Here is a 56,058-nt window from a genome sequence, read left to right as displayed (position 1 = left end):
AAATCCGTAACCCTGACGGCACCACCGTCTTTGCGCTCGACCAGCTGGAAGTGCCCGCAGGGTGGAGCCAGGTGGCCAGCGACGTCATCGCCCAGAAGTACTTTCGCAAGGCCGGCGTGCCGACCGAGCTGAAGCGCGTCGCCGAAGAGGGCGTGCCCGAATTCCTGTGGCGCTCGGTCCCGGCGTCCAAGGACACGCCCCGCACCGGCGAAACCAGCGCACGCCAGGTCTTTGACCGCCTGGCCGGTGCCTGGACCTACTGGGGCTGGAAGGGTGGATACTTTACCACCGAGGAAGACGCCCAGGCCTATTTCGACGAGATGCGTTTCATGCTGGCCACCCAGATGGCCGCGCCGAACAGCCCGCAGTGGTTCAACACCGGCCTGCACTGGGCCTATGGCATCGACGGTCCCAGCCAGGGCCATTTCTACGTCGATTACAAAACCGGCAAGCTGGTGAAGTCGAAATCGGCTTATGAGCACCCGCAGCCGCACGCCTGCTTTATCCAGTCGGTTCAGGACGACCTGGTGAACGAAGGTGGTATCATGGATCTGTGGGTGCGCGAGGCGCGCCTGTTCAAGTACGGTTCTGGCACCGGCACGAACTTCTCCTCCCTGCGTGCCGAGGGCGAGGCGCTGTCAGGCGGAGGCAAGTCCTCCGGCCTGATGGGGTTCCTCAAGATCGGTGACCGCGCCGCGGGCTCGATCAAATCCGGCGGAACGACCCGTCGAGCAGCGAAGATGGTGATTTGCGACGCCGATCACCCCGACATCGAAGAGTTCATCAACTGGAAAGTGCGCGAGGAGCAGAAGGTGGCGTCCATCGTCGCCGGCTCGAAGATGCATGAAAAGATGCTGAACGGGATCTTCGACGCGATCCGCGCGTGGGACGGGGCAGAGGCCGACGCATATGATCCCAAGAGCAACGAGACCCTGAAGGCGGCCATCCGTGCGGCCAAGGGCGCCATGATCCCCGAGACCTACATCAAGCGCGTGCTCGACTACGCACGCCAGGGCTATGCCTCGATCGAGTTCCCGACCTATGACACGGATTGGGACTCCGAAGCCTATGCCTCGGTCTCGGGCCAGAATTCCAACAACTCGATCCGCGTCACCGATGCCTTCCTCAAGGCGGTCAAGGATGACACCGACTGGGAACTGATCCGCCGCACCGACGGCAAGGTCGCCAAGACCGTCAAGGCGCGCGACCTCTGGGAACAGGTCGGCCACGCTGCCTGGGCCTGTGCCGATCCGGGCATCCAGTTCCACGACACCGTCAACGCCTGGCACACCTGCCCCGAAGATGGCGCAATCCGTGGCTCGAACCCCTGTTCCGAGTACATGTTCCTCGACGATACGGCCTGCAACCTGGCTTCGATGAACCTGCTGACCTTCCTCAAGGACGGCCGTTTCGACGCCGAAAGCTATATCCACGCGACGCGCCTCTGGACGCTGACGCTGGAAATCTCCGTCCTGATGGCACAGTTCCCTTCGAAGGAAATCGCACAGCTGTCGTATGACTTCCGGACGCTGGGCCTGGGCTATGCCAACATCGGCGGTCTGCTGATGAACATGGGGTACGGCTACGACTCGGACGAGGGCCGCGCACTCTGCGGGGCGCTGACCGCCATCATGACCGGCACGTCCTACGCAACCTCGGCGGAAATCGCCGGTGAGCTGGGGGCCTTCCCGGGCTATGCCCGCAACCGCGATCACATGCTGCGCGTCATCAAGAACCACCGCAACGCCGCCTACGGCGCCTCGGAAGGCTATGACAACCTGGCGGTGAAGCCGGTCCCGCTGGACCTGGTGAATTGCCCGGACGAGGCGCTTGTGCACCTGGCCATGTCGGCCTGGGACGAGGCCTTTAGCCTTGGCGAGAAGCACGGCTATCGGAACGCGCAGGTCTCGGTCATCGCGCCGACCGGCACCATCGGCCTGGTCATGGACTGCGACACCACCGGCATCGAACCCGACTTTGCCCTGGTGAAGTTCAAGAAGCTCGCCGGTGGCGGCTACTTCAAGATCATCAACCGCTCGGTGCCTGGTGCGCTGGACAACCTCGGCTATACCTCCAGCCAGATCGAAGAGATCATCTCTTACGCTGTGGGCCACCAGACGCTGGGCAATGCGCCCGGCATCAACCACACCGCGCTGGTCGGCCACGGGTTCGGCCCGGCACAGATCGAGAAGGTGGAAAGTGCGCTGGCCTCGGCCTTCGACATCCGCTTCGTCTTCAACCAGTGGACGCTGGGCGAGGAGTTCTGCCGCGACGTGCTGGGCATCCCGGCGGAAAAACTGGTCGATCCCAGCTTTGACCTGCTGCGTCACCTGGGCTTCTCCAAGGCCGACATCGACGCGGCGAACGACCACGTTTGCGGGACCATGACCCTGGAAGGGGCGCCGCATCTGAAAGAGGAACACCTCAAGGTCTTCGACTGCGCCAACCCCTGCGGCAAGAAGGGCAAGCGCTTCCTCTCGGTCGACAGCCACATCACCATGATGGCCGCGGCGCAAAGCTTCATCTCCGGCGCGATCTCGAAGACGATCAACATGCCCAACGATGCGACCATCGAGGACTGCCAGAAGGCCTATGAACTCAGCTGGTCGCTGGGGGTGAAGGCCAACGCGCTCTACCGTGACGGTTCGAAACTGTCGCAGCCGCTGGCGGCCGCGCTGGTCGAGGACGACGACGAGGCTGCCGAGATCCTGGAAAGCGGATCGCAGCACGAAAAGGCGCAGGTTCTGGCCGAGAAGATCGTCGAAAAGGTCGTGATCAAGGAAGTGGCCCGCGCCGGCCGCACCAAGATGCCGGAACGCCGCAAGGGTTATACCCAAAAGGCCATCGTCGGCGGGCACAAGGTCTACCTGCGCACCGGTGAATACGAGGACGGCAACCTTGGCGAGATCTTCATCGACATGCACAAGGAAGGCGCCGGCTTCCGTGCGATGATGAACAACTTCGCCATCGCCGTTTCGGTCGGCCTGCAATACGGTGTGCCGCTGGAGGAATTCGTCGATGCCTTCACCTTCACCAAGTTCGAACCGGCGGGCATGGTGCAGGGCAACGATTCGATCAAGAACGCGACCTCGATCCTCGATTACATCTTCCGCGAACTGGCCGTGTCCTACCTGGACCGCACCGACCTGGCCCATGTCAAACCCGAGGGCGCCAGCTTTGACGACCTTGGCCGGGGCGAGGAAGAGGGCGTGTCGAACGTCAAGGAACTGTCGGAAACCGCAGCCAGCCGCAGCCTGGAAGTGCTGAAGCAGATCAGCTCGACCGGCTACCTGCGCAAGCGTCTGCCGCAGGAGCTGATTGTCCTGCAAGGCGGTCAGGCGACTGTGGCGCTGGAAGCGGGCACCGACCCCGACCAGGTGCTGCGCAGCCTTGTGCCCGCCACGGCGGCAGGGCCGAAGTCCGGCGGCTCTGCCTCCTCGGCGATGGCCATGACGGCGGTCACCAAGGCCAAGATGCAGGGCTACGAAGGCGAAGCCTGCGGCGAATGCGGCAACTACACGCTGGTGCGCAACGGCACCTGCATGAAGTGCAACACCTGCGGCGCGACGAGCGGCTGCAGCTGAGGAGCAGAACGATGGCGTCCTTCCGGATGGACTGCGTGCTCGAATGGGATGGCATTCTCAGCGATCCCATGACCCTCACGGTCAACGTGATCCCGGACGGACCGGATCACCGCGGCGCCGGGTCCTTTGCGATGCCGACGCGGTTCATCGGGACGGCAATGCGCAGCGAGGCGCCCCTGAGGGCCATCGCGCATGACGGCCGCGGGTTCGACCTGACGGTCCACCGCTTCGACATGACCACGGGCATCGCCTATTTCCGGACGCTTGGCGCCCTGCCGGTCGAGGATCGGCGGAGCGCCTGAAGAGACACCCCTGGGGGGGTGATGCGGGGACACGTTGCCAGTGACCCCGCGTGGTTAGGGTGGTCAGGGAGTCCCGTCCCGCCATCCGTTCCAGGGGCCGGTGCGCTGGCCCCAGACGCTGACAAGGCCGCAGGCAGAAAAGACACGGGCGGTGAATCAGATGAGCCTTGTACGCGAAACTCGGGGCGTCCCTTCCCCAAAGGGACGCCCCCTTTCCTTTCCCTGAAAACGGCGCGGCAGGTTCCCGCCAATGGCCCCGAAACGTGTCCCTCGGCGGTGTCACGCCGGAATGGGCAGGCGCGGTTTGCGGGGTCCCGCCCGTGCTTTCGCACAGGCCGAGGTCCGCCTGTGCGAAGCAGCGTTTCCGGCAGTCCGCCGCGCGTTTTCGCCGTCCTGACCGCAGGCCCTCGCAGCGGCGAAAAATGCGCCCCATGTTTGGCTCACTTCCAACCAACCACTCATGGAGGAAAGACAATGAAAACGCAGATCCTGACCGGCGCCGTCCTGGCCCTGTTCACCCTTCCCGCCTTTGCGCAGGACATGGAGGGCGACATGGCGCTCGACACCGACGGTGACGGCATGGTGTCGCTGGAAGAGGTGCAGGTCATGTACCCGGACGTCTCGCAGGACGACTATACTCAGGCGGATGCCGATGGCGATGGTCTGCTGAGCGCCGAAGAGCTGGACACGGCCCGCGCCGACGGGCTGATCCCGGCGGACGACGCCTAAACGGTGTGACACATGCCCCTGTCCCCGGGGCATGACATCGGCGCGCGGCGGCCCCTGGTCGCCGCGCGTTTTTCGTTGCAGGTCAGCGGGTCAGCGGAATTCGATCCGGCAGTTCACCAGTTCGCCAAAGACCGTCCGCTGGCAGACCCGCACGCGCTGGCCCTGTGGTTCCGGTGCGGGCGCCGCAGCCGAGGCCGGCGGGTTGAAGACCGGGGCAGGGGCGTTGCGCAGGCGCTCCTGCTCTTCTTCCTCGCGCCGCTGTTCTTCGGCGAAGACGGCATAGAGCGAGTCGCTCTGACGGTTCAGCATGTCCAGCTGCGCACCATCGAGGAAACCGGTCGGCTCCAGCCCGTTGTTGCGCTGCCATTCGCGCAACGCGTCCCGGGTGCCGGGGCCAAAGATACCGTCCGCGCCACGGGTGTCGAACCCCAGCAGCGTCAGGCGGTTCTGAACTTCTTGCCGGTCGTCGAACAGCAGGCCAAGCGCGGCTTCGGTGCCCAGCGTGGTTGCCGGCAGGTTGCGCACGGGTGACACGATGATCGAGGAACTGGCGTCGGGGGCCGTCATCTTGCGCGCGTCGGCAAGGGTCTGGTTCTCGGGGATCAGTTTCCAGAAATCGCGGAAGGGTACGCCAGTCCAGTCCTGTGGCAGCAGCGCCTTGTGCACCTGGAACAGCGTCGGATTGCCGCCCGAAGTCCAGTCGGGGCTGGTGCGCAGGCGCAGGGCGGCGGCGGTTTGCCCTTCGGCGGGCGGGGCCGTGTTCAGCTCGACCTGGCAGCCCAGCCAGGACGGCACGCCGTCAATGATCGCCTCGACGACGTATGTGGCCTTGCGATGTGCCGTCGCGCCCTGCTCGCGCAGCACGCGATGGTCGTAGACGGATCGCCCCGGGCTGGTCCGATCCGGGTCGAAATCCGGGTTGGTCTGAATGCAGGAGCGCGTGACCATCGTGTCGCTCAGGCTGCTTGGGGCTTCGAACCCTTCGAGTTGCAGGCCCAGGGCGCGGGCCTGGTCGACCCGGTCGACCACCAGCATGTCGCTGTCTGTCAGCGCCAGCACCTGCGCGGCGAAATCGGCGGGCATGTTCAGCTGGTCGAGGCGCGCGGTCAGTTCGCTGGCCGCGCGAAGGGCAGAGCCGTAGACCGCAGACATATCCTGCGCCGCATAGTCCTGTTCCGCCAGCGCATGTGCCGGGCTGCCAAAGGCCAGCGTGGCGTTCAGATGCATCCGCTTGTTCGGCACCGGCCCCGCGTCGCGCGTCAGGCGGCTGCCCCCCAGCAAGACCAGCGCGCAGGCGTTCAGACATTCCGCCCCGTCATCGACAGCGGTGGGAATGCCGCGCTCATGCAGGAAATCGGCGATCTTCAGGCTTTCTCCGAAGGACCCGCCGGAACTGTCGAGGCAGAGCGGACGCTCTCCGTTGCCAAAGCTGCGCAGGTCCATCGCGCGGATCTTGTCGAGGTCGCCTGGCAGGATCTCACCCGAGAGCGTGGCGGCGCAATTGAAATGGGTGCCGCTCTGCGAGGTGATTTCGCCCGCCTGTCCGGCGTTGGGCCCAAGGGCAGCGCAGGCAAGAAGCGCGGGCAGGAGGGAACGGGAAAGAAGAGCAGATTTCATAAGGGTCTCCGGAACCTGTCGCGTGGCAGCACACCAAGACATAGCCCCTTGGGGCGGTTTTTTCCAAGCCGACTATGGGTTTGCCGGGGATTGGTGCAGCAGCGGTGCAACCCTTTTGCCACCCGGTCGTGGCCCGGTGGCCGGTTTCGGGTGGGGGCGGCGGTTGAGGTTCAGGCGACAACCGATTGAAATAAAATAATTTTCGAGGAATCTGGCGATGCCGTGGGTCAGGATCGGGCCACGTATCGGTCGCGTCGGTGATTGATCGTCACCATGAGGTTCAGGATCACTGCACCTGTCAGGGACACAGCCACCGTCAACCAGTCAAAGATCGCCAGAGCCAGGACAAATACACAGAGATCAAACCCCAGTTGGACGTTTCCCGCAGGAATGCCGCGCGTATCCTGCAGCCACAGCGCCACGATTCCCACGCCGCCCAGCGTCGCTCCGTGCCGGAACAGCACGATCAGCCCCAGTCCCGCCAGAAGGCCAAAGAGCACGGCGCTGACCAACGGATGGATCGGCTCCAGCCGCAGGACAGTGGGCAGAAATTCTGTTTGCAGCGACAAGAGGCCGACGGCCGCAAAGGTGCGCAGGGTAAAGCGCCATCCCATCTGCCGCACGGCCAGAATGTAGAACGGCAGGTTCAGCACAAAGAAGACGGCGCCAAAGGACCAGCCTGCCGCGTAGCTGACGATCAGCGACAGGCCCGCGATCTGTCCGGTGATCAGCGCGCTGGATGTCAGGAACATGACCGCCAGCGCCATTATGCAGGTGCCCACGACCAGCCCCAGCGCATCTTCCCAAAGGCTGTGACGGTCGGCTGGGGGCTGGGACAGAAGGGTCATGCATGTCCGATGCCCGCCGGCATCGCCTTTGGCAAGTTTGACGGGCGCAGATCCCCCCGCGCCCGCAGCACTTGCTGATCAATCGGGCGTCAGCCCGCCAATGCTTTGTTGAGGTTCTCGTCGATCTTTTCGAGGAAACCCATCGTGGTCAGCCAGCCCTGGTCGGGACCGACCAGCAGCGCCAGGTCCTTGGTCATGTGTCCGGCCTCGACGGTCTCGACGATCACGCGCTCCAAGGTTTCGGCAAAGGCCCGCAGGGCGACGTTCTGGTCGAGCTTGGCGCGGTGCTTCAAACCGCCGGTCCAGGCGTAGATCGAGGCGATCGAGTTGGTCGAGGTCGACTGCCCGGCCTGGTGCTGGCGGTAGTGGCGGGTGACGGTGCCATGCGCCGCCTCTGCCTCGACGATCTTGCCATCGGGCGTCATCAGCTGGCTGGTCATCATGCCAAGGCTGCCAAAGCCCTGGGCCACGGTGTCCGACTGCACGTCGCCGTCGTAGTTCTTGCAGGCCCAGACGAATTTCCCGTTCCATTTCAAGGCACAGGCCACCATGTCGTCGATCAGGCGATGTTCGTACCAGATGCCCTTTTCCTTGAACTTTTCCTCGAACTCGGCCTCGTAGACCTCCTGGAAGAGATCCTTGAACCGGCCGTCATAGGCCTTGAGGATGGTGTTCTTGGTGGACAGGTAGACCGGCCAGCCCAGGTTCAGGCCGTAGTTCAGCGAGGCTCGGGCGAAATCGCGGATCGAGGCGTCCTGGTTGTACATGCCCATGTAGACGCCCGCGTCCGGCGCGTCGTAGACCTCGCGCTCGATCACCTCGCCGTCGGCGCCTTCCCATTTCATGGTCAGCTTGCCGGCGCCGGGGAAATGGAAATCCGTGGCCTTGTACTGGTCGCCGAAGGCATGGCGCCCGACCACGATGGGAGAGGTCCAGCCGGGCACGAGGCGCGGCACGTTGCGGCAGATGATCGGCTGCCGGAACACCACGCCGCCCAGGATGTTTCGGATCGTCCCGTTGGGCGATTTCCACATCTTTTTCAGGCCGAATTCCTCGACGCGCTGTTCGTCCGGGGTGATCGTGGCGCATTTGACGGCCACGCCGACCTCCTTGGTCTTTTCGGCGGCGTCGATGGTGATCTGGTCCTCGGTCCGGTCGCGTTCCTCGATCCCCAGATCGTAGTACAGCAGGTCGAGGTCCAGGTAGGGCAGGATCAGCTTCTGCTTGATGAAATCCCACATGATGCGGGTCATCTCGTCCCCGTCCATCTCGACGATCGGATTGTCGACCTTGATCTTCGTCATCCTACGATTCCCATGCTGGCTGGCGGCAGTTCCCTGCCTCTCTAGCTGATCACCACCCGGGGGACCAATGCCCCGAGGAGACGGATAGGGGATTTCGTCAGGTGAGCTTGGGACGAAACAGGATCGCCGCCCAATCGGGCGGCGATGAGGTGGTGGTGGTGGGGCTCATTCAGCCGGCTGTTGCATCTCTTCACGGCTGGCCATGCGGGACATGATCCAGAGTGCACCGATCAGAAAGACCAGGATCCCGGCGACGACCGGCAGGGGAGTGCCGTCAAAAGCCAGCCCGACCGGTACCGCAAGGATGACAGCCCCGACCGTGCCGAGGGCTCCCATGACAGAGGCGGCCAGCCCGGCGATATGGCCCATCGGTTCCATCCCCAGGGCGTTGAGATTGCCCATCGTCAACCCGACCATGAAGAAGATCGAGGTCTGCCAGAGAACGAAGCAGGCAAAGAGCGCGGTCCCTTCGACGCCGCCAAGCAGGACCAGCGTCATCGCCGCGCTCAGAATGACCTCGACCGTCAGGACGATGGTCACCATCTTGCGCATGCCGACCTTCATCACGAGCGCCGCGTTCAACAGGCTGGCCGAGGCTGAAATGATGGCGATGCCGCCGAACCACAGGGGAAAGCTGCCGGCCCGGTCAAAGAAGGCGTCGTAGATCGGCTGGATGTTCGAGATCATCACCACCAGGGCCCCAAAGCACAGCATCTGGGCGATCATGGACTGCCGGACGACCTGATGGGACACCATCTCACGAAGGGCCTCGCTGAGGGCGCCAAAGCGGAAGGGGCGCCGATCCTCGGGGGCCAGCGTTTCGGGCAGGCGCAGTGCCAGCCAGCCGCTGGACAGCGTGGCAAAGATCGCAAAGGCCCAGAACACCGCGTGCCAGCCGCCGACCCAGATCAGGCCGGCCCCCAGCGTCGGGGCAAGCGCGGGAACGATGGTGAAGATGACCATGACAAAGGACATGATCCGCGCCATCGCCCGTCCCGCATAGAGGTCACGCACGATAGCCAGCGCCACAACGCGCGGCCCGGCAGCGCCCAACCCCTGCATGAAGCGCGCGACCAGCAGCATTTCCAGGCTATGTGCCAACAGGGCTCCGAGGGCCGACAGGATGTAGAGCGCAGCAGTCCCAAGGACCACGGTCTTGCGCCCGAAAGCATCCGAGAGCGGCCCGGTAAAGAAAGTGCCCAATCCCATGCCCAGCATGAAGATCGTGACGATAAGCGGCACCCGGTTCGGATCGTCGGGCGAGAACTGCGCCGTCAGCTCGGGAAAAGCGGGCAGCATGGCGTCGATGGAAAAGGCAATGCTGGCAAAAAGCATCGCAACGATGGCGATGAACTCGCCTCTACTGGGAAGACTTGACATGGAAACCTCGGCACACGGGAAAAAGGGGCCAAAACGCCCTTTCTCGAACATCCAGCTATATCCGAACGGTCACTGATTGAAAGACCAAGTTCGGTGAGCTGGCGCACAGACTGGAGGCCGTTTATGCACCCGGAGCGGGAAACTACGGGTTCCTCGACACCTCTTCGTCGCTGTCAGGCGAGTCATCCCGGTTGGCCGGGTCCGCGTCGCTGCCCAGCCGCGCGATCAGCCATTCGGTGTGTTCCTCGCGTTTGCGCATGGCAAAGACGCCGAACTGCTGGATGGCCACGGCAAAGACCCCCAGTCCCAGCAGGATGAAGACAGTGGTTCCGATCTTGCCCGCAGGTGTTTGCGGCACCAGTTCGCCATAGCCGACCGTCGATAGCGTCACGACCGAGAAGAAATAGGAATCGAGCCAGGACCAGCCCTCGACCAGGCGGAAAAATACCGTCCCGGCCGCGATGATCCCCGCCAGCGTCAGCGCAAGCGTCAGAAAGCGCAGCCGCGTCATGCTTCGGGGGCGGCGCCAGTGCGCAGTTCCTCGATCACCCGGGACCACAACTCGGGCGGCTGCGCGCCGGGGACCGCATGCTGGCCTGCAACGATGAAGGTCGGGACCGAGTTGATGCCCATGCCGCGCGCTGCCGCGTCACGTTCCACGATCTCGCGCCGGTCCTCCTCCGAGGCCAGCAGGCGCAGGACCAGGCTTGCGTCCATGCCGTGGCTGTCGGCAACGTCGGCCAGCACCTCTGCATCGCCGATGTCGCGGCCCTCGACGAAATAGGCCCGGAACAGGCCGGCCACGATGGGCGTCTGCCGCCCCTCGATCCCCGCCCAGTGGATCAGCCGATGGGCATCAATCGTGTTCGGCGTCTTTTCGATCCGGTCCAGGTGCATGGTCACGCCGGCTTTGGCCGCGTGTTCCTCGACCGGTAGATAGGCCTGCACGGCGCCCTCCTGTCCGCCGAACTTGCCTTCGAGGTAGGCGCGCCGGTCCATGCCGGCGGCGGGCATCTCCGGGTTCAGCATGAAAGGCAGCCAGCGGACCTGGAACGGATGGTCCGGGTTCGCCTCCAGTGCGCGGTCAAGGTAGGCCTTGCCGATATAGCACCAGGGGCAGATCGGGTCGGAAAAGATGTCGAGCTGGATCATGATAGCCTCCCTGGGCTCCTGCATACACGGGTTGTCCGGCGGGGGCGATTGCCCTTAGCCGTTCAGAACGTGATCCTTGAGCGCCTTGCGTTGCAGTTTACCGTTCGGATTGCGCGGCAGCGCGTCGATGCGGACAAAGGTGCGCGGGCACTTGTAGCGCGCCAGCCGTTCGGAGGCTGCGGATTTCAGTACCTCTTCGTCCAGCTCTGCCTCGGCGGTGTAGAAGGCGGCGACGATGCGCACGTCTTCCTTGACCGCGATATCCGTGACCGCCAGTTCAATCACCCCCGGCAGGCCGGCCAGCGCCGCCTCGACCTCCAGCGGAGACACGCGATAGCCGCCCGCGTTCATCATGTCGTCGTCGCGGCCCAGGTAGGTGATATGCCCGTCGCCGTCCATCGCGCCCCGGTCGCCGGTCAGATACCAGTCACCGCTGAATTTTTCGGCGGTTGCCTCGGGGGCACCGACATAGCGCAGCATCAGGCCGGGATCGTTGCGGTCGATGGCGATGGTGCCTTCGCTGTCCAGGGGGACCGGTGCGCCGTCATCGCCCAGGATCGCGACCCGGCGGCCCACCTGGGGCCGGCCCAGCGTGCCGGGAAGGGCTGGTCGTCCGGGTGCCGACGAGATGAAGGTGGAACATTCCGACATGCCGTAGGCCTCGTAGATCTCGGTTCCCGTGGCCTCGCGCCAGCGGTCCCGCAGCGCCTCGGACAGTTTCTCACCAGCGGCCAGCGTGTGACGCAGGGCGGGCATCTCGGGCACGGGGAATTTCAGGACCTGGCGAAAGACACCCGGCGCGGCAGCAAAAATCGTCGCCTCGAAGCGTTTCATCAGCAACGCCAGTTGCGCCGGATCGGTGCCCGCCGCCGGGATCAGCGCCGTGGCGCCCCTTGTCCAGGGGTCCATCAACCCGGTGCCCAGCGTGTAGGTCCAGTTGAAGGCCCCCGCGTGCAGCAGCCGGTCCTCGGTGCGGAGGCCATACCAGCCGTCCATCATCATCTGCCGCGCCCAGATCGCGCGGTGGGCATGGCCCACGGCACGGGGCGTGCCGGACGTCCCAGAGGTGTAGATGATATAGGCCAGCCGATCCGGATCCCCCATCTGGTAGTCCGCAGGCGGCAGATCGTGCCAGGCCTCGTAGGTCTCCGGCCCGAGAACCGGCAGATCGGTCTCCGGGCATGGGACGTTTTCGGCGCGAAGAATGGCCTTTGGTGCAAGATGATCGATGATCTTGGTCACTTCCGGCGCGGTCAGCTGCGACGATGTCGGCACCGGCACCACGCCGGCTGCGATCGCACCCAAGTAGGCGATCGGGAAATCCACCGTGTTTCCCAACCGCATCAGCAGGATGTCCCCCGGTTCCAGCCCGGCCTGCAACAGGCCGGTTGCGGTGCCGCGCACGGCAGCGATCAGGCGCCCATAGGACCAGCGCTGTGCGCCCGAGGGTTTGACCACCGACAAGGCTATCTTGTCGGGCGTGGTCTCTCCCGCCGTCAGCACATGCGCGGCCAGGTTAAACGGTGCGGGGCAGGGGGCATAGCGCCCCTCGTCGAAAAGCGAGGCATCCAGGGTCATGGCTCATCGCCTAGACCGCGGCGCGAGGACCTGCAAGAGGGGCGCTTGCACATGGAGGGGGCGGGGCCTATAGCAGGACCCCATGTCGCGAGATCCGAAATCCCTCATCAGCATCGCCCGTGACAGTGGCGAGACACCCCAGGCCGAGCCGCTCGACCTTGGCCAGCGCGTGCGCGAATTGCGCAAGGAGCGGAACTGGACGCTGGAGCAGGCAGCGCGGCAGGCCGGGCTGGCACGGTCCACCCTGTCCAAGATCGAGAACGGGCAGATGTCGCCTACCTACGACGCGCTCAAGAAGCTGGCCGTGGGGCTGGAAATCACCGTGCCGCAGCTGTTCACGCCGCCGCAGCAGGACAAGGTCAATGGCCGCATGGTCGTGACGCGTTCGGGCGAGGGGCAGAGCCACGCGACAGCCACCTATGAACACGACCTGCTGGCCGAGACGCTGACCCGGAAAAAGATGCTGCCCTACCGTGCCCGCGTCCGCGCGCGCAGCATGGAGGAATTCGACGGCTGGGTGCGCCACGACGGAGAGGAGTTCCTCTTTGTCCTGACCGGCGTCGTGACGCTGTACACCGAGTTCTACGAACCCATCGAGATGAAGCGCGGCGACAGCGCCTATTACGACGCCACGATGGGACATAACGTCGTTTCGGTTTCGCCCGAGGATGCGACGATCCTCTGGGTGACCTCGCTGGCCTGAGCGACGTCAGCGGCTTTCGAGTTCGCTCGCCCGCCGGGCCAGATCCTCGCGATCCATGAATTCCTCCAGGGCGTCGCGCGCCTCGTGCAGGGTCAGTTCATGCATGTCCGCGATATGATGGGTCAGCACCCGCCGATCCCGGGGCGCCTCTGACAGGCGGTTCCGGTCGATCGCGGGAAAGCGGCGTTTGAGTTTGCCAAACATGCTGTCCCAGTTGGCTGAAAGTTCGTGCCAGTCCATCTTGGTCACTCCTTCGTGTCCGCCAAATATGAAATGTATCTTTTTCGTGACGGTGCGGAAGTGGTCAGGCTGCCGCAGGTCCTACGACTTTAGCATTGGGGCCTTTTGGCGTTGCGGCAAAAGGAAAGGCCCGCGCCAGCCGGCACGGGCCCGTTTCCGACGAATAAGGCGCCTCAGCGTTCCGGCAGCAAGCCACGCGGAGAGAAGCGCAGGACCAGCAGCAGGATCACCCCCATCGTCAGCAGGCGCATGTGCTGCACGCTGTCCAGCAGGTGTTCCTTGAGGCCGGAGTCGTCCGGCAGCGCGCCAGTGATCCAGGTCATGAAACCGGGGCCCAGCACCTCGACCTGGACCCAGAGGAACCAGATCAGGAAACCGCCCAGAACCGCGCCCAGGTTGTTGCCGGACCCACCGACGATCACCATCACCCAGATCAGGAAGGTATAGCGCAGCGGTTGGTACGAGGTCGGGATCAACTGGCCGTCCAGAGTGGTCATCATGGCGCCGGCGATGCCGCAGATGGCAGACCCGAGGATAAAGACCTGCAGGTGGCGGAAGGTGACATCCTTGCCCATCGCGCGGGCCGAGGTCTCGTTGTCGCGGATCGCCCGCATCATCCGTCCCCAGGGCGAGTTCAGCGCAAGCTGTGCCAGCACCAAAAGGATGATCAGAACGGCCGCGAACATCAGTCCATAGCCGATCTTGATGTAAAGGGTCGAAGCGGCGGTCGGGTCCATCCCTATGCTTGCGGCGCGTTCGACAAAGCCCGGGTCGTTCTGCAGGTCGATGGCATCGGGCACCGGGCGCGGCAGGCCGGTGACGTTCTTGACGCCCCGTGTCAGCCATTCCTCGTTCTTCATGATGGCGATGATGATCTCGGAGATGCCCAGGGTCGCGATGGCCAGGTAGTCCGAGCGCAGGCCCAGGGCCGTCTTGCCGATGATCCAGGCCGCGCCCGCCGCCAGAAGGCCGCCGACCATCCAGCCGATCACCACCGGCAGGCCCAGACCGCCGAGAAAGCCGGTGCCCGCCGGGTTGACCGCCTCGATGGCGTCAACGCCCGGATCGCGCACCATCCGGTACACCACGAATCCCGCGATCAGGATGGCCGCGGTCAGCCAGCGGTTCTTTGTTTTCTTCCAGGCCAGGACGGTGGCGACGATGGTCGCCGCGCCCAGCACCAATGCCAGGATCGCACGGGCGCCGCCCGCGGCCCAGGCCTCTTCGACCGGATCGACGGAGGCCAGGACCACCGCCATGCCGCCAAGCGCGACAAAGCCCATGACACCGACGTTGAACAGCCCGGCGATGCCCCATTGCAGGTTCACCCCCAACGACATGATCGCGCTGACCAGCCCCATGTTCAGGATCACCAGCGCAAGGTCCCAGCCCTGCAGCAGACCCGTACCGATGATCAGCAGGGCGACGAGCGCGAACAGCGCGTATGTGCGGATCGACTGGCTCATACCGATTTCCCCTTGAACAGGCCCGTGGGCTTGAAGAGCAGCACCACCACGAGGATCATGAAGCTGACCGCGAACTTGTATTCCGTGGCCATGAGTTGGACGAGGCCGGAAGGCTCCAGCGCCTCTGGCATCAGGTAGACCAGCACCTTTTTCCAGGCGTAGGTGATCGCCACCTCGGAAAAGGCAATGACGAACCCGCCCGCGATGGCGCCTAGCGGGCTGCCAAGGCCGCCGACGATGGCCGAGGCGAAGATCGGCAGCAGCAGCTGGAAATAGGTGAAGGGCTTGTACGACTTGTCCAGCCCGTAAAGTGTGCCCGCCACGGTGATCAGTGCGGCCACGATCAGCCATGTCACCATGACGACCCGTTCCGGGTTGATGCCTGACAGCAGCGCCAGGTCCTCGTTGTCGGAATAGGCGCGCATCGACTTGCCGGTGCGGGTGCGGTTGAGGAACCAGAACAGCAGCGCCACGACGATCACCGCCGTCACCACGGTCAGACCCTGCGTGGTCTTGATCCCCAGCCCCTCGTCCAGCCCGGTCATCTCCTTGAATTCGCGGGCATTGATGATGAACCGCTCGCCATCGGCAAAGCGCTGGTCATCGGCGCCCAGGATAAACCGTGTCAGCCCGTTATAGATGAACATCACCCCGATCGAGACGATCACAAAAACCACCGGTTTCGCCTTTTGCCCCCGGTAGAAGCGATAGATGCCCCGATCGGTGATCAGGACCAGCGCGGCGGTGCCCGCGATGCCGAAGGGGATCGCCAATAGCGCGGTCGGCAGCGGCCCCAGGCTGATGCCCCAGGACTGGAACAGCCAGGTGAAGAGGATCACCACCATCGTGCCAAAGGCCATCGTGTCGCCATGCGCGAAGTTCGAAAATCGCAGGATGCCATAGATCAGCGTGACCCCCAGCGCACCAAGCGCCAGCTGGCTGCCATAGGCCATCGCCGGGATGATCACGAAGTTGGATAGCGCCACGATGGCGTTGAGAAAATCCATCAGTCGTTGCCCTCGTTGGTCGGCCGCGCGGTTGGCCCGGCGGCTCTTGTCATGTTCTTGCGTCTTGCTTGCCGGGTCATCCCGTCACCTCGCAGGTGCCGGTGAACCGCTTGCCCCTGTTGCCGCGGTAGAGAAACGCCTCTCCGGGGCCCAGTTCGATCCGGTGATCCCCGCCCCAGAGGTCGATGCGCCAGACCTCTGCCGCAAGGTCCGCGCGCGTCGCCGGGTAGGGGCCCTGTCCGTTGATCCAGAGCCGCGCGTCGCCCGGGCCTCGGGCCAGGTCGATCCGCAGGGCAGAGGGCGCACACATGTTTAGCGCGTCGCCCCGGCACTGGATCGTGGCGGTACAGCGGACGGTGTCCGCCTGTGCCATCAGCGGCAGCAGGATCGCCGCCGCCGCCAGGTATGCCGGGCGCTTGCCGCTCACCCGGTCACCACGCATTCGCCGTGATAGGTGACGACGGTCAGCGGATCGGCGAATTGCACGCTCAGCTTGGCAAGCCCGTCGGGGGTCTGGCTCAGCAGGTAGCTGCCGTTGCCGTCATGCGCAAAGATCACCAGAACGCCGTTCACCACCTGGGCCGTACCCGTCGCCGGGCCTGTGCCCAGAACCAAGTCGGCTTCGCCGGGCATCTGCTTGGGCAGGTCGACGTCATGTCCGAACTGCGCAAAGGTGCAGGCCTCTTCGTCGAGGCATTCCACGGTGTAGTTGCAGGACATCAGCGCGGCGCCCGGGGTTTCGATGATATCGGCCAGGGCAGCGCCCCCGCATCCTGCCAGCCCGAAGGCCAGTAACAGTTTCTGCATTACCCGATCTCCCTGCATTGCCCTTGCCAGGGGCGGTCCCCGTGATCGCTCATGCGGGCCGTGCCGTCCGGCGCCACCGTCATCAACATGCCCTGCGTCGCGGCCCAGAACCCGTGAGAGCCGTCCTGACCCAGGATCGCCTCGGCCTCGAACTCGGCATCCGCCATGCGGACCCGGCTGATGCGCCGGCGCGGAGGATCGGCCGGATCGACTGGCGGCGAAAAGCTCGCCGGGTCGAGGTCGAACCGCAGGTTCATGCGTGCCCCGTCCCGGCTGAGCGCGCAGTCGAAGGTGTCCACCGCCGCGTAGGCCGGTCCGTGGACCGCCGGCAAGGCCAGTGACCACAGGGCCGCCTGGGTGACGGGCCGCATCGCCTCAGCCCCCCAGAAAGCTCTTGCGCACCTCGGGATCGGCCAGCAGTTCCTTGCCCGTCCCGGTATAGGCGTTCCGCCCCTGCACGAGGACATAGCCCTTGTCGGCGATCTCGAGCGCCTGGCGTGCGTTCTGTTCCACCATCAGGATCGAAATGCCGGTGCGGGCCACCTCGATGATCCGGTCGAACAGCTCGTCCATCACGATGGGGCTGACGCCGGCGGTGGGTTCGTCCAGCATCAGCACCTTGGGCTGGGTCATCAGCGCACGGCCCACGGCCACCTGCTGACGCTGACCGCCCGAGAGTTCACCCGCCGGCTGGCGGCGCTTTTCCTTGAGGATCGGGAACAGCTCGTAGACCTGTTCCATCGTGCCCGAGAAATCGTCCAGCCGGATGAAGGCGCCCATCTCCAGGTTTTCCTCGACGGTCATCGAGGTGAAGATGTTCGAGGTCTGCGGCACGAACCCCATGCCCTGCGCCACCCGGTCCTGCGGTGTCAGCTGGGTGATGTCGTGCCCGTCCAGCCGCACCGCGCCCGAGCGGACGTCGAGCATGCCGAAGACCGCCTTCATCGCCGTGGATTTGCCGGCGCCATTGGGGCCGACGATCACCGCGATTTCACCCTTGTCCACCGCGATGGTGCAGTCGTGCAGGATGTCCGGCCCCTTGCCATAGCCGCCGGTCATCGTGTCGCCGATCAGGAAAGGCCCGCCCGGGGCATCGGTCATTGGGCCGGACCGGCGGGTCGGGTCGATCTCGCTACGCTGGCCCGGCTTGGTGATCGAGGCGTCCTTGTTGCCGCGGTCGTTCTGGTATGGGTTGTCGCTCATACGGTTGCCACCTGGTCCTTGTTCTTGAGCCCGGTGCCCAGATAGGCCTCGATGACCTGTTCGTTGGCCTTGATCTCGTCCAGCGTGCCCTCGGCCAGCTTCTTGCCCTCTGCCATCACGATGACAGGGTCGCAGATGCGGCCGATGAAATCCATGTCGTGCTCGATCACGCAGAAGGTGTAATCGCGCTCCTGGTTGAGCCGCACGATGGTGTCCGCGATGGTGTTCAGCAGGGTCCGGTTCACCCCGGCGCCGACCTCGTCGAGGAAGACGATCTTGGCGTCCACCATCATGGTTCGGCCCAGTTCCAGCAGTTTTTTCTGTCCGCCGGACACCGCGCCCGCCGGGTGATCGGCCAGGTGAGAGATGGTCAGGAAGTCGAGCACTTCGTCGGCCTTGGCCCGCAGGGCGCGTTCCTCGTCGGCGATGCGCTTGCGGCCGAACCAGGTGTTCCATAGGGTCTCGCCCGATTGTCCGCCCGGCACCATCATCAGGTTCTCGCGGCAGGTCATCGAGTGGAATTCATGCGCGATCTGGAAGGTGCGCAGCAGGCCCTTGTGGAACAGTTCGTGCGGCGGCAGCCCGGTGATGTCCTCACCGTCCATCGTGACGGTGCCGCTGGTCGGCGGCAGGGCGCCCGCGATCACGTTGAACAGCGTCGTCTTGCCCGCGCCGTTCGGCCCCACCAGCCCGGTGATTGATCCCGTGGCAATCTCTAGCGAGGCGCCGTCAACGGCCCGGAAGGCACCGAAATGACGGTGCAGGTTGTCCACCTTTATCAATTGGATAGCCCCCGAATGGCGGTGCCGCGAACGGCACCCCCGTAAAGCAGGAAGAGCAGCGGGGCCTGGCCCTGCTGCTCTTTTGCATCGTGTCGGTTACTTGAACTCGACGGTTTCCGCCGCGCCATCGGTGATGGTGTAGTGGCGGTAGGTGCCGGCGGCTTCACCCGGGCCGATCAGTTCCACGCCCGAGGCGCCGACGTAGTCGATGTCGCCGCCGTTTGCGAGGATTTCCAGCGCCTTGGCCAGTTCACCCGGCAGGATCGGCTCGCCGGGGGCGTTGGCCACGTCCATCAGGTTGGCTGCGATGGCGTCGGGGGTGGCAGCGCCGCCCTTCATCATCGCCAGCGCCATTAGCGCCGCGCCGTCATAGGACTCGCGGGTGAACGAGCTGGTGGGATCGACACCAGCGGCGGCGGTGATCGTCTCGAAGGCTTCTGCGCCTGCGCCGGTCGCCCAGGGCACGGTGCCGTAGGAGCCTTCAAGCGCGTCGGAGAGTTCCGAGAACAGGTTGGAGCCGAACATGCCGTCCGCCATCACGTAGGTGTCGAATGCACCGGTGTCGTAGGAGGCCTGGATGATGCCCTTGCCACCCTGGTCGGTGTAGCCGAAGACCATGAGGGCCTGGCCACCGGCCGAGGCCAGCGCGCCGATCTCGGCCGAGTAGTCGGCCTTGCCGTCGTCATGCGGTGCCGACAGGGTCACGGTGCCGTCGAATGCCGAGGCGAAGGCGTCTGCCAGGCCCTTGCCGTAGTCGTTGTTGGTGTAGGTCACCGCGACTTCGGTGATGCCCTTCTCGGCAAGGATTTCCGCGATAACGGCACCCTGGCGCGCATCCGACGGGGCGGTGCGGAAGAACAGGCCGTTGTCTTCGGCGGTCGACAGCGCCGGCGATGTCGCCGAGGGCGAAACCATCGGGATGCCGTTCGGCAGGGCCACGTTCGACAGGATCGCGCCGGTCACGCCGGAACAGTCGGCACCCATGATGCCAACGACGCCTTCGGAAACCAGGCGTTCCGCCGCAGCGGTGGCCGCGGCTGCGTCGATGCAGGTCGAGTCAGCACGGGCCGGGGCCAGTGTGACGCCGTCGAGGAACTTGCCCGACTCGTTGATTTCGGAAATCGCCAGTTCGGCGGCATCGGCCATTGCCGGTGTGATGGATTCAATCGGACCAGTGAAACCGAGGATGATACCGATCTTGGCTTCGCTCGCGTGGCTTTCGGCGTAAGCAGCCGAAGCGGTCAGAGCGGCAGCCGTCGTGGCCATCAGCAATTTCTTCATTTGATAACTCCCATGTTGGATCTTGATGTCCTGGCGGAAGCCTAAGCATCGTTTTCCGAAAAGAAAAGGCCCCACGCGCGGAACTCGGGGCGGCGGACGCCAAGTCAGTCTGGCAACGCGCTGTCACGGAACCAATTCGTTGTCCGGGTGTTCCCGCCTTGGGCAATAGGAGTAGCGCGATGAGACGGAATTCACTGGTGGCAATCCTGGCGGGTGGCGTGATCGGGCTGGGGGGCGCCCTGCAGGCATCGGCGATCCAGACAGAGGCGGGGCCAATGGACATCCTGCCGGTGGTCGAGGGTCTGGATATCCCCTGGGCCTTCGACTTCCTGCCGGACGGGGGCATCCTGGTGACCGAGCGCGCCGGACGGCTCTTGCTGATCCGCGACGGCGGCTCGGAGGTGATCGAGGGCACGCCGGACGTGGTGGACAGCGGGCAGGGCGGGCTGCTGGACGTCATGGTGCCGCGTGATTTCGAAACCAGCCGAGAGCTGTTCTTTACCTACGCCCGTCAGCAGGGCCGGGGCGCCGGAACCGCCGTGTTCAAGGCGCGCCTGTCCGAGGATGGCACCCGGCTGGAGGACGGCAAAACCATATTCGAGATCGCCGAGGGCACGCGCGGCGGACGGCATTTCGGCTCGCGCCTTGTCGAAGCCGAAGACGGGTATCTCTTTGTCACCGTGGGCGACCGGGGCGATGGGCCCAAGGCGCAGGATCTCTCGATGCACAATGGCTCTGTCCTGCGCATCACCCGCGACGGCGCCCCCGCGCCGGGCAATCCCTTTGTTGACGCCGAAGGCGCGCAGCCCGAGATCTGGTCCTATGGGCACCGCAACCCGCAGGGCGCCGCACTGGATAGAACGGGACAGCTCTGGGCCGTGGAACATGGGGCCCGTGGCGGCGACGAGGTGAATCGCATTGCGGCAGGCACGAACTACGGCTGGCCGGTGATCTCTTACGGTGTCAATTACAACGGCAGCACGATCGGCGAGGGCACGCAGAAAGAAGGGATGGCGCAGCCTGTCTACTACTGGGACCCCTCGATCGCGCCTTCTGGCATGACATTCTATGATGGCAGCGTGTCCGATTGGGCCGGCAATGCATTTATCGGTTCGTTGAAATTCAACTACATCTCGCGCCTGTCCGGTGATCCGCTGGCCGAGGTCGAACGGATCGAAAGCGACGAGACCCTGCGGGTTCGTGACCTTGACCAGGGGCCGGACGGCGCGCTGTGGTTCCTCAGCGTCGGCAACGGCGCGCTTTACCGGATCGTGCCCTCGCCCGGCGGTTGAGGTCGTTCGGGACAGGCGGTGACGGTCCCGAACAGGCTTCGGGGCCGTTTTCCTGTGGACGTCCGGGATGGTGTCTGACAAAAGTCAGAAAAACAACTCCTCCGAGGCCGGAATGACCATCGACGCCATCGCCCGAACCCGCCGTTTCCATCGCGCCGTCACCTCCGAGGTCGGAGCACTCGATTCCTCTTTCCTGGGCCGTGGACGCCCGCTTGGCCCGGCGCGCGTGCTGCATGCGATCGGCAACGGGGTGTCGGACGTGGCCGAGATCCGGGCGCATCTCAAGTTGGATTCCGGTCTGATGAGCCGCCTCCTGAGGGGGCTTGAGGACGAAGGGCTGGTCACGGTCACGGCATCGGGGAACGATGCGCGCCGCCGAAGTGCCGCCCTGACCCCCGCCGGCGAGGTGGAGTTCGCAGAATACGAGGCGCTCTCGGATCAACAGGCCGGCGCAATCCTGTCCCGCCATCCGCATCCCGAGGCGCTGTTGCAGGCGATGGATCTTGTCGCCACCGCGCTGGGGTTCGACCGCACGGCGATCCAGCGCGTGCCCCCATCGGACCCGCGTGCGCAGCAGTGTCTTGCGACCTACTACGGAGAGTTGGCGCAACGGTTTTCCGGCGGCTTCGACGTAAATCTTTCCGCCGACCCGGAGGCGCGGGACATGGAACCGCCGCGAGGCGCCTTTCTGCTGGCGGTACTGGATAGCATGGCCATCGGTTGCGCCGGGCTGAAGGGCACGGACAAGGGCTATGCCGAGGTCAAACGGGTCTGGGTTGCCCCATCGGCCCGGCGCATGGGGCTGGCGGGCCTCCTGATGCGTGCGATCGAGGATGAGGCGCGCGGGTTGGGGATCGGGACCCTGCGGCTGGACACCAACAGCGCCCTGCCGGAGGCCGTCCGTTTTTACCGCAAGTCCGGCTGGACCGAGATTCCGCGCTTCAACGATGACCCATATCCGGATGTTTTCTTTGAAAAACACCTCTAGGCAAAGTCAGGGCAGGTCGCGTTCGTAGTAGGCGCTGTCGCACCATTCCCAGCCGCCGTAGAGAAAGTTCTTCTCCTCGGTCCGCAGGTGGGTAAATCCCAGTTTCTCCAGCAGCCGGCCAGAGGCCAGGTTGCGCGGGTCGATCTCGGCGGTCAGCTTTGGCAGGTGTGGCCGGTGCCGGGCCAGTTCCGGTAGGATCGCCGACAGCGCCTCAAAGGCCAGCCCTTTGCCCCAGTGATCGGGATGCAGGATATAGCCGAAGTCCGGCGCCCGCCACATCCCCGCCTTGCCGATACAGCGGCCCTGATGCTCGATCACCAGGTCAAAGCTGTCGGGACGGTCCTCCATGAGACCCTGCAGGTAGCCAAGCGACTGCGTGATGTCGTCATGTGCGGGGTGTGACCAGTAGCGCATGGCCCCCGGGTGCGACAGTACCGCGTGCAGCGGTTCCAGGTCCGTGGGCCGCGCCCGCCGCAACAGCAGGCGCGCGGTCCGGATCACACCGACAGGCGCGAGGATTGGGCCCCGCGTTCCCGGTAGGGCGTGGTCTTGTAATGCGCGCGGTAGCATTTCGAGAAATGCGAGGGCGAGGCAAAGCCACAGGCCAGAGCCACGTTGATCACGCTCATTTCCGTCTGCATTAGCAGGTTGCGCGCCTTTTGCAGACGCAACTCCATGTAATAGCGCTTGGGCGAGCGGTTGAGGTAACGCCGGAACAGACGCTCGAGCTGGCGGGTGGACATGCCCACCTCCTTGGCCAGCACCGCCGGGCTGATCGGTTCCTCGATGTTGCTTTCCATCATCTGGATGACCTGGCTCAGCTTGGGGTGGCGCACGCCGATGCGGGTAGGCACGCTCAGGCGCTGGGTGTCCTGGTCGGTGCGGATCGAGGAATAGATCTGTTGGTCGGCCACCGCCGTGGCCAGTTCCTCGCCGTGGTCATTGGCGATGATCTGCAGGAAGAGGTCGATGGACGAGGTGCCGCCCGCCGTAGTCAGCCGGTTGCCGTCGATGGTAAAGACCGACTTGGTCAGGTCCACCTCGTCGAATTCCTCCGAGAAACTGTCCTGGTTTTCCCAGTGGATCGTCGCCCGCTTGCCTTCCAGCAGTCCGGCCTTGGCCAGGCTGTAGGCCGCGGTGCAGAGCCCGCCGATCACCAGCCCCTTGCGCGCCTCGCGGCGCAGCCAGCTGACCAGGCGTTTCGAAGTCGCCTTCTGCACGTCGGATCCGCCGCAGATCACGATGGTGTCCTCGCGGTGCAATTCGTCCAGGTCGCCGTCGAGCTGAAAGACCGTGTCGGTGGAACATCTGGCCGTTACGCCGCCTTCGCCGACGATCCGCCATTCATACAGCTTCTTCTGGGACATGCGGTTGGCCAGTCGCAGGCAATCCAGTGCCGCCGCAAAGGACAGCAGCGTGAAATTGTCGAGAAGGACAAAGACGAAGCGGCGGGGCTTGGCCGGAACGGAGTCGAGTTCGATGACCTGGCGCTGAGGCGGGGGAAACATGAGATGTCACCTTCCTGATCGTGCTGCGGTTGCCGGACCGCAGATGTGTCGAAGCACATGGGCAGATGTGGCCAGCAGCGTCAAGACATGTCGCGAAAAACACGGCTGGTCACGCGAACTGGCGCAGAGTATACAGCCTTTCCGTTAGCGCTCGAAACGATCAACCGGAGAGAACAGATGACCGAGTGGCAGAAATCGAACTGGCGTGCCAAGCCGCGGGTTCAGATGCCCGAGTATACGGACGCCGAGGCCCTGCATGCCGTCGAGGCGCAGCTGGCCAAGTATCCGCCGCTGGTCTTTGCCGGTGAGGCGCGCACGCTCAAGAACCACCTGGCCGCCGCCGGACGCGGTGAGGCCTTCCTGCTGCAGGGCGGCGACTGCGCCGAGAGCTTTGACCAGTTCTCTGCCGATGCGATCCGCGACACCTTCAAAGTGATGCTGCAGATGGCGATGGTGCTGACATACGGCGCCAAGGTGCCGGTGGTGAAGGTGGGCCGCATGGCGGGCCAGTTCGCCAAGCCGCGCTCTGCGCCCACCGAGGTGAAGGATGGCGTCGAGCTGCCCAGCTACCGTGGCGACATCATCAACGAGCTGGCCTTCACCCCCGAGTCGCGCATTCCGGACCCGTCGAAGATGCTGCGCGCCTACACCCAGGCGGCTGCCACGCTGAACCTGCTGCGGGCCTTTTCGACCGGGGGCTATGCCGACGTACACCAGGTGCACCAGTGGACGCTGGGCTTTACCGAGGGTGAGAAGGCGTCGAAGTACCGCGAGATGGCCGGCCGGATTTCCGACACGCTGGATTTCATCAAGGCGGCTGGCGTGACCGGCGCCCAGGCGCACAGCCTGTCGACGGTGGAGTTCTACACCTCGCACGAGGCGCTGTTGCTGGAATACGAAGAGGCACTGTGCCGCCGGGATTCAACCTCTGGCAACTGGCTGGCGGGGTCGGGTCACATGATCTGGATCGGCGACCGTACGCGGCAGCCGGACGGCGCGCATGTGGAATTCGCGCGGGGTGTGCTGAACCCCGTGGGGCTCAAGTGCGGGCCGACGACCACGGCCGAGGACCTCAAGGTGCTGATGCAGCGTCTGAACCCGAAGAACGAGGAAGGCAAGCTGACCCTGATCGCGCGGTTCGGCGCCGGGAAGGTGGGCGAGAACCTGCCGCGTCTCATCAAGGCCGTGCAGGAAGAAGGCGCCAACGTGACCTGGGTCTGTGATCCGATGCACGGCAACGTTATCAAGTCGGCCACCGGCTACAAGACGCGTCCCTTCGACTCGATCCTGCGCGAAGTGCGCGAGTTCTTCTCGATCCACGAGGCCGAGGGCACGACCCCGGGCGGCGTGCATTTCGAGATGACCGGCCTCGACGTGACGGAATGCACCGGCGGTGTCCGCGAAGTGACCGAAGAGGATCTGTCCGATCGCTACCACACCGCCTGCGATCCGCGCCTCAACGCGTCGCAGTCGCTTGAACTGGCCTTCCTCGTGGCCGAGGAACTGGTGGCGCGCCGCGAGAAGGCAAAGGAAGCCGCCAGCGCCTGAAATCGCTGACGGCCCCGCAATCAGGAACGCCCCTGCAGGAGATTGCGGGGGCGTTTTCGTTGGAACGGTTCGGATCTTTGCGCCCGAAAGGCGTTGAGGGAATGCCTCAGTCGTTGCTGACGATCAGCTTGAGGTGGCCGCGTTCCGTGATCGGCGCGCGCAGGCTGTCGGCAGGCGCACTGGTGCGGGGGGCAAAGCGTGCCGGGTCCTCGCGCAACGCCGGGGCCATGTCCTCGGGGCGATCCGCCGGGACGATGTCCTGTCCGGTCAGGGCTGGTGTCACCTCGACATTGCGCAACACGAAGCGACGCGGCGTGCGGCCGATCCGTCCGTGGCTGACCAGGGCGCCAAGCGCACGGGTCTGGTCGCCGAAATCCGAGCGCAGCGGTAGGAGCACCATGTTGGCCTCCATGTCCGGCTTGCCGAAACCGCCCTCGGCGGTCAGGTCTATGCGGACGATGCAGGGGCCGGCGAATAGCTCTGCCACCGCCTGGCCAAACCGCTCGCGGTCGGCGGGTGCGATCAGGCTGGACAGCGGCATCCCGGCGATCTGCATGCCCATCAGGTCGTTGAGATGCGTGCCCGCTACGCGGATCTTGGCCATCGTCGGCGCGATGCGTTCCATGAGAAAGGCGTTTTCCAGCGCGTCTTCCATGCCGCGCGGATCGATCTGGCTGCGAAGCGGCACGGCATCCCGGGCGCATAGGCCATGCCAATACGCCTCGACCTGCCGCAGCGGCGCTAGCCGCCGCATCTTTTCCCGATCCGTCATCGAAACGACGTCCTCGCCGCTACCGCCTTTGCCCAACATGCCAATGCTCCTGTCGTCCGGTGCAGCATGGCGGGGCCCCCTGCCACCAAGCCTGCTTAATCAAGGTTACGAAAACATTACTATCAGAGGTTCGCTTCAAATTCGTCCCAATTCTGAACCGAAGGTTAACGAACGGGCAGGGTGCTTGCGCCCGGACGCGTCTGCCGATACCCCCTTTGTCAACACGAGGGGAGAGGCGAGATGCGGCAATCCATGACGGGGTTCGCCAGCCAGAACGGCCAGGGTCTTGGCCGCAGCTGGACCTGGGAATTGCGCGGGGTCAACGGTAAGGGGCTGGACCTGCGCCTGCGCATGCCGGATGGGATCGACGGGCTGGAAGCGGGTGTTCGGTCGCGCTGTGCCGAGCGCCTGAAGCGCGGGAACGTGCAGATCTCGCTGAAGCTGGCGGCGGAAGAGACAGCGGGCGGTCTGCGGATCGACGAGGCGCAGCTGGCCGCCGTTCTGGCCGCGATGCAGCGGATCGAGAACGACGCGATGGACAAGGGCCTGTCGCTGGCGCCTTCGACCGCGGCCGAGATCGTGGCCCTGCGCGGTGTCCTGACCGCCGAGGTGCCGGAGGCCGATCCCAAGGCGCTGTGCACCGCGCTTCTGGCGGATTTCGACATGGCATTGAACAGCTTTGTCGCCATGCGCCGGTCCGAAGGCACTGCACTCGCCCGTATCCTGGCCCAGCAACTGGACGAGATCACCGGCCTCGTGGACGAGGCCGAGGCCGCCGTGGCCGAACGACAGCCGCATCAGGCCGAGCGCCTGCGCGAGCAGTTGCGCCGCGTGACCGAGAATGCCGACGGTGTCGACGAGGCGCGACTGGCGCAGGAACTGGCGCTTATCGCGGTGAAATCCGACATCACCGAGGAAATCGACCGGCTGCGCGCCCATATCGCCGCCGCGCACGAGCTGCTGGAGGTCAAGGGCGCGGTGGGCCGCAAGTTCGATTTCCTGATGCAGGAGTTCAACCGCGAGGCCAACACGCTCTGTTCGAAATCCGGCGACACGCGCCTGACCCGCGCGGGCCTGGCGCTGAAAACCGTGATCGACCAGATGCGCGAGCAGGTCCAGAACGTGGAGTGACCCTGACCATGACGCCCGACATGACCCGCCGCGGGTTGCTCATCATCCTGTCCTCACCCTCGGGCGCGGGCAAATCCACCCTGTCGCGGCGCCTGCTGGACTGGGACCCGTCCTTGCGCTTTTCGGTCTCGGCCACGACTCGCAAGCCGCGCCCGGGCGAGGTGGACGGCGAGCATTACCACTTCATGACCGAGGAAAGCTTCAAGCGGTCGGTTGCCGAGCAGGGGATGCTGGAACACGCGCATGTGTTCGGCAATTTCTACGGCAGTCCGCGCGCGCCGGTCGAAGAGGCCATCGGACAGGGCTGTGACGTGCTCTTCGACATCGACTGGCAGGGCGCGCAGCAGATCCGCAACTCCGCGCTTGGGCAGCATACGCTGTCAGTCTTCATCCTGCCGCCGTCCATCGAGGAACTGCACCGCCGGCTGGTCAGCCGGGGACAGGATGCGCCCGAGGTGATCGCCAAGCGGATGCAGAAAAGCTGGGACGAGATCAGCCATTGGGATGGCTATGATTTCGTTCTGGTCAACGATGACCTGGACGCCACGTTTGAGCGGCTGAAGACCATCGTCACCGCAACCCGTCTGCGGCGATCGCAACAGCCCGCGCTGGTCGAACACGTCCGGCACCTGCAAACCGAATTCGAGGAACTGTCATGACCCTGTATGCACTGGACGGGATCGCCCCGGAACTGGCCGCGGATGCCTGGGTGGCGCCGGATGCCAACCTGATCGGCAAGGTGGTGATGGAGGCGAAATCCTCGGTCTGGTTCGGCTGCACGCTGCGCGGCGACAACGAGGAAATCCGTGTCGGCGAAGGCTCGAACCTGCAGGAGAACACGGTCTGCCACACCGACATGGGATATCCGCTGGTGATCGGCAAGGGCTGTACCATCGGCCACAAGGTCATGCTGCACGGTTGCACCATCGGGGACAACACGCTGATCGGCATGGGGGCGACGATCCTCAACGGGGCCAGGATCGGCAAGAACTGCCTGATCGGTGCCGGCGCGCTGGTGACCGAGGGCAAGGAAATCCCGGACGGCAGCCTGGTCATGGGGATGCCGGGCAAGGTCGTGCGCCAGCTGGACGAGGCAGCCATAGAAGGCCTGAAGAAATCCGCCCTTGGCTACCAGGCCAACGCGGCCCGTTTCGCCGCAGGCATGAAACCGGTCTGAGCCGGTTTCAGCGCGAAAGCGGCTTGAGCCGTTCGGCGTGGATCGTGGGCAGCGTTGTATCGCGCTGTTCAGAATAAAGCCCGTTCGACCGCCAGTTGCCGTCCGCCTCCTGCCGCATCATCATAAAGGCGCGATAAGCGGGCATGGCAAAGGCCGACCCGCGCAGGATATAGGTTTCATGCAGGCCGATAATGCGGGTGCGTGCTTCATCGGTGAACCGGGCCGCCCGGCCCAGCCTGTGATATTCCGTGGCGCCGATCTGGGCAAAAGTCTCGCGCGCGGCCTTTGCGGTGACGATCCATTCATCCAGCGTGGCAAAGACGCGTTCCGTGTCCGGGGCGCCAATCCGGTTTGGCACCGCGATACAATCGGCCAGCTGGTCCCAGTCGCGCGCCCAGAACAGGTTGGTGATCCGGTCCAGTCCCGCCTGGTAGATCGCTTCGGCCTGCGGGTCCGTGGTCGAGACGAGTTCGGCTGCGTCTGGCTTGGGTGTCCACATGACCTGATTCCTGGCTACTAACTCCCCCGCACCTGGAGGCCAACGGTTCTGATAAAGCCTTCGACGTACCCGTCAATTCTGCTTTGGGATAGGGGGAACGAATTTTGGAATAAGTCCTGGCGGACGGGCCGCGGAGGGCGATGGCGTTCCGGGGCTATCGACGGCGCCGGGGCGATGGGCTAAGCATCGCCGGCGCAGACAGAAGGAACCATCAGACATGAAGAAAACCCTGCAACGTCCAGCCGGTTGGCCCGCATCGCTGTCCACGCCTGTGGTTTCTCCGATTGCGCCTTCGGTGGTCTATGCCTCGACCTCGCCGGACGAACTGGATTCGCAGTACGAGGGCCGAGAGACCGGCTATACCTACGCCCGTGAAGGGCATCCTAACGCCGATGTCCTGGCGCAGCGTATCGACGCGCTGGAAGGCGCCACCGGCGGGCTGGTGGTGGGGTCCGGCATGGCGGCGGTGAGCGCGGTCCTGTTGGGGCTGTGCAAGACCGGCGATCACGTCATCGGCGCCGACCAGCTGTACGGTCGGTCGCTGCGCATGATGGCCGAGGATCTGCCACGCCTGGGGATCGCGACCTCTTTGGTGGATGCCACGGACGCGACCGCAGTGGCCGAGGCGATCCGCCCTGAAACCCGACTGGTGCTGATCGAGGTGGTCTCGAACCCAACCATCCGCATTGCCGATCTGGACGCCGTGGCAGAGGTCTGCGCAGAGCGTGGCGTGCTGCTGGTGGTGGACAACACCTTTACCACGCCGCTGGGCATCCGGCCCTTCGAACACGGGGCCGACATCGTGCTCCACTCGGTGACCAAGCTGCTGGCCGGGCATTCCGACGCCACCCTTGGTTGGGTCGCTGCCAAGGATCCGGCGCTGGCCGAGCGGATGCGCATCTTTGCCGTCACCACGGGCATGACACCCAGTCCCTTTGATTGCTGGCTGGCCGAACGGGGCCTTGCGACCTTTGCGTTGCGCTATGCGCGCGCGCAGGACACGTCGCAACGGCTGGCGGACTACCTTTCGGGCGCCGAGGGGGTGAAGCGCGTGCTGTATCCCACACGGCCCGATCACCCCGAGGCGGCGCGCGCGCAATCGCTGCTGAAGGGGCAGGGCGGGCACATGGTCAGCTTTGAAATCGAGGGCGGGCGCGCGGCGGCCAATGCCTTTGCCGAGGCCGCGAGCGGCATCGCCTTTGCGCCCACCCTGGGTGACGTGGGCACCACGCTGTCGCATCCCGCCTCGTCCTCGCACCGGGCCCTGACGCCCGACGCGCGGGCAAGGATGGGTGTGTCCGAGGGGTTCTTCCGCGTCTCGGTGGGCCTTGAAGACCCCGAGGCGCTGATCGCCTGTTTCGCCGACGGGCTTGCCGCCGCAAGAGGCACCGCCTGATGTCCGACTTCGTCGCCGGTTTCGTCGACGCGGTGCCGATGCCCGCCCTGGTGATCCGCAGCGACGAGAGGATCGAGGCGGCGAATGAACCGGCCCGCGCCCTGTTGGGGGCGGGTATCGGGGGGCGGCATTTCCTGACCGCGCTGCGCCAGCCGCAATTGCTGGACGCGATCGAGAACTGCCTGCGCGACCGGGCGCCGCGCGCGACCGAGTACCTGGGCAACGACGGTCGTCAGGACACCACCTTTCGCGTGTCCGTCCGGCCAGTGGATCTGCCCACAGGTGGCAGTGTCCTGGTCTCGTTCGAGGACGTGACCCATGCGCATCAGCTGGTGCAGATGCGGCGCGACTTCGTCGCCAATGTCAGCCATGAACTGCGCACGCCGCTGACCGCCCTGATCGGTTTCATAGAAACCCTGAGGGGGCCGGCCCGAAACGATCCTGCCGGGCAACAGAGGTTTCTGGGCATCATGGAGGCCGAGGCCCACAGGATGAACCGCCTTGTCGGCGATCTGCTGTCGCTGAGCCGGGTCGAGGCCGAAGAGCGCGTGCGCCCGACCTCGCGGCTGGACCTCGCGGAACTGGTGCTGTCGACGATCCAGGGGCTGACACCGATGGCGGCGGACAACAGCGTGACCCTGGCCCATGATCTGCCTGAAGGGCGCCGCGTGATGGTGCCCGGCGACGAGGACCAGTTGCGCCAGGTCCTGACCAACCTGATTGAGAACGGCATCAAGTACAGCGGTGAGGGCACCACGGTCACGGTGCGCCTGACGGCCCCGGACTATGTCCCACGCCTGCAAGGCCAGGGGGTGACGCTGGTCGTCGAGGACAGCGGCGCGGGGATCGACCCGATCCACCTGCCGCGCCTGACCGAACGGTTCTACCGGGTCGACAACCACCGCTCGCGCGAGATGGGGGGCACGGGTCTGGGCCTGGCCATCGTCAAACATATAGTGAACCGCCATCGCGGACGTCTGCGGATCGAGAGCGAAAAGGGGATGGGCACCCGATTCACGATCATCCTGCCCGTGGGCTGACCCGGTCCGACAGACGCTCCCCAACGGCCCTCCGTTCGATTCGGGGGGCTTTTTCATGCCCCGAATGTAACAGGGCCTTGCGGCGCTTGGTCCTTGCTGACGTCGGATCCGGCCTGTTGCCTTCGGTCACGATCCGCCGGGTGAGTTTGATTCGTCAGCCCTGACAGGAGGTTGATCGGCCCTAAATGGCCGGTGTCATAAAACTGTTACCCAAGCGTCACAAAACCATAGCGCGGGGCCTTTAGCGGTCCGGGCCAAGGTCATCGTGGGGATGACTGATTCCTAAGTTCAGGGAGCTATCCATGAAATTCGCTAAACTGACCGCCTCGACCCTGGCGATCGCAGCCGTTTCGGCCACCGCAGCCGTTGCCCGTGACAACATCCAGGTTGCCGGTTCGTCGACCGTTCTGCCCTATGCCTCGATCGTTGCAGAAGCGTTCGGTGCCAACACCGACTTCCCGACGCCGGTCGTTGAATCGGGCGGCTCCTCCGCTGGCCTCAAGCGTTTCTGCGAAGGCGTGGGCGAAAACACCATCGACGTCGCCAACGCATCGCGCGCCATCCGCGAAAAAGAGATCAAGGCCTGTGCCGAAAACGGCGTGACCGACATCATCGAAGTCCGCATCGGCTATGACGGCATCGTCTTCGCCTCGCAGGCAGATGGCCCGGCCTACACCGCCTTCACGCCCTCCGACATCTTCAACGCACTGGCGCCGAAGGTCGTGGTCGACGGCGAACTGGTCGGCAACCCCTACACCAAGTGGAACGAGTTCAACGCCGACCTGCCGGACGCCGAGATCCTCGCCTTCATCCCGGGCACCAAGCACGGCACCCGTGAAGTGTTCGAAGAAAAAGTGATCGCGGCCGGCTGTGAAGCCACCGGCGCCCACGACGCGATGATCGCTGCCGGCATGTCCGAGGACGACGCCGAGGACGCCTGCCTGATGGTCCGCACCGACGGTCGTTCGGTCGACATCGACGGCGACTACACCGAGACCCTGGCCTCGATCGACGCCAACGCGCACGGCATCGGCGTGTTCGGCCTGGCGTTCTACGAGAACAACACCGACAAGCTGAAGGTCGCCACCATGTCGGGCGTCATGCCCTCGACCGAGAGCATCGCCTCGGGTGAATACCCGGTGTCGCGTCCGCTGTTCTTCTACGTCAAGAAAGCCCACATCGGCGTGATCCCCGGCCTGAAAGAGTACGCCCAGTTCTTCGTCGCCGACGAGCTGGCAGGCCCCTCCGGCCCGCTCGCCAACTACGGCCTGGTGTCCGACCCCGAGCTGGCCAAGACTCAGCAGATGGTCGCCGACGAAGTCGTGATGGGCGAAGGCATGTAATCCATCCCTCCGGGGGTGTTTGCACCTGACGCCTGTGGGGGCGGCATATTCCGCCGCCCCCCTTCCTTTTAGGACCTTTACCACCATTCCTGACTTCGGGGGGCACATGCCTGTTATCTGGCTCATCGTGATCGTGCTCGCGCTGGCGGTCGCCGGGTTTATTCTCGGCCGGACCCGCGCGATGCAAAGCGCCGGGGGCGACAGCCGGCACCTGCACTCGCTTCCGACCTATTACGGGTCGAACGTGGCGCTGAAGGCGGTCGTTCCGGCCATGTTGCTGATGGTCGTCTGGCTCGTGGCCCAGCCGTTCTACGTGAACGGCGTCGTTTCCGGCATGATCCCCGATAGTGCGATTGCCGACGGGTCCAGCCGCGGCCTTGTGCTGGCTGAGGTGCGCCGCGCGGCAGACGGGCTGGACAACGCGGTTGCCCAAGGGGCGATCTCCGAAGAGTTCGCCCGCAACGCTCGCGCCGATTTCACCGATGTGACCACCCGCCTCAAGGAGGCTGGCCAGATCGTGACCACCCAGATCACCCAGCCGGTGCTGCGCGCGGCGCAGGAATACCGGGTGATCAACGCCACCGGCAACATGATCATGTCGGGCGTGGTCATCCTGGTCGCGCTGCTGGGGGTCTTCTGGGGCCTGCGCGAAACCAATAAGGACTTTCGCGCCCGCAACGTCGTCGAAAAAAGCGTGATGGCGCTGCTGATCGCGGCGGCCTCCATCGCCGTGCTGACCACGGTCGGGATCGTCCTGTCGCTGATCTTCAACACTATCGAGTTCTTCCGCCTTTACCCGGCCTCCGAGTTCTTTGGATCACTGACCTGGGCGCCTTCCTTTGGCGGCGGGTCCGAGCTGGGTGTCCTGCCGCTGCTCTGGGGGACGTTCTACATCTCGCTGGTGGCGCTGATCGTGGCGGTGCCGATTGGTCTCTTCGCCGCCGTCTACCTGTCGGAATATGCCTCCAAGCCGGTGCGCAGCTTTGCCAAGCCGATGCTCGAGGTGCTGGCCGGTATCCCGACCATTGTCTACGGCCTTTTTGCGCTGCTGACCATCGGCCCGATGCTGCTGAGCGTCTTCGGCCCCGACGGAACCGGCTGGATGGGTGGCCAGCGTGCGGTCATCACCGCGGGCCTGGCAATGGGCATCATGCTAATCCCCTTCGTCAGCTCGCTGTCGGATGACATCATCAACGCGGTGCCCCAGGCGATGCGCGACGGCTCGTACGGGCTGGGCGCGACCAAGTCCGAGACCATCAAGCAGGTGATCCTGCCCGCCGCCCTGCCGGGCATCGTCGGCGCCGTCCTTCTTGCGACCTCGCGCGCCATCGGCGAAACCATGATCGTGGTGCTGGGGGCAGGGGCCGCCGCCCGGCTCAGCCTCAATCCCTTCGAGGCCATGACCACCGTGACCGCCAAGATCGTCAGCCAGTTGACCGGCGACAGCGATTTTGCCTCGCCCGAGGCACTGGTGGCCTTCGCCCTGGGCATGACCCTCTTCATCATGACGCTGGGGCTAAACGTCTTCGCCCTCTACATCGTGCGCAAATACCGGGAGCAGTACGACTAATGACCGACGCAAGCATGGATACGCCCCGGCCGCGCCGGGCAAAGACCTCGCTGGTGAGCGAAGATGCGCGGACGAAAAAGCGCAATGCGGCGGAAAAACGGTTCCAGGCCTACGGGATCGCCGCCATTGCCACCGGCCTGTTCTTTCTGGCCGTCCTGGCCTTCTCGATTGTCCGCTCGGGCCTGCCGGCCTTCACCACCACGGTGGTCGACGTCAACTTTACCCTGACGCAGGAACAGTTCGACGAGGCCGAGGGCCAGCTGTTCAAGACCAAGGCCTATTCCGGCTACTTCATCACCGCCCTGCAGCAGAAGCTGGAGGCCGAGAATGTCCAGGTGGCCTTTGACGAGGCGGCCATCGAACGGATCATGGGCAAGATCGGCGGCACGCTGCGGGAATACTACACCGCCAACCCCGATCAGTTGGGCCAGGAGGTGGCTTTCAAGCTGAACGCCGCCTCGCGCGTGGACGGTTATTTCAAGGGCCGCGTTCAGCGAGAGACCCTCCAGGACAGCCGCTTTCTCACATTGGCGGACCTGGACCTTGTCGATGCCCTGGCCGAGGCCGGGATCGTGCATTCGGCCTTTGATTGGGGGTTCATCACCGGGGCGGACTCGGGCGTGGACAACCCGGGTGGTGCCGGTATCGGTGCCTCTGTCGTGGGGTCGTTCTTCATGATGCTGGTGGTGCTGTTCCTGTCGCTGCCCATCGGTGTCGCGGCCTCGATCTACCTCGAGGAATTCGCGCCGCAGAACCGCTGGACCGACATGATCGAGGTGAACATCTCGAACCTTGCCGCCGTGCCCTCGATCGTCTTCGGCATCCTGGGCCTTGCCGTCTTCATCCAGTTCATGCACCTGCCGCAATCCGCGCCTCTGGTCGGTGGACTGGTGCTGACGCTGATGACGCTGCCGACGATCATCATCTCGACCCGTGCATCGCTCAAGGCAGTGCCGCCCTCGATCCGCGATGCGGCGCTGGGGGTTGGCGCCTCCAAGATGCAGTCGGTGTTCCACCACGTCCTGCCGCTGGCCATGCCCGGCATCCTGACCGGCACGATCATCGGCCTGGCGCAGGCGCTGGGGGAAACCGCGCCGCTCTTGCTGATCGGCATGGTCGGCTTCGTCGCGCGTGGTTATCCGGACGGCTTCATCAGCGGCTTTACCGACCCGAACTCGGCCATGCCTGCCCAGATCTACACCTGGGCCGCGCGCGCAGATCAGGCGTTTTACGAAAAGGCCTGGGGCGGTATCATCATCCTGCTCATCTTCCTGCTGACCATGAACATCATCGCAATCATTCTGCGCCGCCGTTTCGAGCGCCGCTGGTAAGGCCCGGGCAGCGGATCTAGGAGAGTAACAATGTACGACGCACCGCATACGGAGAGAGACGTGGACCAGCAGGACATCAAGATCAGCGCCCGCAAGGTGCAGGTCTATTATGGCACCACACACGCGATCAAGGACGTGGACTGTGACATCGAGGACAAGACCGTCACGGCCTTTATCGGTCCGTCGGGCTGTGGCAAGTCGACCTTCCTGCGCTGCCTGAACCGGATGAACGACACCATCGACGTCTGCCGCGTCGAGGGCGACATCTCGATCGATGGCGAGGACATCTACGACAAGCGGGTCGACCCGGTGCAGCTGCGCGCCAAGGTCGGCATGGTTTTCCAGAAGCCCAACCCGTTCCCCAAGTCGATCTATGACAACATCGCCTATGGCCCGCGCATCCACGGGTTGGCCAAGTCCAAGGCGGACCTGGACGAGATCGTCGAAAAGAGCCTGCGCCGCGGCGCCATCTGGGACGAGGTCAAGGACCGGCTGGACGCGCCGGGCACCGGCCTGTCGGGCGGACAGCAGCAGCGCCTGTGCATTGCGCGCGCCATCGCCACCGAACCCGAGGTGTTGTTGATGGACGAACCCTGTTCGGCGCTGGACCCGATTGCGACCAGCCAGGTCGAGGAACTGATCGACGAGTTGCGGCAGGACTACTCGGTCGTGATCGTGACCCACTCGATGCAGCAGGCCGCGCGGGTCAGCCAGAAAACCGCCTTCTTCCACCTGGGCAACCTCGTGGAATTCGGCGACACCGGCAAGATCTTCACCAACCCGGTGGACAGCCGGACGGAAAGCTACATCACGGGACGGATCGGCTAATGTCTGAACTCAAGCAACATATCGCCAGCGCTTTCGACCGCGACCTGGAAGGGATCCAGGCCCAGATCATGAAGATGGGCGGGCTCGTCGAGGCCGCGATCATGCAATCGGCAAAGTCGCTGGAAACCCGCGACGAGGAACTGGCCGAACTGGTGCGCCGCAACGACGCCGCCATCGACGCGCTGGAGGAAAGCCTGAACGAAGAGGCGGCCCGGGTGATCGCGCTGCGTGCGCCGACCGCGTCGGACCTGCGCATCGTCCTGTCGGTCATGCGCATGTCGGCCAACCTGGAACGCATGGGCGACCTCAGCAAGAACATCGCCAAGCGGACCGGCGTGCTGGTCCAGATGCAGGCCATCGGCGGCACGGCACCTTCGCTGCGCCGCATGGCCCGCGAGGTCGAACTGATGCTCAAGGACGCGCTGGATGCCTATATCCAGCGCGACGAGGCCTTGGCCGAGGACGTGATCGAGCGCGACCGGGACGTGGACCAGATGTACAACACGCTGTTCCGCGAATTCCTGACCTTCATGCTGGAAGATCCGCGCAACATCACCGCCTGCATGCACCTGCATTTCATCGCCAAGAACATCGAACGCATGGGTGACCACGTGACCTCGATCGCCGAGCAGGTGGTGTTCCTGACCACCGGCCGCAAGCCGGATGAACCGCGTGAAAAGGCGGATCGCACCTCGACGGATGCCGACCTGGCGCCGGATATGGACAAGGACGGGGATTAAGCACATGGCCGCAGACCAGCCCACTGTTCTGGTGGTCGAGGACGAAGCCGCGCAGCGGGAAGTTCTGACCTACAACCTCGAAGCCGAGGGGTTCCGCGTCACGCGGGCCGAGAATGGCGAAGAGGCGCTGGTGCTTATCGACGAGGAAAGCCCGGACATTATCGTGCTGGACTGGATGTTGCCCAATGTCTCGGGGATCGAGGTCTGTCGCCAGATCAAGACCCGCCCCGAGACGCGCAGCGTGCCGATCATCATGCTGTCGGCCCGCTCGGAAGAGGTGGACCGGGTGCGCGGGCTTGAAACCGGGGCGGATGACTATGTGGTCAAACCCTACTCGGTGATCGAGCTAATGGCCCGCGTGCGCGCGCAGCTGCGCCGCGCGCGTCCCGCCGCCGCCGGGCTGCGCCTGGAATACGAGGATATCGTTCTCGACAGCGAGACGCACCGCGTGACCCGGAACAGCAAGGCGCTGAAACTGGGGCCGACGGAATTCCGACTGTTGACGACCTTCATGGAAAAGCCCGGCCGGGTCTGGTCACGCGAACAATTGCTGGACCGGGTCTGGGGGCGCGACATCTATGTCGATACCCGCACCGTGGATGTCCACATCGGGCGCCTGCGCAAGACGCTGTGCCAGCATGGCGGAAACGATCCGCTGCGCACTGTGCGCGGCGCGGGGTATGCTCTGGGCTGATGCAAAAGGGCAGGGCGGTGCCCTTTTCACCGCCCTTGCCACTGACCGCTTGATATGTGGCAGGAACGCGTCATCTTGTCTGCCGTGCAGCAGGTGAGGACGCTTCCGGTGATACGCGGTTTTCTGACAGTTCTGGTCCTTCTGGTCCCGTTTGGGACGGTACAGGCGCATGAGGTGCGTCCGGCAATCGCCAATCTGACGACACCGGATGGACGTGTATCTCTGGTTCTGCGCATGAGCATGGAACCGGTGCTGGCCGGGATCGACCTGGAAGGTGTCGAGGACACCAATGACACCGACCGTTCGGACACCGTCGACCAGTTGCGTGCGCTGTCCGCCGATGCGTTCAAGGCACGCATCGAGGCGGAAACCGCGGATGTGCTGGACAGGGTCACGATCCGGGTGGACGGCACAGATGTGCCGCTGCGCGTGACAGAGATCCAGGTGGACGAGATCCCCGATGTCTCGCTCCCTCGCGAATCCCGGCTGTTCCTGGTCGGCACCTTGCCAGATGGAGCGCAGGCCCTGAGCGTTGGTTGGCCATCCGAATATGGCACCTTGATCCTGCGCCAGATGGATGTGGACGACGGGTTCACCGGCTACCTGACAGGCGGATATTCCGATCCCATAGCCATCGAGGACAGCAGCGGTTGGGGCTTCCTGGGCGGGATCTTTCGCTAACCCCCGCGTGGCCTGGCCCTTTGCCCCTTGCGCCTCTTGTGAAACCGCTGTAATGCGCGCGGCACGAACCCCGCAGGCGGGGGCGGGCCTATTGGACAGACATCCCCAAAGGTCCACCGGTTGCCCCGGACTTGATCCGGGGTGATTCCCCCGCCGAGGATATAAACCGGAAAGGATAGAAGGCATGGCTCTTCCCGAGTTCACCATGCGTCAGCTGCTGGAAGCTGGCGTTCACTTTGGCCACCAGACGCAGCGCTGGAACCCCCGCATGGGCGAGTTCATCTACGGTGCGCGCAACGGCATCCACATCATGGACCTGACGCAGACTGTCCCGATGCTGGACGCTGCCCTGAACGCCATTCGCGAATGCGTGGCCAAGAACGGCCGCGTCCTGTTCGTCGGCACCAAGCGTCAGGCTGCCCAGCCGATCGCCGAAGCCGCCGAGAAATGCGCGCAGTACTACATGAACCACCGCTGGCTGGGCGGCACGCTGACCAACTGGCAGACCGTGTCGCAGTCGATCAACCGCCTGCGCGAAATCGACGAGCAGATGGAAGGTGGCGCCGAAGGCCTCACCAAGAAAGAGCGCCTCAACATGGAGCGTGACCAGGCCAAGCTGCAGGCGTCGCTGGGCGGGATCCGTGAAATGGGCGGCGTGCCGGACATGCTGTTCGTCATCGACGTCAAGAAAGAACAGCTGGCCGTTGCCGAAGCCAACAAGCTGGGCATCCCGGTTGTGGCCGTGGTCGACACCAACTGCTCGCCCGAGGGCGTTGACTACATCATCCCCGGCAACGACGACGCGGCCCGCGCAATCGCGCTGTACTGCGATCTGGTCAGCCGCGCGGCGCTGGACGGCATGACCGGCCAGATGGAAGCGGCAGGCGTCGACCTGGGCGCGCTCGAAGACGCACCGGCCGAGGAACTTCTGGCCGACGCGGGCGAGAACGCCGAGGGCTGATCCCGGGGACCCGTGTCGCAAAAACGATACAGGTCCGTGACATGAGGGGTGGCCAAGGCCCGGGAGGTAGTCCCGGCGGCCGGGGCCACCCGACCTCCTGCAAAAAGATGATGAGGAGAGCCAAGACATGGCGATCACTGCAAAACAGGTGAAAGAACTGCGCGAAATGACCGGCGCAGGCATGATGGACGCCAAGAAGGCGCTGACCGAAACCGACGGCGACTTCGACGCGGCCATCGACTGGCTCCGCACCAAGGGCCTGGCCAAGGCGGCCAAGAAATCCGGCCGTACCGCGGCAGAAGGCCTGGTTGCCGTCAAGGTCGACGGTGGCAAGGGCGTGGCCGTCGAGGTCAACTCGGAAACCGACTTCGTCGCCAAGAACGCCGAGTTCCAGCAGATGGTTGCCGGCATCGCCGAAACCGCGCTGACCGTGGCTGACGTCGAGGCGCTGAAAGCGGCTGACATGGGCGGCAAGCCCGTCGAAGAGCGCATCACCGACGCCGTTGCCAAGATCGGCGAGAACATGTCGCTGCGCCGCATGGCTGCTGTCGAAGGTGACGTCGTGGCGGCCTACGTCCACAACGCCGCCGCTGACGGCATGGGCCAGATCGGCGTGCTGGTCGCCATGAAGGGCGGTTCGGAAGAGTTCGGCAAGCAGGTTGGCATGCACATCGCTGCCATGAACCCCGCAGCCCTGAACGAAGCCTCGCTGGATCCGGCCGTGGTCGAGAAGGAAAAGCAGGTCCAGATCGACATCGCCAAGGAATCGGGCAAGCCGGACGCCGTGATCGAGAAGATGATCGTCGGCCGCATGAAGAAGTTCATGGCCGAAGTCACGCTGCTGGGTCAGGCCTTTGCCCTGGACACCGACAAGACCGTCGAGCAGGCCGCCAAGGACGCCGGCGCCGAGATCGTCGGCTTTGTCCGCCTGCAGGTCGGCGAAGGCATCGAGAAGAAGGAAGAGGATTTCGCAGCCGAGGTGGCCAAGGCCGCCCAGGGCTAAGACTGTCCTGAAAGGGCAGGGGGAATCCCTGCCCGTTGCGAATCGCCAAAGGCGCCGGACATCTGTCCGGCGCCTTTTTCATTGGCCTTTTGCAGGGAATGCAGCGCGGATGGGCGGGGCCTTGCCGGTGCTCGATAAAGGACGGCACCTTTGCTTGCGCCAGCCGATTAGCCCGCATAGGTTGCATTTTGAATGCAAATTCGGGGCCCCCGGTTGAGACATTGGGGATGAGATCCAGGGACCCCGAAAGGATGCTGGCCGACGGAAGGCGATAATTGCCCCCGTCGTACCAGCGCCCGGTTTGCACCGGAGGTTCCGCAGGGCCCGGTAATACGCGGGTTGCGGCCCCTTCGTTCCATGGCCAAAGCCACCACTCACGGAACGCTTGAACATTCGCAATTTACCCGAGGTTAAGGAAGTACGGATTTCCTGACCAAAGGGTAAAAGGGAAAAATTCACGCGGGAGTCACGCAGAGAGAAGACACTAACGCCTTGCCACTACATGGTTTCCCGAGGTGCGCTGTTACTGTGCTTCGAGGATGTACATCTGGTTGTGAAACGCGGCCTTTGCGACGGCCTGGGCCGTTGTTTCCACGTTCAGGGTCTCACGCGCCAGGCGCAGGTGCTTTTCCACCGTGGCCTGCGTCAGCCCCATGATCTGGGCAATGTCCTGCATGGTCTTGCCGTCGCCAACCCATTCCAGAGCCTCGCGCTGGCGCGGTGTCAGGTTCTGTCCGGAAAGGGGCAGGGGCAGGGTGAGGATTTTGAGGTGCACGAGGTTGTTCAGCAGTACGATGTCCTGACCGTGTTCCGCCCAGACCGCATCCGCCTCGTCCTGGTTCATCTCGGGACGCGTGGTCAGCGAGATCGCGCCCTTGGCCCGGTGCGAGACCGACTGGAAACTGATCGTGTAGCCGGCGTGCACCTTGTGCTGGAGGTTGAAGGCCACGACCTTGGCGGCCTTGTCGTCCAGCGTCCCCTTGTTGATCTGATCGGCCATGACGCGCCAGCTGCAGTGACCCTCGTTCTCGAGCGCCCAGCGAACCATCGGGGCATGGCGGTAAAGGCCATCCTCGACAAAACCCTTGCGATAGGCGGGCGTGTGGTTGGTCAGCACGATGAAATCGTTCGGGTCGCCAAAGCTGGTCGCCGTCAGGAACCGCGTGAACCCGTAGATCAGCCTGTCAAAACCGTAACTGTCCATCTTGGCGCAGTGCTTTTCCCAGAGGTCCTGGACCTCTTCGGCATTCGTGACCTCGATCAGGTAATCTCTCAGTTCAGGTGTCATCACCGGGTCTCCAGAAAGCCGAGCAGTGCGTCTATTGCCAGTTTATACCCGTTTGCGCCGAAACCTGCTATCACTCCGATTGCGACAGGCGCGATAAAGGACTTGTGGCGGAATTCCTCACGCGCGTGGACGTTCGACAGGTGCAGTTCGACGGTCGGCATCTCGGCGCCTTTGATCGCGTCCATCATGGCGATCGAGGTGTGGGTATAGGCGCCCGCGTTCAGCACGATCCCGGCATGTGTGCCGCGGGCGTCCTGGATGTGGGTCACAAGCGCGCCTTCGTGGTTGGACTGGGCGCAGACCACATCGACCCCGCGCGCCTTGCCGTGTTCGATGCTCATCGCCTCGACATCGGCCAACGTCGTATGGCCGTAGATTTCGGGCTGACGGGTGCCCAGCAGGTTCAGGTTAGGTCCGTTCAGGACGAGGATAGATGTCATTGCGGTCTCCGGGCTTTGGTCCGGTGGTAAGAGCATGCCGGTCGACCTGTCCAGTCGCCTGACCGGACCGAACCGCCAAAGCCGGGGCGCAGTTGCGAAACCGCCTCAGACCAAACAATCCCTGATTGCGGTCGCGTGTGAGAGGATCTCGCTGTCAGTGTATCCGAATGCGCGTCTTGAAAAGCTTGTCAGCCTTTCAAACACCAGTCTAGGCTGAAAACTCAACTTATAGGGAAGGGGGTATTATGCGTTTCTTGTTTACCAAAGTTTTTGCAGACGATCCGGAAACCTATGTTTCGGCCAAGCTTGCGGCAATCCACAAGGAGGCCGACGCACAGTCCGTCCTTACGCCCAGTACTCGGGCCGCGCTTGCACATCAGGATCATCCGGACTTGGCGCTGATGTCCGAAAGTGAGCTGCCGGAAATACCCAAAGATCAGGCCGCGGATTTCGAGACTGCGATGCGCTGCGCACGTTTCGAGGCTTCGGCGGAAATTCCGAGACTGCCGGGAGAAACCATCCAGAGCGAACGGTTCACCTACCTGACAGCACCACTGGGCGACATTGCCGCCGGCACCGGGGCTCTGGTGCGGACAACAAACCAAGCCGAGTTGACCATTCTGTTCCCCGAAGTCCGGATTATCGACGGCAGGCTGGTGCGGGATGAGCAGTATTTTCAGAAAGACAGCCTCGACACCGGCGCTGTCGTCAGCCCCATGATCGCCGGTATCGACGACCTTGCTCTCGAAGCAGCAAGCGCAATCGCCTCCAAGATCGCGGCGAAGATTGGCGAAAAGATCGGTGACAAGATATACGAGTCGATCTTTGGACCCGAGGACGTGCCGTCCTATTTCAGCGAGGTCTACAAGAAGCTTCACGACATGTTCAAACAGGAGATCGACGCATCGGTGATCAGCCAGATCAACGGCCATGTAAACGGTTTCCGGGGATGGCTGGAGGATGAATTCATCCCGATGCGCAACAGCGGCCGTGACCGCGAAACCCTTTTGGGTCTCCTGGACGACTGGCAGGAAAAGTTCGCCGCGGACGTCATTGGCCCGCTCGAGGAAAAGCGGTTCCGCAAGGCCGGTTTGCCGGTCTACCAGCTGGCCGGGAGCACGGTTTTGCTGATCGACACGATCCAGGCCGAGGTCGACGTGGGCGAGGATGGCGACGTCCTGAAATCCAGCTACACCGTGTCCCGCAAAAGCCATGCCGAGCGTTTCGCGGATCATGTGACCAAGACGTACAACGACATGCTGAGCGATATCGAGGACTCGGTCGAGGTCCTCGATCACACGATCTACAATCAGGGATCTGACGTCTGCACGCCAAACGGTTGCCACACGGCCAAGGGCACAACGACCCCGCAGTACGAGGTCTTTGATCACTGGACGGGTTACAAGAGCGGCGACTACTGGGACAAGAAGAATGGCGATCCCTGGACCCGGGCCAAGGCGGAGCGGGACGGGATCGTCAAGAAACGTCGAACAGAGGCGAAGAAGGCGATCGGAGGGTTTGATCCCAAGAACCCGGCATCGACCGAAGGGCCGATCGTCGGAGATTGGCGCAAGATCGCGGGCTACAAGGACGAATGAAGCTGGAAAACCGGATGCGGGGCTGTTTCGCCCCGCATTCAATATTTACATAATACGGATTATCGGAAATATGCCCGCCTAGCGTGCCTGCTCCAGACCTCGTGCCCCCCGTAGTGACAAGAACCGGATGGATCGTCCGGTTCTTGTCGTTTCGGATCAGAAAAACGCCTGCAACCCGGTCTGTGCGCGGCCCAGGATCAGAGCATGCACATCATGGGTGCCCTCGTAGGTGTTCACCGTCTCAAGGTTCAGCATGTGGCGGATCACCTGGAACTCTGCCGAGATCCCGTTGCCGCCGTGCATGTCACGGGCCATGCGCGCAATCTCCAGCGCCTTGCCGCAGTTGTTGCGCTTGAGGATCGAGATCATCTCGGGCGCGCCCTGCGCCTCGTCCATCAGCCGCCCGACCCGCAGGCAACCCTGCAGCCCCAGCGCGATCTCGGTCTGCATGTCGGCCAGTTTCTTTTGAAACAGCTGCGTCTGTGCGATGGGTTTGCCGAACTGCTTGCGGTCCAGCCCGTACTGCCGTGCTGCGTGCCAGCAGAACTCGGCGGCGCCAAGCGCGCCCCAGGCGATGCCGTAGCGCGCGCGATTCAAACATCCAAAAGGACCTTTAAGCCCCTGAACATGTGGCAACAAAGCCTCTTCACCGACTTCGACGCCTTCCAGCACGACCTCACCTGTCACGCTGGCGCGCAGGCTCAACTTGTTGGCCACCTTGGGTGCCGACAAGCCCTTGGTGCCCTTGTCCAGGACAAAGCCGCGGATCTTGCCATCATGGGCGTCGGACTTGGCCCAGATGACAAAGACATCCGCCACCGGTGCGTTGGAAATCCACATCTTCGAACCGGTCAAGCGATAGCCGCCGTCGATCTTTTCCGCTCGCGTCTTCATGCTGCCCGGATCGCTGCCCGCGTCCGGCTCGGTCAGGCCGAAACAGCCGATCCATTCACCGCTGGCGAGTTTCGGCAGGTATTTCTTGCGCTGTTCCTCGGATCCATAGGCGTAGATCGGGTACATCACGAGGCTGGACTGCACCGACATCATTGACCGATACCCCGAGTCGACGCGCTCGATCTCACGCGCGACAAGGCCGTAAGAGACATAGGAACTGCCAAGGCCGCCATATTCCTCGGGCACCGTGATACCCAGCAGGCCCATTTCGCCCATCTCGGCGAAGATTGCCGGTTCGACGGTTTCTTCCTCGAAGGCCTCGACGATGCGCGGCGCCAGTTTCTCCTGTGCAAAGCTGCGCGCACCCTCGGCCAGCATGCGCTCCTCCTCGCTCAACTGGTCGGCAAGGCGGAACGGGTCGTCCCAGGTGAACCCACCCAGGTCCGGGGCGTCCTTGGCTTTCAGATGCGGTTTGGTCATCTCGTTCATGGCGGGCTCCTGTCCTCGATTTGACGCAGTATAGCTTGCAGCCGTCGCATGGAAAAACGACAATATTGCAGGTATTCATGAGGAATGGGAATGCATCTGCCACCCCTGCCCGCACTGCGTGCGCTCGAGGCGCTGGATCGTCTGGGCAGTGCCACCGCCGTGGCACAGGAACTGAACCTGACGCAAAGCGCCGTCTCGCGCCAGCTCAAGACCCTTGAGGAACAGCTTGGTGTCACGCTTTTCCTGCGTGGAAACAGGGCTTTGCGCCTCACTCCTCAGGCGCGCAGTTTTGCCGGAACGGTGCGCGAGACGCTGGATCGGCTGACAGAAGCGGCAATGGCGCTGCGGCTTGATCCCTCGGGCGGTGCGCTGAACCTGGCGATCCTGCCCAGTTTCGGGATGCGTTGGCTGGTGCCGCGGCTGCCGGATTTCACGCGTCGTCATCCAGAGGTGACGGTGAACCTGACGACCCGGCTGCGTCCGTTCAGCTTTGCCACGGAACCCCTTGATGCAGCGCTGCATTTCGGCGCACCGGACTGGCCGGACACGCATCACCTGCGGTTGATGACAGAGACTGTGCAGCCGCTCGCCGCGCCCTCGCTCCTGCCTGATGGGCCGTTGCCGCTCGAGGCTCTGCGTCGGCTGCCGCTCTTGCATATCCAGACCCGGCCGGATGCCTGGGCGGACTGGTTCACGACACAGGGCCTGCCGCCGGGACCCTTGCCCGGACCAACCTTCGACCAGTTCACGGCCATCCTGCAGGCGGCGTTGCACGGGCTGGGCGTGGCGCTCTTGCCCGATTATCTCAGCACGTCGGAACGTGCGGCGGGAACGTTGCGACCGGCGCATGAGGCCGCGCCCGTCAGTCTTGGCGCCTATTACCTCGTCTGGCCCGCCGACCGCCCGGCGCCGCCCGCGCTCATTGCCTTTCGCGACTGGCTGGCACTTTGCGCCGACGAAGAGGACTTGCTGCCGCGGTAAGGGACGGATGCGGCTTGCGCCGCCCTGCCCTTCGCGCCACAAACGCGGCAATGACAACACGCGCCCCGGATATCCTCTGCATCGGTTCTGTCCTCTGGGACATGATCGGACGCTGTGACCAGACCATGCAGGCCGGCAATGACAAGCCGGGCCGCATCCGGCTGATCCCCGGTGGCGTGGCACTGAACATCGCCATGACCTTGGCGGGTTTGGGGATGCGCCCGGCGCTGATTTCGGTCGTCGGACAGGATGCCGAAGGCACGGCACTTGCGGCGGAATGCAGGCGGTTGGGGCTGGATACCACCCACCTGACCCGTGCGCCGGATCTGCCCACGGATCGCTACATGGCGATCGAGACACCGGACGGTCTGCTGGCCGCGATCGCCGATGCGCATTCCCTGGAACAGGCCGGCGCGCGCATCCTGTCGCCGCTGATCGAGGGACCGCTGGGAACGCCGCAGGCCCCCTACGCGGGCCGTATCGCGCTGGACGGCAACCTGACAGAGGCCCTGCTGGCCGAGATCGCGGCGCACCCGGCCTTTGCCCGAGCCGATCTGCGCATCGCCCCCGCCAGCCCGGGCAAGGCCACGCGGCTCTCCGCCTTTCTGCGCGCGGGACGCGGGACTCTTTACGTCAACCTCGAAGAGGCCTGCCTTCTCTGCGAAGCCCCCTTCACCAGCGCCGCCGAGGCCGCGCGCGCCCTGGTCGAGCGTGGCGCCGCGCGGGCGCTGGTCACGCATGGTGGCGCGCCCTGTTGCGATGCGACGGCCGATGCCAGCCATACAGAAACACCGCCGCCTGTCACCGTGACCCGCGTCACCGGCGCGGGCGACACGTTCATGGCGGCCCATATCGCCGCCGAACGCGACGGTCTTGACCGGTCCGAGGCCTTGCGCCGCGCGCTGGCCGCCGCCGCGACCCATGTTTCCGGAGGAACCTGATGATGAGCCCGATCAAATGCTCTCATGCCGTGGCCGAGGCCCTGGCCGAACATCGCCCCGTCGTGGCGCTGGAAAGCACCATCGTCACCCACGGCATGCCCTGGCCCCAGAACCTGGAAGTGGCGCGCCGGGTCGAGGCGACGGTGCGCGATAATGGCGCCGTGCCGGCCACCATCGCGGTGATCGAAGGCACGCTTTACGTTGGGTTGGAAGATGTCCAGCTGGAGGCGCTTGCGCAGTCCAAGAAGGTGGCCAAGCTGTCGCGCGCGGACATGGCCGTGTGCATGGCACGCGGCGGCACAGGGGCGACCACCGTCGCCGCAACCATGATCGCCGCGCAACTGGCCGGGATCGAGGTCTTTGGTACAGGCGGCATCGGCGGCGTGCATCGCGGTGCCGAGACGACCTTTGACATTTCCGCCGACCTTCAGGAACTGGCCGAAACCCGCGTGACGGTGGTGGCCGCTGGCGCCAAGGCCATCCTCGACTTGCCCAAGACGCTGGAACGGCTGGAAACCCTTGGTGTGCCCGTCATGGCATATGGCCAGGACCAGCTGCCGGCCTTCTGGTCGCGCGAGGCGGGCCTGCGGGCGCCGCTGCGCGCCGACAGCCCGGCAGAGATCGCCGCGGCCCACAGGATGCGCGCACGGTTGGGCCTGCCCGGCGGTCAGCTCATCGCCAACCCGATTCCCGCCGAGGCCGAGATCCCGCGCGAGACACTTGCCCCGATCATCGCCGAGGCCACGCGCGATGCGGAAACGCACGGAATCGCGGGCAAGGACCTGACCCCCTACCTGCTGCAACGGATCTACGAACTGTCGGGCGGCCGGTCGTTGGAGGCGAACATCGCGCTGGTTCTCAACAATGCCCGGCTGGCCGCCGGGATTGCGCAGGAATTGAGCGCCCTGCCCGCCTGATCGTCTTTCCGATGCAAAGCCCATTGTAGAGCCCGCGCGATGCACCTACTTTCGTCTTGATCGTCCCGGGACCTGCGATGACCACACCATTCGAGCCTACCACCCGCAAGCGGCCGGGTCTTTTCACGCGGCTGCGCACGTCATTCCTGACCGGCATCGTCGTGATCGCCCCGGTGGGCCTGACCGTCTGGCTGATCTGGACCGTTGTCGGCTGGGTCGACGGGTTCGTCTGGCCTTTCGTGCCCGATGCCTACCAGCCGAACGCGCTGCTCAATCGCTGGATGACCGGGCCGGACGGGCCACGCATTCCCTGGCTGTTCGACCTGCTAGACGCCGATAACGACGGACGGATCGAGGTCAACGTGCGCGGCCTTGGCGTCTTTGTCTTCTTGTTCTTCACCATCGTTGTCGGCTGGATCGCCAAGGGGCTGATCGGCCGCTCGATGATCAATTTCGCCGAAAGCCTGGTGGAACGTACACCCGTCGTGCGCTCGATCTATTCCGGCATCAAGCAGTTGGCGGAAACCATCTTTGCCCAGAGCGAGCGCAGTTTTGAAAAGGCCTGCCTGATCGAATACCCGCGCAAGGGCATCTGGGCCATCGGGTTCATTTCGACCGTGGCCAAGGGCGAAGTGGCTCGCCGTGCCGTCACCGGCGGGGACCTGATGTCGGTCTTTGTGCCGACCACGCCGAACCCGACCTCGGGATTCCTGCTGTTCTTCCCCAAGGAAGACGTGATCGAGCTGGATATGAGCCTTGAGGACGCGGCCAAGCTGGTGATCTCGGCGGGGCTTGTCTATCCCAACGGGCAGGACGCCAAGCAGGCGCTCGAGGCGCAGTTCCGCAAGGCGTCCTGAACCCGCGTCAGCTGAACATCGCCCGGAGGTCCGCCGTCTGCCGGTGGCCCAGGTCATCCTTGTGGCTGTCCAGGAACCGCCCCGCCGCGCGGCGTCCGGCCTCTTTCAACTGGGCGATCACCGTCGGCACCGGGACCATCTTGGTGGCCACCGACAGGGCATTCATCAGCGCATCGTCGGCGATCATGTGAATGCGCAGGTCCTTCATCGTGCCCGGCGTCAGCGCGCCGCTCTGCAGGAGGCGCTGCACGAAATCTATGGCCCTCAGCTCGCGCAGCAGCGAGGCGTTGAAGCTGATCTCGTTGATCCGGTTCTGGATCTCGGGCGGGCTGACCGGGGTCTTGTCGCGCAAAAGCGGGTTGATGTTCACCACCACCACATCGTCGGGCAGATGTTCCTCGAATAGGGGAAACAGCGCCGGATTGCCGGTATAGCCCCCGTCCCAGAAGGGTTCCATCGTCCCGGTCTGGGGGTCTTCAAGCTCGACGGCCTGGAACAGCGTCGGCAGGCAGGCCGAGGCCATGATGACCTGCGCATTGATCGCATCGCCGGAAAAGACCCGGATCTTGCCGTCACGCACCTGCGTTGCACAGACATAGAACTCTGGCCCGGTCGCGGCGCAGACCCGTCCAAAATCGAAGCGCTCGACAATCTTTTCCAGCGGGTTGCGATAGAGCGGCCCCCAGGCATAGGGCGACACCATGCGCCCCACGGCCTCCCCCCAGCTATATGGCAGAGAATATTCCAGGCTCTTGCTGACCACCTCGGGGTGCGGCATCCACCCCTGCAGCCAGTCGGGCAGCGCCTCGTCCCGCAGGGCGCCGATCTGCGCCCACAGCCAGTCCAGCGTCTCGCGCGCGCCCTCGTGGCCACCGGCCAGCATCCCGGACTTCAGGGCGGCCCCGTTCAGCGCCCCGGCGGAGGTGCCGGTGATGGCCGCGATTTCGATCTCGGGTTCTTCCAGCAGCCGGTCCAGCACGCCCCAGGTAAAGGCGCCATGTGCGCCGCCGCCCTGCAGGGCCAGATTGATGCGAATGGATTTCGCCATGCGCCGCGCTCCCGTGATTTCTTGGTTCCGACAATACCGCGGAGGTGATTGTGCCGAAGATGCAGGCGGGGCGAGGCCCCGCCTGCCCCGTCAGGTCACAGCGCGGTCCAGCCGCCGTCGACGCTGATCGTCGTGCCGGTGATCTGCGCCGCCGCATCCGAACACAGGAAAACCGCCGTGCCGCCCAGCTGTTCGACTGTGGCGAATTCCTTGGAGGGCTGGCGCTTGAGCATGACCTCCTTGATCACCGTTTCCCGGTCCATGTCGTATTCCTTCATGGTGTCGGGAATCTGTGCCTCGACCAGGGGCGTCAGCACGTAGCCCGGGCAGATCGCGTTGGCAGTGATCGGCTCTTGGGCGGTCTCCAGTGCGGCGGTCTTGGTCAGGCCGACGATGCCGTGCTTGGCGGCGATATAGGCGCTTTTGTAGGGCGAGGCGGTCAGACCATGCGCCGAGGCGATGTTGACGATCCGGCCCCAGCCGGCGGCGCGCATCTTCGGCAGCGCGGCAGCGGTGGTGTGAAAGGCCGAGGACAGGTTGATCGCGATGATCGCATCCCACTTTTCGGTCGGGAACTGGTCGATCGGGGCAACGTGTTGAATGCCGGCGTTGTTGATCAGGATATCGCAGCGGCCTGCCGTCTCGACCAAGGCGCGACATTCGTCCGGCTTGGACATGTCGGCCTTGATATAGCGCGCCTCTACGCCGTGTTCCTCGGCGATGGACTTCGCCAGGGCGTGATCCTCGTCGGAATCGGTGAAGGAGTTGATCACCACCGAAGCCCCTGCCCTTGCCATCTCATGCGCGATGCCAAGGCCGATGCCCGAGTTCGATCCGGTGATGATGGCGGTCTTTCCCTGTAGCGACATGAGGCTCCCCGATGCTGGTTGTGTTTGCAGATGCAGCATAGTCCTGGATGCGGCGGTATGCACCCGCTCAATCGCCGGGCTGAGGGTGAAATCAAGGGACGTTTCGGCGGGAACCCGCACAGGTCGAAATGCCGCGTGCCGACACTGCTGTCTGGGGCTGGGAAGCGATGTAGGTGGTACTTGGCGAATGGGCAAAAAAAACCCCGGCACAAGGCCGGGGTTCAGTCATTGAGGCAGGTTTCATACAGGCAAGAAACCTATCGAGCAGTGCCCCCTTTATAAGCGTTACGGTTTCTGAGTCCAAGCTAAAAGTTTGAAAAGGCGTAAAAGGAGCGATACGCTCGCCTTCAAGAAAACAAGGGCAGACAGGGATCGTTGCAGAAATGTGCGTAAATTTTTTCCGAAATCGGGTCGCAAAAATCGTCGCGGCCGGAGCGATTCTGTCCGCAGGCAGCCTGTGGGCGGACCCCCAGCATGGCATAGCTATGTATGGCGACCCGCAACTTCCACCCGATTTTGTGTCGCTCCCCTACGCCAACCCGGACGCGCCGACCGGCGGCCGCATCGTCACCGGAGAGCGTGGCAGCTACGACAGTCTCAATCCGCTCATCGAGAAAGGCTCTGCGCCCTGGCAGTTGCGGTTCCTCGCCTACGAAAGCCTGATGGGCCGCAACTACGATGAACCTTTCTCGCTGTACGGGCTTTTGGCCGAATCGATAGAGGTCGGGCCGAATCGGCAATGGGTGGAATTCACCCTTCGGCCAGAGGCGGAATTTTCGGATGGCAGCCCGGTGACGGTCGAGGATGTCATGTGGTCCTACGAGACGCTGGGCACCAAGGGAAACGTTCGCTACCGCGGCCTGTGGCCCAAGGTCGAGAGTATGGAGCAGACCGGCGAACGGTCCCTCCGGTTCACATTCAACGAGGACAATCCGGAACTGGCACTGGTCATCGGCATGCGACCGATCCTGAAGAAGGCGCAATGGGAGGGCCTGGATTTCGAGAACTCCAGCCTCGACCTGGTTCCGATCACCTCGGCGCCCTATGTCATCGGCGACTACGAGGCGGGCCGCTATGTCGAGTTGAACCGCAACCCGGACTACTGGGGCAAGGACATCAATTTTCGCCGCGGGACCAACAATCTCGACACCATCCGGCTGGAATTCTTCGCGGACGACACCGCGCTGTTCGAGGCCTTCAAGGCCGGGATCATCAATACGATCCGCGAGACCAACGCCGAAAAATGGAAGACCCAGTACGATTTTCCGGCGGTCAACCGGGGTGATATCGTCAAATCCGAGATCGCGCACCAGCGCCCCACCGGGATCACCGGTTTCGTGATGAACACGCGGCGCCCCAAGTTTGCCGACTGGCATGTACGGGATGCGATGATCCATGCCTTCAACTTTGAATACATCAACGACACGCTGACCGGCGGGGCGCAGCCGCGCATCACCTCTTACTACGGCAACTCCCTGCTGGGGATGCGCGACGGCCCGGCCGAAGGGCGGGTCAGGGAGTTGCTGACCCCCTTTGCCGACGACCTGTTGCCCGGCGCGCTGGAGGGGTACAGCCTACCCGTCTCGGACGGCAGTCCCCGCAACCGCGCAAACCTGGCAAAGGCCATCGACCTCATGGCAGAGGCCGGCTGGACGGTACAGGACGGCGTGATGAAGAACGCCGCTGGCGAACCTTTTACCTTCGAGATCCTGTTGCAACAGGGTCAGGGGGAAAACATCGCGATGGCAGAGATCTTTATCCGGGCGCTGGAACGGATCGGCATCGCCGCGCAGGTAACGATGATCGACCCGGCGCAATACAAGTTGCGCACCAACGAGTTCGATTTCGACATGACCAATTTCCGTCGAGGGTCCTCTCTCAGTCCCGGCAATGAGCAGTTTCTTTACTGGGGCGCCGAGGGGGCCGACCAGAAAGGCTCTCGCAACTGGATGGGGATGAAATCGGCTGCGGCGGATGCCATGATCCACGCGCTACTCGGTGCGCAAAGCCGGGACGACTTTCTGGCCGCCGCCCGCGCGCTGGACCGTGTGCTGATGAGCGGGCGCTACATGATCCCGGTGCACGACAAATACGCGGTCAGCCGCATCGCCCATGTCAAGGAACTGACCTATCCAAAGGATAGCCTGCCGATTTATGGTGATTATCTGGAGTTTCATCCTGATGTATGGTGGTGGGAGGGCGAATGATCTCGTCCTACACCTAACGGCGACAAGACCGGACAAGAGGCAGATATGAGAGTGGTTTTCGTGATCGCGCTGGCCGTGGGGCTGGCAGGATGTGGCACCGTCGACGGCATCGGACAGGATATTTCCGCCGGCGCTCGGACGGTTCAGGGCTGGTTCTGAACCAGCGACTGTCCTTTGGAATGTAACGGCGCGCCGAAACCATCGGCGCGCCTTTTGCCGTCGGAGCGGGTTACAACATGCCCTTGCACTTGCTGGGGGATCCTCCCTTGCCCAAGTGATGCGGGTTCAGAACGATGATCCAACGCACGGGCTGGCCCGGTGCCTGCGTCCGGCGATAGGTGCATCCGTCGGGTGTAGTCATGTAATCGCCCTGCGGTACCGCGTAACCCTGCGTGGCGACAAAGGGCTGGGCCTGTGCAAAGATCAGGTCCTTGGGCGTTTCGGCGTCGGTGGCGCTGAACGCGGCAAGCCCGATGGTGGCGGCGGTGACAAGCGGCATGATGGCCATCTGGGAACTCCTGTGATTTGTCTGCGTGCAAGCTGACGCAGAGGTCTTTCACCGAGGTGACTGCGAGACGGCAAAACAGTGGCGCATTCTTCGGATTTTCGGAAAATGCCCGCTGGCAGAATTTCCGCGGAGCCCTGGATTACAGCGCGATGACGATGTCGGCGCGCAGGCCGCCAAGGCATTCGCTTTCTCCCAGGCGCAACACGCCGCCGTGCGCCCGTGCGATGTCCGCCGCGATCGCCAGGCCCAGCCCGACACCAGAGCCGCGATCCTGGTTGCGCGCCGGGTCCAGCCGAACGAAGGGACGCAAGGCATCTTCGCGCCGGTCAGCCGGGATACCGGGTCCGTCATCCTCGACCCGGATGCGCAGCGACCCGCCGGTCAGCTGCACCGACACGCGACAGTCGGAGGCATAGCGGCGCGCGTTGGCCATCAGGTTCTCGACCGCGCGGCGCAGGGCACGCGGGCGCAGCATCGCCGTCCCCTCGCCCTGCATCTCGCCAAGCTCGACCTTCTGCCCGCCACGCTGCGCGTCCTCGACGACGCGTTTGATCAGCGTAAAGGGATCTGTACGCTCCGAGGCGGCGGTTTCGGCATCCCCGCGCGCGAAATCCAGAAAGGCGTCGATCAACTGCTGCATTTCCTCGACATCACGTTCCAGCGGTTCGCGGTCTTCGTCATCCAGCAGCGACAACCCCAGCCTGAGCCGTGTCATGGGCGTGCGCAAGTCGTGACTGACCCCCGACAGCATCATCGTACGCTGTTCGATATGTCGTTCGATCCGGTCCCGCATTTCAAGAAAGGCATGGCCGGCGGCCCGCACTTCCGTGGCGCCGGCGGGCGAATAGCGCATGTTGCGACCCTTGCCAAAGGCCTCTGCCGCTGCTGCCAGCCGGGTAATCGGCCGCAGCTGGTTGCGCATGTAGAGAAAGGCGATGAGCGTCATCAGCGCGCCGAAGAAGACCATGTTCACGAACAGCTGGTGCGGGTTCGAGGCAGAAACCCGGGACCGCTCGAGACTGGCCCGGTAAAGCTGGTCGTCATGGCGTAGGAACAGAACCACCTCGCGGTCGCTGGGCAGCAATATGCGTTCCAGCGCCGGGATTCGCATGTCCAGTTCGCGGATCACCACAAGGCCGGTGAAATCGTACCAGCGACGCTGGTTGACCGCCGGCAGTGCGTCTTCCGCTACGGCCTTGGGCCGAATGCTCAGCCGCAGTCCATTTGACCGGTCCGGCAGGTCTGCCACCACCAGGTTGACCTCACGCGCCAGTTCCTTGCTCATCTGGACGGTGACGCCCTCGAAGTGACGCTGGATGAAGACGACCGACACGACCAGTTGCAGTGTCACCACCGGCAGCACGAGGATCAGTGCGGCACGGCCATAGAGACTGCGGGGCATATATCGTTTGAGCCAGCGGAAGAACATGCGCTAAGCCTAGCCCGCGCCGCCCCGGCCCGCCATCGCCAAAAGGACCCATCCGATGCAGGATCCCCAGCCCGATTTCCAGCCCCGGACGGGCATTGCCGAAACGCTTGCCCCGGGCCTGCGCCGTGTCTTGGCACCGAACCCGTCACCGATGACCTTTCGCGGGACAAATACTTACTTACTGGGCACGGGCGGCATTGCGGTGATTGACCCGGGACCGGATGACCCGACCCATCTTCAGGCCCTGTTGGATGCACTGACTCCAGGGCAGGAAATCACCCATATCCTGGTGACCCACGCACATCTGGATCATTCCCCCCTCGCCCGCGACCTGTCGCGCCGGACCGGGGCACCGGTTCTGGGATTCGGTCCGGCCCAGGCCGGGCGCAGCGCGATCATGCGGAAACTTGCAGACGAGGGACTGGTCGGTGGCGGTGAGGGCGTCGACTCGGGCTTTGTTCCGGACATTGTTCTCGCCGATGGCGACACGGTCGCCGGGGATGGCTGGACCGTCGAGGCCCTGCACACGCCCGGCCACATGGCCAACCACCTGTCCTTTGCCTGGGGCGATGTCCTGTTCTCCGGGGACCTCGTGATGGGCTGGGCAACTTCGCTGGTGTCGCCGCCCGACGGGGATTTGGCCGCCTTCATGACCTCGCTGGAACGCCTGCAAGAACGCCCGTGGTCCCTGTTCCATGCCGGCCACGGCGCGCCCGTGACCGCACCCGCCGAGCGGCTGGAGTCACTCCTGACGCATCGCCGTGGCCGCGAGACTGCCATCCTCGAGGCGCTGACACAGACCCCTGCCACGGCGCGCGACCTGGCCGAAAGGATCTACACAGACGTTCCGCCTGCCCTTCTGCCGGCGGCCACCCGGAATGTCCTGGCTCACCTCATTGATCTGACGTCGAAATCCCGTGTTGCCCCGGTCGGAGATCTGTCTGCCGAGGCCGTTTTTCGGTCGATCTGATGTGGCGAGCAAAAATCCTCATTTTTGTGACGAAACCCTCTGGACGCCCGGATTCCACGTTGTTATAGACCGCCGCATGTTCCGGCGTAGCTCAGCGGTAGAGCAGTTGACTGTTAATCAATTGGTCGTAGGTTCGA

At 64.1% G+C, this 56,058-nt stretch carries 56 protein-coding genes (1 of these 56 only partly in view); 29 read left to right on the top strand and 27 right to left on the bottom strand.

The window, feature by feature from the left end; all coding sequences use genetic code 11:
- The 3 genes from PVW46_RS06495 to PVW46_RS06485 form a co-directional block, all read left to right on the top strand.
- A protein-coding gene (locus PVW46_RS06495) for a vitamin B12-dependent ribonucleotide reductase (RefSeq protein WP_069208341.1) crosses the window boundary here: on the top strand, positions 1-3,584 show its 3' portion. The gene continues 76 nt to the left of window position 1, outside the view; the window shows 3,584 of its 3,660 coding nt (coding positions 77-3,660); the start codon falls outside the window, past its left edge; its stop codon occupies positions 3,582-3,584.
- An 11-nt stretch (positions 3,585-3,595) separates the two neighbouring features.
- Positions 3,596-3,886 carry a hypothetical protein gene (locus PVW46_RS06490; RefSeq protein WP_069208340.1) on the top strand — a complete coding sequence of 97 codons (291 nt, stop codon included), beginning with the start codon at positions 3,596-3,598 and terminating at the stop codon, positions 3,884-3,886.
- 474 nt (positions 3,887-4,360) lie between these two features.
- Positions 4,361-4,615, top strand: coding sequence for a hypothetical protein (locus PVW46_RS06485; RefSeq protein ID WP_043138980.1), 255 nt, complete (start codon positions 4,361-4,363; stop codon positions 4,613-4,615).
- Positions 4,616-4,705: 90 nt separating this feature from the next.
- On the opposite strand, the gene PVW46_RS06480 is transcribed toward PVW46_RS06485, so the two are convergent.
- The 7 genes from PVW46_RS06480 to PVW46_RS06450 form a co-directional block, all read right to left on the bottom strand.
- On the bottom strand, positions 4,706-6,232 hold the full coding sequence (locus PVW46_RS06480; protein WP_069208339.1) for a peptidoglycan-binding protein: 1,527 nt from the start codon (positions 6,230-6,232) through the stop codon (positions 4,706-4,708).
- A gap of 227 nt (positions 6,233-6,459) precedes the next feature.
- Complete coding sequence (locus PVW46_RS06475; RefSeq protein ID WP_069208338.1) at positions 6,460-7,080, bottom strand: YitT family protein; 621 nt, start codon at positions 7,078-7,080, stop codon at positions 6,460-6,462.
- 89 nt (positions 7,081-7,169) lie between these two features.
- Positions 7,170-8,384, bottom strand: a complete 1,215-nt coding sequence (locus PVW46_RS06470) for an NADP-dependent isocitrate dehydrogenase (RefSeq protein WP_069208337.1) — start codon at positions 8,382-8,384, stop codon at positions 7,170-7,172.
- A gap of 165 nt (positions 8,385-8,549) precedes the next feature.
- Complete coding sequence (locus tag PVW46_RS06465; protein ID WP_069208382.1) at positions 8,550-9,764, bottom strand: multidrug effflux MFS transporter; 1,215 nt, start codon at positions 9,762-9,764, stop codon at positions 8,550-8,552.
- A 142-nt stretch (positions 9,765-9,906) separates the two neighbouring features.
- Positions 9,907-10,275, bottom strand: coding sequence for a potassium channel family protein (locus PVW46_RS06460; protein WP_043138972.1), 369 nt, complete (start codon positions 10,273-10,275; stop codon positions 9,907-9,909).
- The gene (locus PVW46_RS06455) at positions 10,272-10,916 is read right to left on the bottom strand and encodes a DsbA family oxidoreductase (protein WP_069208336.1); all 645 of its coding nucleotides are present in this window, start codon (positions 10,914-10,916) and stop codon (positions 10,272-10,274) included. The genes PVW46_RS06460 and PVW46_RS06455 overlap by 4 nt, the downstream gene beginning before the upstream one ends.
- 54 nt (positions 10,917-10,970) lie before the next feature.
- On the bottom strand, positions 10,971-12,494 hold the full coding sequence (locus PVW46_RS06450; RefSeq protein WP_069208335.1) for a class I adenylate-forming enzyme family protein: 1,524 nt from the start codon (positions 12,492-12,494) through the stop codon (positions 10,971-10,973).
- Positions 12,495-12,576: 82 nt separating this feature from the next.
- On the opposite strand from PVW46_RS06450, the gene PVW46_RS06445 reads away from it, so the two are divergent.
- Complete coding sequence (locus tag PVW46_RS06445) at positions 12,577-13,197, top strand: helix-turn-helix domain-containing protein (RefSeq protein ID WP_043138964.1); 621 nt, start codon at positions 12,577-12,579, stop codon at positions 13,195-13,197.
- 6 nt (positions 13,198-13,203) lie between these two features.
- Here PVW46_RS06445 and PVW46_RS06440 read toward each other — a convergent pair whose 3' ends face one another.
- The 9 genes from PVW46_RS06440 to PVW46_RS06400 all read right to left on the bottom strand — a co-directional run bounded on the left by PVW46_RS06440 (position 13,204) and on the right by PVW46_RS06400 (position 19,983).
- A complete protein-coding gene (locus tag PVW46_RS06440; RefSeq protein ID WP_043138962.1) occupies positions 13,204-13,437 on the bottom strand; it encodes a hypothetical protein in 234 nt (77 codons plus the stop codon).
- 173 nt (positions 13,438-13,610) lie between these two features.
- The gene (locus tag PVW46_RS06435; RefSeq protein WP_069208334.1) at positions 13,611-14,903 is read right to left on the bottom strand and encodes a branched-chain amino acid ABC transporter permease; all 1,293 of its coding nucleotides are present in this window, start codon (positions 14,901-14,903) and stop codon (positions 13,611-13,613) included.
- Positions 14,900-15,910 (bottom strand): branched-chain amino acid ABC transporter permease, encoded by a 1,011-nt coding sequence (locus PVW46_RS06430; protein ID WP_043138956.1) that lies wholly within the window; start codon positions 15,908-15,910, stop codon positions 14,900-14,902. The genes PVW46_RS06435 and PVW46_RS06430 overlap by 4 nt, the downstream gene beginning before the upstream one ends.
- A 76-nt stretch (positions 15,911-15,986) precedes the next feature.
- On the bottom strand, positions 15,987-16,337 hold the full coding sequence (locus PVW46_RS06425) for a hypothetical protein (RefSeq protein ID WP_069208333.1): 351 nt from the start codon (positions 16,335-16,337) through the stop codon (positions 15,987-15,989).
- A complete protein-coding gene (locus PVW46_RS06420; protein WP_069208332.1) occupies positions 16,334-16,717 on the bottom strand; it encodes a hypothetical protein in 384 nt (127 codons plus the stop codon). The genes PVW46_RS06425 and PVW46_RS06420 overlap by 4 nt, the downstream gene beginning before the upstream one ends.
- Positions 16,717-17,088: a hypothetical protein gene (locus PVW46_RS06415; protein ID WP_069208331.1), complete on the bottom strand. Its 372-nt coding sequence runs from the start codon at positions 17,086-17,088 to the stop codon at positions 16,717-16,719. Before PVW46_RS06415 ends, PVW46_RS06420 begins: the two co-directional genes overlap by 1 nt.
- A 4-nt stretch (positions 17,089-17,092) precedes the next feature.
- Positions 17,093-17,920 (bottom strand): ABC transporter ATP-binding protein, encoded by an 828-nt coding sequence (locus PVW46_RS06410; RefSeq protein ID WP_074620559.1) that lies wholly within the window; start codon positions 17,918-17,920, stop codon positions 17,093-17,095.
- A complete protein-coding gene (locus PVW46_RS06405) occupies positions 17,917-18,702 on the bottom strand; it encodes an ABC transporter ATP-binding protein (protein ID WP_043138946.1) in 786 nt (261 codons plus the stop codon). The genes PVW46_RS06410 and PVW46_RS06405 overlap by 4 nt, the downstream gene beginning before the upstream one ends.
- A gap of 96 nt (positions 18,703-18,798) precedes the next feature.
- A complete protein-coding gene (locus PVW46_RS06400; RefSeq protein ID WP_043138944.1) occupies positions 18,799-19,983 on the bottom strand; it encodes an ABC transporter substrate-binding protein in 1,185 nt (394 codons plus the stop codon).
- 179 nt (positions 19,984-20,162) lie between these two features.
- Here PVW46_RS06400 and PVW46_RS06395 point away from each other — a divergent pair, with 179 nt between their 5' ends.
- Entirely contained in the window at positions 20,163-21,275 is a 1,113-nt protein-coding gene (locus PVW46_RS06395) for a PQQ-dependent sugar dehydrogenase (RefSeq protein WP_069208330.1), read from the top strand.
- A 112-nt stretch (positions 21,276-21,387) separates the two neighbouring features.
- Positions 21,388-22,263 (top strand): bifunctional helix-turn-helix transcriptional regulator/GNAT family N-acetyltransferase, encoded by an 876-nt coding sequence (locus PVW46_RS06390; protein ID WP_069208381.1) that lies wholly within the window; start codon positions 21,388-21,390, stop codon positions 22,261-22,263.
- 6 nt (positions 22,264-22,269) lie between these two features.
- Here PVW46_RS06390 and PVW46_RS06385 read toward each other — a convergent pair whose 3' ends face one another.
- Together PVW46_RS06385 and PVW46_RS06380 are read right to left on the bottom strand one after the other, a co-directional pair.
- Complete coding sequence (locus tag PVW46_RS06385; RefSeq protein ID WP_069208329.1) at positions 22,270-22,764, bottom strand: GNAT family N-acetyltransferase; 495 nt, start codon at positions 22,762-22,764, stop codon at positions 22,270-22,272.
- The gene (locus tag PVW46_RS06380) at positions 22,761-23,771 is read right to left on the bottom strand and encodes a GlxA family transcriptional regulator (protein WP_069208328.1); all 1,011 of its coding nucleotides are present in this window, start codon (positions 23,769-23,771) and stop codon (positions 22,761-22,763) included. The genes PVW46_RS06385 and PVW46_RS06380 overlap by 4 nt, the downstream gene beginning before the upstream one ends.
- A gap of 177 nt (positions 23,772-23,948) precedes the next feature.
- On the opposite strand from PVW46_RS06380, the gene PVW46_RS06375 reads away from it, so the two are divergent.
- Positions 23,949-25,319 (top strand): class II 3-deoxy-7-phosphoheptulonate synthase, encoded by a 1,371-nt coding sequence (locus tag PVW46_RS06375; RefSeq protein WP_069208327.1) that lies wholly within the window; start codon positions 23,949-23,951, stop codon positions 25,317-25,319.
- A gap of 106 nt (positions 25,320-25,425) precedes the next feature.
- On the opposite strand, the gene PVW46_RS06370 is transcribed toward PVW46_RS06375, so the two are convergent.
- Positions 25,426-26,130, bottom strand: a complete 705-nt coding sequence (locus tag PVW46_RS06370) for a PAS domain-containing protein (protein WP_069208326.1) — start codon at positions 26,128-26,130, stop codon at positions 25,426-25,428.
- 201 nt (positions 26,131-26,331) lie between these two features.
- Here PVW46_RS06370 and PVW46_RS06365 point away from each other — a divergent pair, with 201 nt between their 5' ends.
- The 3 genes from PVW46_RS06365 to PVW46_RS06355 are packed head-to-tail and all read left to right on the top strand — an operon-like array spanning position 26,332 to position 28,399.
- Positions 26,332-27,222 (top strand): YicC/YloC family endoribonuclease, encoded by an 891-nt coding sequence (locus PVW46_RS06365; protein ID WP_083242176.1) that lies wholly within the window; start codon positions 26,332-26,334, stop codon positions 27,220-27,222.
- 8 nt (positions 27,223-27,230) lie between these two features.
- Entirely contained in the window at positions 27,231-27,881 is a 651-nt protein-coding gene (gene gmk, locus PVW46_RS06360; protein WP_373286049.1) for a guanylate kinase, read from the top strand.
- Positions 27,878-28,399: a gamma carbonic anhydrase family protein gene (locus PVW46_RS06355; protein ID WP_043138930.1), complete on the top strand. Its 522-nt coding sequence runs from the start codon at positions 27,878-27,880 to the stop codon at positions 28,397-28,399. The genes gmk and PVW46_RS06355 overlap by 4 nt, the downstream gene beginning before the upstream one ends.
- Before the next feature lie 7 nt (positions 28,400-28,406).
- Here the strand turns inward: PVW46_RS06355 and PVW46_RS06350 are convergent, their stop codons facing one another.
- Positions 28,407-28,898, bottom strand: coding sequence for a hypothetical protein (locus PVW46_RS06350; protein ID WP_069208325.1), 492 nt, complete (start codon positions 28,896-28,898; stop codon positions 28,407-28,409).
- 217 nt (positions 28,899-29,115) lie between these two features.
- Here PVW46_RS06350 and PVW46_RS06345 point away from each other — a divergent pair, with 217 nt between their 5' ends.
- From PVW46_RS06345 to tsf, 11 genes are all read left to right on the top strand, one after another.
- Positions 29,116-30,294: a trans-sulfuration enzyme family protein gene (locus PVW46_RS06345; RefSeq protein WP_069208324.1), complete on the top strand. Its 1,179-nt coding sequence runs from the start codon at positions 29,116-29,118 to the stop codon at positions 30,292-30,294.
- Positions 30,294-31,334: an ATP-binding protein gene (locus tag PVW46_RS06340; RefSeq protein ID WP_043138923.1), complete on the top strand. Its 1,041-nt coding sequence runs from the start codon at positions 30,294-30,296 to the stop codon at positions 31,332-31,334. Before PVW46_RS06345 ends, PVW46_RS06340 begins: the two co-directional genes overlap by 1 nt.
- A gap of 302 nt (positions 31,335-31,636) precedes the next feature.
- Positions 31,637-32,677, top strand: coding sequence for a substrate-binding domain-containing protein (locus PVW46_RS06335; protein WP_274575259.1), 1,041 nt, complete (start codon positions 31,637-31,639; stop codon positions 32,675-32,677).
- A 106-nt stretch (positions 32,678-32,783) separates the two neighbouring features.
- The gene (gene pstC, locus PVW46_RS06330) at positions 32,784-34,247 is read left to right on the top strand and encodes a phosphate ABC transporter permease subunit PstC (protein WP_069208323.1); all 1,464 of its coding nucleotides are present in this window, start codon (positions 32,784-32,786) and stop codon (positions 34,245-34,247) included.
- Positions 34,247-35,578: a phosphate ABC transporter permease PstA gene (pstA, locus tag PVW46_RS06325; protein ID WP_043138917.1), complete on the top strand. Its 1,332-nt coding sequence runs from the start codon at positions 34,247-34,249 to the stop codon at positions 35,576-35,578. The genes pstC and pstA overlap by 1 nt, the downstream gene beginning before the upstream one ends.
- Before the next feature lie 30 nt (positions 35,579-35,608).
- Positions 35,609-36,406, top strand: coding sequence for a phosphate ABC transporter ATP-binding protein PstB (pstB, locus tag PVW46_RS06320; RefSeq protein ID WP_043138914.1), 798 nt, complete (start codon positions 35,609-35,611; stop codon positions 36,404-36,406).
- Positions 36,406-37,146, top strand: coding sequence for a phosphate signaling complex protein PhoU (gene phoU / locus PVW46_RS06315; protein ID WP_043138912.1), 741 nt, complete (start codon positions 36,406-36,408; stop codon positions 37,144-37,146). Before pstB ends, phoU begins: the two co-directional genes overlap by 1 nt.
- A 4-nt stretch (positions 37,147-37,150) precedes the next feature.
- Entirely contained in the window at positions 37,151-37,840 is a 690-nt protein-coding gene (gene phoB / locus PVW46_RS06310) for a phosphate regulon transcriptional regulator PhoB (RefSeq protein ID WP_274575253.1), read from the top strand.
- A 234-nt stretch (positions 37,841-38,074) separates the two neighbouring features.
- Entirely contained in the window at positions 38,075-38,521 is a 447-nt protein-coding gene (locus tag PVW46_RS06305) for a hypothetical protein (protein ID WP_274575252.1), read from the top strand.
- 184 nt (positions 38,522-38,705) lie between these two features.
- Positions 38,706-39,482, top strand: coding sequence for a 30S ribosomal protein S2 (gene rpsB / locus PVW46_RS06300; RefSeq protein WP_043138907.1), 777 nt, complete (start codon positions 38,706-38,708; stop codon positions 39,480-39,482).
- A gap of 127 nt (positions 39,483-39,609) precedes the next feature.
- Positions 39,610-40,485 (top strand): translation elongation factor Ts, encoded by an 876-nt coding sequence (gene tsf, locus PVW46_RS06295; RefSeq protein WP_043138904.1) that lies wholly within the window; start codon positions 39,610-39,612, stop codon positions 40,483-40,485.
- A 523-nt stretch (positions 40,486-41,008) separates the two neighbouring features.
- Here tsf and PVW46_RS06290 read toward each other — a convergent pair.
- Both PVW46_RS06290 and aroQ read right to left on the bottom strand, forming a co-directional pair.
- Positions 41,009-41,773 carry a helix-turn-helix transcriptional regulator gene (locus PVW46_RS06290; protein ID WP_069208321.1) on the bottom strand — a complete coding sequence of 255 codons (765 nt, stop codon included), beginning with the start codon at positions 41,771-41,773 and terminating at the stop codon, positions 41,009-41,011.
- Positions 41,773-42,213, bottom strand: a complete 441-nt coding sequence (gene aroQ, locus PVW46_RS06285; protein ID WP_069208320.1) for a type II 3-dehydroquinate dehydratase — start codon at positions 42,211-42,213, stop codon at positions 41,773-41,775. The genes PVW46_RS06290 and aroQ overlap by 1 nt, the downstream gene beginning before the upstream one ends.
- Before the next feature lie 245 nt (positions 42,214-42,458).
- On the opposite strand from aroQ, the gene PVW46_RS06280 reads away from it, so the two are divergent.
- Positions 42,459-43,811: a hypothetical protein gene (locus PVW46_RS06280; RefSeq protein WP_069208319.1), complete on the top strand. Its 1,353-nt coding sequence runs from the start codon at positions 42,459-42,461 to the stop codon at positions 43,809-43,811.
- 156 nt (positions 43,812-43,967) lie between these two features.
- Here the strand turns inward: PVW46_RS06280 and PVW46_RS06275 are convergent, their stop codons facing one another.
- Entirely contained in the window at positions 43,968-45,194 is a 1,227-nt protein-coding gene (locus tag PVW46_RS06275) for an acyl-CoA dehydrogenase (protein WP_373286045.1), read from the bottom strand.
- A 90-nt stretch (positions 45,195-45,284) separates the two neighbouring features.
- Between PVW46_RS06275 and PVW46_RS06270 the strand changes: the two genes are divergently transcribed.
- From PVW46_RS06270 to PVW46_RS06255, 4 genes are all read left to right on the top strand, one after another.
- Entirely contained in the window at positions 45,285-46,175 is an 891-nt protein-coding gene (locus PVW46_RS06270) for a LysR substrate-binding domain-containing protein (protein ID WP_443137031.1), read from the top strand.
- 50 nt (positions 46,176-46,225) lie between these two features.
- Complete coding sequence (locus PVW46_RS06265) at positions 46,226-47,116, top strand: PfkB family carbohydrate kinase (protein WP_069208317.1); 891 nt, start codon at positions 46,226-46,228, stop codon at positions 47,114-47,116.
- A 2-nt stretch (positions 47,117-47,118) separates the two neighbouring features.
- The gene (locus tag PVW46_RS06260; RefSeq protein ID WP_069208316.1) at positions 47,119-48,033 is read left to right on the top strand and encodes a pseudouridine-5'-phosphate glycosidase; all 915 of its coding nucleotides are present in this window, start codon (positions 47,119-47,121) and stop codon (positions 48,031-48,033) included.
- Between the two features lie 77 nt (positions 48,034-48,110).
- The gene (locus PVW46_RS06255) at positions 48,111-48,890 is read left to right on the top strand and encodes a DUF502 domain-containing protein (protein ID WP_069208315.1); all 780 of its coding nucleotides are present in this window, start codon (positions 48,111-48,113) and stop codon (positions 48,888-48,890) included.
- 7 nt (positions 48,891-48,897) lie between these two features.
- Here the strand turns inward: PVW46_RS06255 and PVW46_RS06250 are convergent, their stop codons facing one another.
- Positions 48,898-49,938 carry a patatin-like phospholipase family protein gene (locus PVW46_RS06250; RefSeq protein WP_069208314.1) on the bottom strand — a complete coding sequence of 347 codons (1,041 nt, stop codon included), beginning with the start codon at positions 49,936-49,938 and terminating at the stop codon, positions 48,898-48,900.
- 95 nt (positions 49,939-50,033) lie between these two features.
- Complete coding sequence (locus PVW46_RS06245; RefSeq protein WP_043138881.1) at positions 50,034-50,807, bottom strand: 3-hydroxybutyrate dehydrogenase; 774 nt, start codon at positions 50,805-50,807, stop codon at positions 50,034-50,036.
- Positions 50,808-51,190: 383 nt separating this feature from the next.
- Between PVW46_RS06245 and PVW46_RS06240 the strand changes: the two genes are divergently transcribed.
- Together PVW46_RS06240 and PVW46_RS06235 are read left to right on the top strand one after the other, a co-directional pair.
- A complete protein-coding gene (locus tag PVW46_RS06240; RefSeq protein WP_069208313.1) occupies positions 51,191-53,014 on the top strand; it encodes an extracellular solute-binding protein in 1,824 nt (607 codons plus the stop codon).
- Between the two features lie 45 nt (positions 53,015-53,059).
- Positions 53,060-53,173 (top strand): entericidin EcnA/B family protein, encoded by a 114-nt coding sequence (locus PVW46_RS06235; protein WP_069208312.1) that lies wholly within the window; start codon positions 53,060-53,062, stop codon positions 53,171-53,173.
- 70 nt (positions 53,174-53,243) lie between these two features.
- Here the strand turns inward: PVW46_RS06235 and PVW46_RS06230 are convergent, their stop codons facing one another.
- Together PVW46_RS06230 and PVW46_RS06225 are read right to left on the bottom strand one after the other, a co-directional pair.
- Positions 53,244-53,522 (bottom strand): hypothetical protein, encoded by a 279-nt coding sequence (locus PVW46_RS06230; RefSeq protein ID WP_069208311.1) that lies wholly within the window; start codon positions 53,520-53,522, stop codon positions 53,244-53,246.
- A 139-nt stretch (positions 53,523-53,661) separates the two neighbouring features.
- Positions 53,662-54,951, bottom strand: a complete 1,290-nt coding sequence (locus PVW46_RS06225; RefSeq protein WP_069208310.1) for an ATP-binding protein — start codon at positions 54,949-54,951, stop codon at positions 53,662-53,664.
- Between the two features lie 55 nt (positions 54,952-55,006).
- Between PVW46_RS06225 and PVW46_RS06220 the strand changes: the two genes are divergently transcribed.
- Complete coding sequence (locus tag PVW46_RS06220) at positions 55,007-55,921, top strand: MBL fold metallo-hydrolase (RefSeq protein WP_069208309.1); 915 nt, start codon at positions 55,007-55,009, stop codon at positions 55,919-55,921.
- The last annotated feature ends 137 nt before the right edge of the window (positions 55,922-56,058 follow it).

The organism is Mameliella sp. AT18 (genome assembly GCF_028807275.1).
GTDB lineage: Bacteria > Pseudomonadota > Alphaproteobacteria > Rhodobacterales > Rhodobacteraceae > Antarctobacter > Antarctobacter albus.
Note: the sequence above shows the minus strand (reverse complement) of the source record. Positions and strands in the feature narration are given on the sequence as shown.

Coding starts and splice junctions, on each gene's coding strand:
- PVW46_RS06475 (WP_069208338.1), bottom strand. CDS start 7,080: ATGACCCTTCTGTCCCAGCCCCCAGCCGACCGTCACAGCCTTTGGGAA.
- PVW46_RS06370 (WP_069208326.1), bottom strand. CDS start 26,130: ATGTTGGGCAAAGGCGGTAGCGGCGAGGACGTCGTTTCGATGACGGAT.
- PVW46_RS06380 (WP_069208328.1), bottom strand. CDS start 23,771: ATGTTTCCCCCGCCTCAGCGCCAGGTCATCGAACTCGACTCCGTTCCG.
- PVW46_RS06445 (WP_043138964.1), top strand. CDS start 12,577: ATGTCGCGAGATCCGAAATCCCTCATCAGCATCGCCCGTGACAGTGGC.
- PVW46_RS06245 (WP_043138881.1), bottom strand. CDS start 50,807: ATGTCGCTACAGGGAAAGACCGCCATCATCACCGGATCGAACTCGGGC.
- phoU (WP_043138912.1), top strand. CDS start 36,406: ATGTCTGAACTCAAGCAACATATCGCCAGCGCTTTCGACCGCGACCTG.
- pstA (WP_043138917.1), top strand. CDS start 34,247: ATGACCGACGCAAGCATGGATACGCCCCGGCCGCGCCGGGCAAAGACC.
- PVW46_RS06375 (WP_069208327.1), top strand. CDS start 23,949: ATGACCGAGTGGCAGAAATCGAACTGGCGTGCCAAGCCGCGGGTTCAG.
- PVW46_RS06255 (WP_069208315.1), top strand. CDS start 48,111: ATGACCACACCATTCGAGCCTACCACCCGCAAGCGGCCGGGTCTTTTC.
- PVW46_RS06480 (WP_069208339.1), bottom strand. CDS start 6,232: ATGAAATCTGCTCTTCTTTCCCGTTCCCTCCTGCCCGCGCTTCTTGCC.
- PVW46_RS06260 (WP_069208316.1), top strand. CDS start 47,119: ATGAGCCCGATCAAATGCTCTCATGCCGTGGCCGAGGCCCTGGCCGAA.
- phoB (WP_274575253.1), top strand. CDS start 37,151: ATGGCCGCAGACCAGCCCACTGTTCTGGTGGTCGAGGACGAAGCCGCG.
- PVW46_RS06485 (WP_043138980.1), top strand. CDS start 4,361: ATGAAAACGCAGATCCTGACCGGCGCCGTCCTGGCCCTGTTCACCCTT.
- PVW46_RS06225 (WP_069208310.1), bottom strand. CDS start 54,951: ATGTTCTTCCGCTGGCTCAAACGATATATGCCCCGCAGTCTCTATGGC.
- gmk (WP_373286049.1), top strand. CDS start 27,231: ATGACGCCCGACATGACCCGCCGCGGGTTGCTCATCATCCTGTCCTCA.
- PVW46_RS06265 (WP_069208317.1), top strand. CDS start 46,226: ATGACAACACGCGCCCCGGATATCCTCTGCATCGGTTCTGTCCTCTGG.
- PVW46_RS06305 (WP_274575252.1), top strand. CDS start 38,075: ATGAGCATGGAACCGGTGCTGGCCGGGATCGACCTGGAAGGTGTCGAG.
- PVW46_RS06220 (WP_069208309.1), top strand. CDS start 55,007: ATGCAGGATCCCCAGCCCGATTTCCAGCCCCGGACGGGCATTGCCGAA.
- PVW46_RS06275 (WP_373286045.1), bottom strand. CDS start 45,194: ATGAACGAGATGACCAAACCGCATCTGAAAGCCAAGGACGCCCCGGAC.
- PVW46_RS06365 (WP_083242176.1), top strand. CDS start 26,332: ATGCGGCAATCCATGACGGGGTTCGCCAGCCAGAACGGCCAGGGTCTT.
- PVW46_RS06430 (WP_043138956.1), bottom strand. CDS start 15,910: ATGGATTTTCTCAACGCCATCGTGGCGCTATCCAACTTCGTGATCATC.
- PVW46_RS06415 (WP_069208331.1), bottom strand. CDS start 17,088: ATGCGGCCCGTCACCCAGGCGGCCCTGTGGTCACTGGCCTTGCCGGCG.
- PVW46_RS06450 (WP_069208335.1), bottom strand. CDS start 12,494: ATGACCCTGGATGCCTCGCTTTTCGACGAGGGGCGCTATGCCCCCTGC.
- PVW46_RS06395 (WP_069208330.1), top strand. CDS start 20,163: ATGAGACGGAATTCACTGGTGGCAATCCTGGCGGGTGGCGTGATCGGG.
- PVW46_RS06470 (WP_069208337.1), bottom strand. CDS start 8,384: ATGACGAAGATCAAGGTCGACAATCCGATCGTCGAGATGGACGGGGAC.
- tsf (WP_043138904.1), top strand. CDS start 39,610: ATGGCGATCACTGCAAAACAGGTGAAAGAACTGCGCGAAATGACCGGC.
- PVW46_RS06400 (WP_043138944.1), bottom strand. CDS start 19,983: ATGAAGAAATTGCTGATGGCCACGACGGCTGCCGCTCTGACCGCTTCG.
- PVW46_RS06490 (WP_069208340.1), top strand. CDS start 3,596: ATGGCGTCCTTCCGGATGGACTGCGTGCTCGAATGGGATGGCATTCTC.
- PVW46_RS06235 (WP_069208312.1), top strand. CDS start 53,060: ATGAGAGTGGTTTTCGTGATCGCGCTGGCCGTGGGGCTGGCAGGATGT.
- PVW46_RS06465 (WP_069208382.1), bottom strand. CDS start 9,764: ATGTCAAGTCTTCCCAGTAGAGGCGAGTTCATCGCCATCGTTGCGATG.
- PVW46_RS06345 (WP_069208324.1), top strand. CDS start 29,116: ATGAAGAAAACCCTGCAACGTCCAGCCGGTTGGCCCGCATCGCTGTCC.
- PVW46_RS06460 (WP_043138972.1), bottom strand. CDS start 10,275: ATGACGCGGCTGCGCTTTCTGACGCTTGCGCTGACGCTGGCGGGGATC.
- PVW46_RS06410 (WP_074620559.1), bottom strand. CDS start 17,920: ATGAGCGACAACCCATACCAGAACGACCGCGGCAACAAGGACGCCTCG.
- PVW46_RS06455 (WP_069208336.1), bottom strand. CDS start 10,916: ATGATCCAGCTCGACATCTTTTCCGACCCGATCTGCCCCTGGTGCTAT.
- PVW46_RS06240 (WP_069208313.1), top strand. CDS start 51,191: ATGTGCGTAAATTTTTTCCGAAATCGGGTCGCAAAAATCGTCGCGGCC.
- pstC (WP_069208323.1), top strand. CDS start 32,784: ATGCCTGTTATCTGGCTCATCGTGATCGTGCTCGCGCTGGCGGTCGCC.
- PVW46_RS06250 (WP_069208314.1), bottom strand. CDS start 49,938: ATGGCGAAATCCATTCGCATCAATCTGGCCCTGCAGGGCGGCGGCGCA.
- PVW46_RS06335 (WP_274575259.1), top strand. CDS start 31,637: ATGAAATTCGCTAAACTGACCGCCTCGACCCTGGCGATCGCAGCCGTT.
- PVW46_RS06355 (WP_043138930.1), top strand. CDS start 27,878: ATGACCCTGTATGCACTGGACGGGATCGCCCCGGAACTGGCCGCGGAT.
- PVW46_RS06435 (WP_069208334.1), bottom strand. CDS start 14,903: ATGAGCCAGTCGATCCGCACATACGCGCTGTTCGCGCTCGTCGCCCTG.
- PVW46_RS06230 (WP_069208311.1), bottom strand. CDS start 53,522: ATGGCCATCATGCCGCTTGTCACCGCCGCCACCATCGGGCTTGCCGCG.
- PVW46_RS06420 (WP_069208332.1), bottom strand. CDS start 16,717: ATGCAGAAACTGTTACTGGCCTTCGGGCTGGCAGGATGCGGGGGCGCT.
- PVW46_RS06290 (WP_069208321.1), bottom strand. CDS start 41,773: ATGACACCTGAACTGAGAGATTACCTGATCGAGGTCACGAATGCCGAA.
- PVW46_RS06390 (WP_069208381.1), top strand. CDS start 21,388: ATGACCATCGACGCCATCGCCCGAACCCGCCGTTTCCATCGCGCCGTC.
- pstB (WP_043138914.1), top strand. CDS start 35,609: ATGTACGACGCACCGCATACGGAGAGAGACGTGGACCAGCAGGACATC.
- aroQ (WP_069208320.1), bottom strand. CDS start 42,213: ATGACATCTATCCTCGTCCTGAACGGACCTAACCTGAACCTGCTGGGC.
- rpsB (WP_043138907.1), top strand. CDS start 38,706: ATGGCTCTTCCCGAGTTCACCATGCGTCAGCTGCTGGAAGCTGGCGTT.
- PVW46_RS06350 (WP_069208325.1), bottom strand. CDS start 28,898: ATGTGGACACCCAAGCCAGACGCAGCCGAACTCGTCTCGACCACGGAC.
- PVW46_RS06280 (WP_069208319.1), top strand. CDS start 42,459: ATGCGTTTCTTGTTTACCAAAGTTTTTGCAGACGATCCGGAAACCTAT.
- PVW46_RS06440 (WP_043138962.1), bottom strand. CDS start 13,437: ATGGACTGGCACGAACTTTCAGCCAACTGGGACAGCATGTTTGGCAAA.
- PVW46_RS06270 (WP_443137031.1), top strand. CDS start 45,285: ATGCATCTGCCACCCCTGCCCGCACTGCGTGCGCTCGAGGCGCTGGAT.
- PVW46_RS06340 (WP_043138923.1), top strand. CDS start 30,294: ATGTCCGACTTCGTCGCCGGTTTCGTCGACGCGGTGCCGATGCCCGCC.